The organism is Polyangium sp. 6x1 (genome assembly GCF_029946515.1).
Taxonomy (GTDB): domain Bacteria; phylum Myxococcota_A; class Polyangia; order Polyangiales; family Polyangiaceae; genus Polyangium.
In genome coordinates this window covers 1-44743 of sequence record NZ_JARZHH010000083.1, presented here as the reverse complement: position 1 = coordinate 44743, position 44743 = coordinate 1, and the positions used below count along the sequence as shown (strand labels likewise).

At 68.5% G+C, this 44743-nt stretch carries 34 protein-coding genes and 1 pseudogene; 15 read left to right on the top strand and 20 right to left on the bottom strand.

Going from position 1 to position 44743, the window contains the following annotated elements:
- A pseudogene (locus QHF85_RS43270) lies at nucleotides 1-2507 on the bottom strand (hypothetical protein); the annotation flags it as partial.
- A 630-nt stretch (nucleotides 2508-3137) separates the two neighbouring features.
- On the opposite strand from QHF85_RS43270, the gene QHF85_RS43265 reads away from it, so the two are divergent.
- Complete coding sequence (locus QHF85_RS43265; protein WP_281333336.1) at nucleotides 3138-3632, top strand: hypothetical protein; 495 nt, start codon at nucleotides 3138-3140, stop codon at nucleotides 3630-3632.
- A gap of 228 nt (nucleotides 3633-3860) precedes the next feature.
- Here QHF85_RS43265 and QHF85_RS43260 read toward each other — a convergent pair whose 3' ends face one another.
- On the bottom strand, nucleotides 3861-4025 hold the full coding sequence (locus tag QHF85_RS43260) for a hypothetical protein (protein ID WP_281333335.1): 165 nt from the start codon (nucleotides 4023-4025) through the stop codon (nucleotides 3861-3863).
- 177 nt (nucleotides 4026-4202) lie between these two features.
- Nucleotides 4203-4718 carry a putative immunity protein gene (locus QHF85_RS43255; RefSeq protein WP_281333334.1) on the bottom strand — a complete coding sequence of 172 codons (516 nt, stop codon included), beginning with the start codon at nucleotides 4716-4718 and terminating at the stop codon, nucleotides 4203-4205.
- Nucleotides 4719-4966: 248 nt separating this feature from the next.
- On the opposite strand from QHF85_RS43255, the gene QHF85_RS43250 reads away from it, so the two are divergent.
- The 4 genes from QHF85_RS43250 to QHF85_RS43235 all read left to right on the top strand — a co-directional run bounded on the left by QHF85_RS43250 (nucleotide 4967) and on the right by QHF85_RS43235 (nucleotide 8645).
- Nucleotides 4967-5647: a hypothetical protein gene (locus tag QHF85_RS43250; RefSeq protein WP_281333333.1), complete on the top strand. Its 681-nt coding sequence runs from the start codon at nucleotides 4967-4969 to the stop codon at nucleotides 5645-5647.
- Nucleotides 5648-5815: 168 nt separating this feature from the next.
- On the top strand, nucleotides 5816-6688 hold the full coding sequence (locus QHF85_RS43245; RefSeq protein WP_281333332.1) for a hypothetical protein: 873 nt from the start codon (nucleotides 5816-5818) through the stop codon (nucleotides 6686-6688).
- A 353-nt stretch (nucleotides 6689-7041) separates the two neighbouring features.
- A complete protein-coding gene (locus tag QHF85_RS43240) occupies nucleotides 7042-7407 on the top strand; it encodes a hypothetical protein (RefSeq protein ID WP_281333331.1) in 366 nt (121 codons plus the stop codon).
- 35 nt (nucleotides 7408-7442) lie between these two features.
- Complete coding sequence (locus QHF85_RS43235; protein WP_281333330.1) at nucleotides 7443-8645, top strand: FIST N-terminal domain-containing protein; 1203 nt, start codon at nucleotides 7443-7445, stop codon at nucleotides 8643-8645.
- A 423-nt stretch (nucleotides 8646-9068) separates the two neighbouring features.
- Here QHF85_RS43235 and QHF85_RS43230 read toward each other — a convergent pair whose 3' ends face one another.
- On the bottom strand, nucleotides 9069-9740 hold the full coding sequence (locus QHF85_RS43230; protein WP_281333329.1) for a lysoplasmalogenase: 672 nt from the start codon (nucleotides 9738-9740) through the stop codon (nucleotides 9069-9071).
- 88 nt (nucleotides 9741-9828) lie between these two features.
- On the opposite strand from QHF85_RS43230, the gene QHF85_RS43225 reads away from it, so the two are divergent.
- From QHF85_RS43225 to QHF85_RS43215, 3 genes are all read left to right on the top strand, one after another.
- Entirely contained in the window at nucleotides 9829-11460 is a 1632-nt protein-coding gene (locus tag QHF85_RS43225; RefSeq protein WP_281333328.1) for a DEAD/DEAH box helicase, read from the top strand.
- Nucleotides 11461-11690: 230 nt separating this feature from the next.
- Nucleotides 11691-12392: an SDR family oxidoreductase gene (locus tag QHF85_RS43220; protein ID WP_281333327.1), complete on the top strand. Its 702-nt coding sequence runs from the start codon at nucleotides 11691-11693 to the stop codon at nucleotides 12390-12392.
- Nucleotides 12393-12397: 5 nt separating this feature from the next.
- Nucleotides 12398-13834, top strand: a complete 1437-nt coding sequence (locus QHF85_RS43215) for an MFS transporter (protein ID WP_281333338.1) — start codon at nucleotides 12398-12400, stop codon at nucleotides 13832-13834.
- On the opposite strand, the gene QHF85_RS43210 is transcribed toward QHF85_RS43215, so the two are convergent.
- Genes QHF85_RS43210 through QHF85_RS43195 form a run of 4 tightly spaced genes read right to left on the bottom strand, consistent with a single transcriptional unit; the run spans nucleotide 13800 to nucleotide 18190 of the window.
- Complete coding sequence (locus QHF85_RS43210; RefSeq protein ID WP_281333326.1) at nucleotides 13800-15017, bottom strand: efflux RND transporter periplasmic adaptor subunit; 1218 nt, start codon at nucleotides 15015-15017, stop codon at nucleotides 13800-13802. The two genes, QHF85_RS43215 and QHF85_RS43210, sit on opposite strands and share 35 nt — an antisense overlap.
- 4 nt (nucleotides 15018-15021) lie before the next feature.
- Nucleotides 15022-16287 carry an ABC transporter permease gene (locus QHF85_RS43205; protein WP_281333325.1) on the bottom strand — a complete coding sequence of 422 codons (1266 nt, stop codon included), beginning with the start codon at nucleotides 16285-16287 and terminating at the stop codon, nucleotides 15022-15024.
- Nucleotides 16284-17516 carry an ABC transporter permease gene (locus QHF85_RS43200; protein WP_281333324.1) on the bottom strand — a complete coding sequence of 411 codons (1233 nt, stop codon included), beginning with the start codon at nucleotides 17514-17516 and terminating at the stop codon, nucleotides 16284-16286. Before QHF85_RS43200 ends, QHF85_RS43205 begins: the two co-directional genes overlap by 4 nt.
- Entirely contained in the window at nucleotides 17513-18190 is a 678-nt protein-coding gene (locus tag QHF85_RS43195) for an ABC transporter ATP-binding protein (protein ID WP_281333323.1), read from the bottom strand. Before QHF85_RS43195 ends, QHF85_RS43200 begins: the two co-directional genes overlap by 4 nt.
- Nucleotides 18191-18422: 232 nt before the next feature.
- Between QHF85_RS43195 and QHF85_RS43190 the strand changes: the two genes are divergently transcribed.
- The 5 genes from QHF85_RS43190 to QHF85_RS43170 all read left to right on the top strand — a co-directional run bounded on the left by QHF85_RS43190 (nucleotide 18423) and on the right by QHF85_RS43170 (nucleotide 28305).
- Complete coding sequence (locus tag QHF85_RS43190) at nucleotides 18423-22805, top strand: acyltransferase domain-containing protein (protein WP_348652807.1); 4383 nt, start codon at nucleotides 18423-18425, stop codon at nucleotides 22803-22805.
- Nucleotides 22802-26167, top strand: coding sequence for an amino acid adenylation domain-containing protein (locus QHF85_RS43185; protein WP_281333321.1), 3366 nt, complete (start codon nucleotides 22802-22804; stop codon nucleotides 26165-26167). Before QHF85_RS43190 ends, QHF85_RS43185 begins: the two co-directional genes overlap by 4 nt.
- Nucleotides 26168-26178: 11 nt before the next feature.
- Nucleotides 26179-27108: a thioesterase domain-containing protein gene (locus QHF85_RS43180; RefSeq protein WP_281333320.1), complete on the top strand. Its 930-nt coding sequence runs from the start codon at nucleotides 26179-26181 to the stop codon at nucleotides 27106-27108.
- A gap of 57 nt (nucleotides 27109-27165) precedes the next feature.
- The gene (locus QHF85_RS43175; RefSeq protein WP_281333319.1) at nucleotides 27166-27408 is read left to right on the top strand and encodes a hypothetical protein; all 243 of its coding nucleotides are present in this window, start codon (nucleotides 27166-27168) and stop codon (nucleotides 27406-27408) included.
- A gap of 108 nt (nucleotides 27409-27516) precedes the next feature.
- Entirely contained in the window at nucleotides 27517-28305 is a 789-nt protein-coding gene (locus tag QHF85_RS43170) for an ATP-grasp domain-containing protein (protein ID WP_281333318.1), read from the top strand.
- 36 nt (nucleotides 28306-28341) lie between these two features.
- Here the strand turns inward: QHF85_RS43170 and QHF85_RS43165 are convergent, their stop codons facing one another.
- The 12 genes from QHF85_RS43165 to QHF85_RS43110 form a co-directional block, all read right to left on the bottom strand.
- Nucleotides 28342-29202 carry a hypothetical protein gene (locus QHF85_RS43165; RefSeq protein ID WP_281333317.1) on the bottom strand — a complete coding sequence of 287 codons (861 nt, stop codon included), beginning with the start codon at nucleotides 29200-29202 and terminating at the stop codon, nucleotides 28342-28344.
- Between the two features lie 123 nt (nucleotides 29203-29325).
- Nucleotides 29326-29796, bottom strand: a complete 471-nt coding sequence (locus QHF85_RS43160) for a hypothetical protein (RefSeq protein ID WP_281333316.1) — start codon at nucleotides 29794-29796, stop codon at nucleotides 29326-29328.
- Between the two features lie 64 nt (nucleotides 29797-29860).
- Nucleotides 29861-30247, bottom strand: a complete 387-nt coding sequence (locus QHF85_RS43155; protein WP_281333315.1) for a hypothetical protein — start codon at nucleotides 30245-30247, stop codon at nucleotides 29861-29863.
- 4 nt (nucleotides 30248-30251) lie between these two features.
- Nucleotides 30252-30830 carry a DUF3365 domain-containing protein gene (locus tag QHF85_RS43150; protein WP_281333314.1) on the bottom strand — a complete coding sequence of 193 codons (579 nt, stop codon included), beginning with the start codon at nucleotides 30828-30830 and terminating at the stop codon, nucleotides 30252-30254.
- Nucleotides 30827-31099, bottom strand: a complete 273-nt coding sequence (locus QHF85_RS43145; protein ID WP_281333313.1) for a DUF6755 family protein — start codon at nucleotides 31097-31099, stop codon at nucleotides 30827-30829. Before QHF85_RS43145 ends, QHF85_RS43150 begins: the two co-directional genes overlap by 4 nt.
- Complete coding sequence (locus tag QHF85_RS43140) at nucleotides 31099-31614, bottom strand: Rieske 2Fe-2S domain-containing protein (protein ID WP_281333312.1); 516 nt, start codon at nucleotides 31612-31614, stop codon at nucleotides 31099-31101. Before QHF85_RS43140 ends, QHF85_RS43145 begins: the two co-directional genes overlap by 1 nt.
- Nucleotides 31614-32237 (bottom strand): 4Fe-4S dicluster domain-containing protein, encoded by a 624-nt coding sequence (locus QHF85_RS43135; protein WP_281333311.1) that lies wholly within the window; start codon nucleotides 32235-32237, stop codon nucleotides 31614-31616. The genes QHF85_RS43140 and QHF85_RS43135 overlap by 1 nt, the downstream gene beginning before the upstream one ends.
- Nucleotides 32234-34423 carry a molybdopterin-dependent oxidoreductase gene (locus tag QHF85_RS43130; protein WP_281333310.1) on the bottom strand — a complete coding sequence of 730 codons (2190 nt, stop codon included), beginning with the start codon at nucleotides 34421-34423 and terminating at the stop codon, nucleotides 32234-32236. The genes QHF85_RS43135 and QHF85_RS43130 overlap by 4 nt, the downstream gene beginning before the upstream one ends.
- Nucleotides 34423-35499 (bottom strand): hypothetical protein, encoded by a 1077-nt coding sequence (locus tag QHF85_RS43125; RefSeq protein ID WP_281333309.1) that lies wholly within the window; start codon nucleotides 35497-35499, stop codon nucleotides 34423-34425. The genes QHF85_RS43130 and QHF85_RS43125 overlap by 1 nt, the downstream gene beginning before the upstream one ends.
- A 97-nt stretch (nucleotides 35500-35596) precedes the next feature.
- Nucleotides 35597-37462: a hypothetical protein gene (locus QHF85_RS43120; protein ID WP_281333308.1), complete on the bottom strand. Its 1866-nt coding sequence runs from the start codon at nucleotides 37460-37462 to the stop codon at nucleotides 35597-35599.
- A gap of 117 nt (nucleotides 37463-37579) precedes the next feature.
- On the bottom strand, nucleotides 37580-38509 hold the full coding sequence (locus QHF85_RS43115) for a TauD/TfdA family dioxygenase (protein WP_281333307.1): 930 nt from the start codon (nucleotides 38507-38509) through the stop codon (nucleotides 37580-37582).
- Nucleotides 38510-38561: 52 nt separating this feature from the next.
- On the bottom strand, nucleotides 38562-39596 hold the full coding sequence (locus tag QHF85_RS43110; protein WP_281333306.1) for a radical SAM protein: 1035 nt from the start codon (nucleotides 39594-39596) through the stop codon (nucleotides 38562-38564).
- A 401-nt stretch (nucleotides 39597-39997) separates the two neighbouring features.
- On the opposite strand from QHF85_RS43110, the gene guaD reads away from it, so the two are divergent.
- Together guaD and QHF85_RS43100 are read left to right on the top strand one after the other, a co-directional pair.
- Complete coding sequence (guaD, locus tag QHF85_RS43105) at nucleotides 39998-41365, top strand: guanine deaminase (RefSeq protein WP_281333305.1); 1368 nt, start codon at nucleotides 39998-40000, stop codon at nucleotides 41363-41365.
- Between the two features lie 18 nt (nucleotides 41366-41383).
- Nucleotides 41384-44716, top strand: a complete 3333-nt coding sequence (locus tag QHF85_RS43100) for a DNA methyltransferase (RefSeq protein WP_281333304.1) — start codon at nucleotides 41384-41386, stop codon at nucleotides 44714-44716.
- Nucleotides 44717-44743: the final 27 nt, after the last annotated feature.

Genomic DNA, 44743 nt, shown 5'->3' with positions numbered 1-44743 from the left:
CCGCCCGCGCCGCCGCTGCCGCCCGCGCCGCCGCTGCCGCCCGCGCCGCCCAGGCCGCCGCTACCGCCATCACCGCCGCTACCCCCAGCGCCGCCGCTACCCCCAGCGCCGCCCGCGCCGCCGCTGCCACCCATTTCCCCGAGGATGCGGCCACGAACTCGGTAGCTGTCGAACGGCGCGCCCAGCATGAACCGGCTGTAGAGCGCCAGCGTTTTGCCCGCGCCGTCCGAGGCCAGCGCCGTCGGGCGGGTGTCCAACCCCGGAGGCGCCACCGTGAACAGCGGCTCGACCATGCCTCCGGGGCTCAGCTCCACGCCGCGCAGCGCCGTCGCGCACCCCCCTGCCGTGGCCTCGCGCTCGCGCCAGGTCACCACGATGCGCTGCCCGTCGAATGCAGCCGAGGGGAAAGCCTGCGGCTGCGAGCCGCCGCACGCATTCACGATCGGCGCGATCACGAACCCGTCCGGATCGAGCACGGTCCCCGCGGGGCTGACGCGCGCGCCGCGCAGGACGTGGGCGCCGCCGCCGTCCTTCGAGACCCACACCACCACGTGGTTTTGCCCGTCGAAGACCGCCGCCACCGGGCCCTCGACCAGGGGCGCGCTGGACGACGCAATGGGAAAGAGCGCTGTGTCCACCAGCACCCCCGAGGGGCTCATCCGTGCCCCGCCGAGGCCGCTTTCCATTCCGTACGTCGCGAGGTGATTCGTGCCGTCGAACGAGAACGCCACGGGAGCGGAGTAGACGTCCGGGAGATCGATGGTGAACGGCCCGCTCACCACGCCCTGGTCATTCATGAACGCCGCGACCGTGGTGAAGGAGATGTATTCGTCGAAAGCGATGAACAGCGTGCCGGCTGGACTGTTCGCCATCTTGTACGTCGTGCAAGCGACCCCGGGCAGGCCGACGTTGCCGAGCACCGCTCCCCCCGGGCTCACCCGGGTGACGCTGGACCAGCCGCCGCACCCTTGCGGGTGGTAATCGGTCGTCTCCGACAACACGATGAAATTCGTCCCGTCGAAGCCGACGCGGTACGCATACCGGTACAAGCCCGGATCGCCAAGCACGCTCGGAATGCCAGGCAAGACCTCGATGCCATTGGCATCGAGGACCTGGCCGTCCGGAGCGACCCGCGCGCCATACACGCTGCCCATCCCGCCCGCGCGCGTGTCGGTCCAGACGGCGAAGTAATTCGTCCCGTCGAAGGCGAGCGCGGGTCCTTGCTGCCCGTTCATGCCAGTGGCGACGCGGCTCGGCGGCGCCGGCAGCGTGCCGTCCGCCGCGACGCGCCTCGCGCGCAGGTTCGTGTGGATGAGGTCGTAGTCGAACAGCCCGTCCGCGAAGATCAGCAGCGCCTCGCCGCCGCTCGACGCCGCCGCGAGATCGCGCCCTTTCCCGACGTCGAGCGGAGCGGCGTCGAGGGGGACACCACCCGAGCTCAGCCGCGCGGCGCGCAGCGGCGTGAAGTCATACTCCTCCGTCCACACCCGCCAGAACACGGTGGTGTCGCCGCCGTTGGAGGCGATGGCGAGATGGGCGGCCGGCTCCCCCGGCCACGGCACATCGAGGACGATCCCGCCAGGGTCGAGCACGGCCCCGGCGCTCGTGACGCGGGCGGCCGAGACGACGCTCTGAGCGCCGTCCTCCTTCGACCAGGCCGCCACATAGTTCGTCCCATTGAAGGTGAGGGCGAGGTCGTCGGTGTACGAATAGGAGCTGATCGGGCCGACGGGAAACGGCGCTGCCTCGACGGGCGCGCCCTGCGCGTCGAGGCGGATGGCGCTGAGCTCGAAATCTTGACTCCAGCCCAGCACCAGGGAGCCCGTGCCGTCGGAGGCCACGCGCAGCGGGCGGAGGGGGCGAGCAGGGTAAGGGTTGAGCTTCATGGGCACCGTGACCGTGGGCCCGACGACGCCGGCCAGCGTGATCTGCGCGGCGCAGATGTGGCTGTTGTTGGCGCAGGGCCACACGTCCTGATAGGCGGCGCCGTTCCAGGCGAGGGCCGGCGGGGCGCCGAGCGAGCCTGTCGCGGCGATCGTGAGGGGGGTGGCGTCGAGGATGGCGCCACTCGCGTCCAGGCGGACGCCGCACTGGTTGCAGGCGGCGCCGGGAACGCCCGCGAAGGTCACGAGGAAGCCCGAGCCGTCGGAGGCGACGGCCGGCTTGCTCCCCCGGCCGATACGGAAGGCCGGCGAATCGAGCGGCGTCCCGTCCAGCGCCACGCGCGCGGCGTAGAGGGGGACGTTGATCGTGCCCTCCCCCGTGGCAGCCTCCCGCGTGTCCTCCCAGACGACGAGGTACTGCCCGTCGCCGTACGCGATCGCCGGCGCTTGTTTCACGCCGTCGACGTCTCCCAGGACCGGCGCGTCGAGGCCGATCTCGGACCCTACGGTCAGGTAGAGGGGGTTGGCGGGCGTTCTGGGCTCGGTGCCGGGCAGCGAGAGCCCCGGCCCGCGGTCCGCCGCGGCAGGCGCGTCCGCCGTCCCGGGCCGGTCGGCGCACGACAAAAGGAGCGCTGCGCCGAGGGTGAGGGGTGCGAGGGTGGAAAGAGAAGAGAGGAGGCGCAGCGAAGGTCGCCTGCCTCTCTGACCGACGAATGATGGAAAAATCGGTAACATAGCCAGGGAGCCTATCGGCCACGGGACAGCCTCGACAACAGGTTTGTTACACGGGCCGCATTTTCGCTCCGTCCGTGCTTGACGTCGGGTTTCCGCTGCGCCCGCTGCGGGGGGTCCGAGCTCGCCCGCCGAGGACTTCGGGATCGAGGCTGCGGGCGGCATCGAGGGCGAGGGCGAGGGCGGCGCGAGAAGATGATCGCGACGGGGGCCCTCGACGTCCTAAGTGCCAGATCGAGCCCCAGGCGGTTGCAGAGGCCACCGCCATGAGATCGCCGCCGCTCCCGCCATTGGCAGCGCGTGCACAAGCTCGCGCCCTGACGATCCACCCATCGCCGGGCGTGGCTGTCACGCGTGCATGACAGCGACCGTTGCGGCGCCGTGACGGGTGTCATGGACGCGCGACAACCACGGACCCGCGAGATCGAAGGGCGCACGGAGTTTCGCGCGAAATCGAGCTTCTCCGCGCTCTGGCATGGCTCGTGCTCGAGGGGTCGGCATCCCCCTGCCGGAGAAAACGTCATGAAGAAGAGCACCGTCTCCCTCGGCTTTGCACTGGTCCTCGCGGTGGGCACCGTTTTCGCGCAGACGGCGCCGCCCTCGCTGAGCGCTCGCCTCGCCGCCGTGGGTCAATATTATGGTAACGCGAACGGCAAGATCCCCCTCCACCTGACCGGCGGCGGAGTCCTGTACGTCGCCACCGCCAACGGAACAAGCCCATTCTCGATTTATACGGTCAACGACACGGTGGCCAACAGCGCGACGGTCGGCGCCTGCGCCTTGGACGCGGCAGGCGCGCCCGTCGGATGTGATCCTGCGTATGGCGAGACGATGCTTTATGCGCTCCAGAATTTGCAGAACTCCGAGCCCGATCCGAGCGAGTTGACGATCCGTTGCTGGTACAAATGGTGGCCCGACGACGGCCGCTGCGCGGTCACGTGGAGCGACGGGAGCACCTCGTGCTACAAGTGCGATTACGCCAAGAATTGCGAGCCGGACCCCACGTGCGGCCAATAGAACGGCAAGCGGGTGCATCCGTCGCGGTCGCGAAAGCGGTCGTGAACGCTTGCCTCTCGGCGGTTCACGTTGCTACGCCGATACTCGCATGAAGCCCCACAGGTCCTAAAGGCGCCCTCCTTCGGACGGCTTCCTTCGAGCCATCACGCTGCTCCGCGACCGCGTCGAGGACCCGAACGCCTATCCCTACACCCTCCCGGCCATTCGTTCGCTCGACACCTGCGAATTTCATTCTCGGGTGCCCAGGGGCTGCCGCCTCAGCAACATGAACGGCCCTTCCGGCAGCGGCATCGTGCCTTCTCGTTCGAAGGGAGCCTTCCCGTCCGGCCCCATGCCGAAGCTCGCGCCCCCGTTCGTCTCGAAGACGACCTCGTCGTACCGATCGTTGATCACCAGAAGCCAAGACGAAGCCGACGAGGCTGAGCAGCAGGGGTTTCGACCAAGCCGTGGTTTGCCGGACCATCATCATTGTCCCTCATCGCAAGCCAACGCTCGCGCTCGCCTGCTCCGTGACGCTCGTGCCTTCCCTCGGTCCGCGCATCCGAAGCCCCTCGTGGCCGTGCCGTCGGCTCAGTCGACGAACACGTTCCAGCAGAGTGCGTTTCGCAGTTTTTGGTCGTCGAGAACGAGGTCTCGTATTCCGCTGGGCAGTTGTTCCCACTGCCATTGGCGTTCGGCTCGCGCAGCCGCGTCCCCTTGGCCCGAGGGGGCGGCTTCCCTGACAGCCCTGATGGCGTATGCCGCAGCCCCCAACTCATGGGCGGCCACATGCGCCACGGCCACCGCCTGACCCGCCGACAGGGCCGCCAACCGGGCGGCGGCGGGCGCCTCGCGGCCTGCGGCATTGGAAGCGAACGCCGCCTTGTGACACTCCTTCATTGTCGCCTCGCCTCGGGTCCACGCTCGCACCAGTGCAATCGCTCTCCGCGGCCGGTCATCGTCTTTCCTGTATTCATCGAAAAAAAACATGACGTGCTGCGCGCAATCCGCGGCCCAGATTGCCAGCGCGTGATGGGTGCCTTCCTCCAGGAGCCCTCCGCGGCGGATGGTGATGAACCGCGGGTCACGTTTTTTGGGAAGAATCATGGTGCTCCTTCTTGCACGGCCCATGGATATACTCGACCGCGGTCACGGCGGCGAGCACGAGGCGCACGTGGAGCGCCGCGCGGCCTCGTGCCCCCCTTCCCCCACGTCGATCCCGCGGATGTTCGCGGTCGAGCGCGGTGCGGCGAGCATCGAGCGTGAGGAGCTCCCCGTCGACGAGCAGATCGCTGGCGCCAAGAAGCTGTTTCGTTTAAACACGAAAGCCGGTGTTTCGATCGCTGCCGCTCCTCATGCTCCTCTTGGCTCTCGCGTCGTCCTGCGACGCGCGCCGCGCCGAGCCCAGCGCCGCGGCGCCCACCACGAGCCCGAGTCCGAGCGCGCCGCCGGCCCTGCCCCCGGCCGTCGTCGCGCCGAAGGAGCCGAGTCCACTCCGAGCCGCGTCGCCCATCGTCGATCTCACGGTGCCCGGTCATCCCGCGGCTGTCGTATCTCTGCCGATCGGCGCGACGTCGCGCCGGCCCGTCGTCATCGCCGCGCACGGCAATTACGGTCGGCCCGAGTGGCAATGTCAGGCCGTTCGCGATCTGTTCGAGGATCGCGCGTTCATCTTGTGCCCTCGCGGCATCCCGCGCGACAATTCCCCCGGCCCGGACGATGTTCGCTTCACCTACGAGAGCAACGCGGCGCTCGAGCTGGAGATCGACGCCGGCCTTCGGGCGCTCACGGCGACGTATCCCGATTACGTGGATCCCGGCCCTCCCCTCTACATGGGGTTTTCCCTCGGCGCGATTCAAGGCGTCGCGATCGCCGCCCTGCGGATTTTTCGCGGCTCGTGCTCATCGAAGGCGGCCATGACGCCTGGAAGCCCGAAGTTGTGCAGGCTTTCGCCAAGGGCGGCGGCAATCGCGTGCTCTTCATTTGCTCTCAAAGCTTCTGCGAGAAGGACGCCCGCTGGGCGGCCGCGCGGCTGAGGGAGGCAAAGATCCCGACACGTATCGTAAAAACTGCCGACGTGGGACATCGTTACAATGGCCCCGTGGCCGAGGCGACCCGCAAAGCGCTCCCTTGGTCGCTCGAGGGAGACGCGCGGTTCGGGAATCTGCTGCCGGCCCCCTGATGGCAAGGTACAAAGGCGCTCCATGAGCAAGCCACTCCGCGAAGCCGACATCCGCGCCGCGTTCGAGCGCGTTCACGAGCGGATCTCCGCGGGCCGCGAGCCCGGCCGCGCGCTGCGCGTGGTGACGCGATCCGACGCCGAGATCGACCTGGATGCGTTCTCGGCGACAGCCGCAGACCAAGTCGCGGCGCTTTTTCAGTTCGACGGCATCTTGCTGTGTGCCGCTGGCCAGGCCAGGGAGGCCATCCCTCACTTCGACGTCGCGCTGAAGTGCGCCGTGTCCGCCGAGCGGCGCGCCGGCATCTTGTACCACCGCGGTCTCGCCCTCTTGCTCAGCACGCTCCGCGGTCCCCCCGCGATCCATCCCGGCCGTGAGGTCGACGTGCAGATGCCCCGCTCCCCGGTCGTGCGGCTCTTCAGCGCCGTCGATGTCGCTACGGGCGGCGGTGCCCTCGACGCGCTGCTCGATGCCGCGGTCTTGCCGGCCGAACCCCTGATCGGGAGGTCGGTCTCGAAGGATCGGCTCCGCGCTTCGCGGGACTTCGATCAGAGCCATGCGCTTTCGCCTGCGAACAGGCTCGCGGCGTTCCACGGCGCGCTCTGTCACCTGATGCTGGGCGCACTCGCGATCGATCTCCCCGTGCGTGCTCGCCTGGCGTCGTTGACCACGGCGACGACCCGAACCGACGACCCGAACATCCGCGAGCTTTCGCAGCGATGCGCGGAGGAGCTCGCAGGCGCGAGCTTTTGGGTTCGTCACTTCGGACGCGTCGATCTCCCGACGGCCTCTGCGCGTGCGCTGAGGGAGCTCGACGTCCGACCGCACGAGCCACCTTCGCTCGAAGCTTCCCATCGCAGCATGAGCGTCGTGATCCCGGCCCAAGAAACCTCATGAGCGAATTATTTCATCTTTATTGAATCATTGGCAAGCCCACCAGGGGCCTGTCAATGCCCCTGCACGAGGAGATCGTGGAGGTCGAGTTTGGTGGGGATGAACCCCACGCATTCACCGATTCCACCGTGGCCATACGCTGGCCCGTTTTTCCGGGAGTCAGACGATTGACGCACAGCGGCAGACTCGCGGAGGGACACGATTGCAGTTCGTTGTGGACGCCGCCCTCGATTCTGCGCGAGAGTATCCCCGTGACGAGCCCGCAACGCCCCCTGGATCGCGCCCCGTGGAACCAGGACGCGGTTCCCGAGGGACCTCGCTCGGTCCCCCCCGGCCAGCCCACACCCTCCGCGCCCGTGAGCGCGTTCATGCCGCGCTTCGAGACCTCGCCCCCCCCAGCGCCCTTCGAGCGCACCCCGCCGCCGCAGAGCGCCATCAACGCGGTATACGCCCCCTCGCCTTCCTCCGCGGGGCCCGCCTCCTCCGCTGCCCCACGGCGCTCGCTGGGGGGCATCGCCGCGGTGGTGCGGCAACTCGACCGGAAGCACGGCGCATTTTTCATCTCGCGCCTCATCCTCATGACAGGCATCAACCTGCGCACGTACGACGCCGCGACGCCCGACGATCCGCACGCCGTCACGAAGGTCGCCAGGGCGCTGCGCTCCCTCGTGCCCGCGACCGAGCTCGACGGGCTCTTGCAGTTCTTGCCGATCCAACGATAAAACGCTCCCCAACGAAAGAAGCAGGGAGGAGGACCATGAGCGATCTCGTCATGGGCGCTGGACACAGCGCCGCCCCGGAGACCCGCGCCGCCGCGCACGAAGCCGCATCCGTCGCGCGACACGCGCTCGGGGGCAAGGAGCCGCGGCTCGCCATCGTGGCTGCCACAGTCGATCACGACGCGAGCGTGGTGCACGCCGCATTCCGCGAAGCCTTGCCCGGCGTGCCCCTCCACGGCGCGACCACATCCCTCGGGGTGCTCACGGGCAGCGGCGTGGTCATGGGCGCGAATGGCGGCGTGGGCGTGCTCCTCCTCGGAGCCGGTCAGGATGCGTCGTTCGCCGTGGGCAGCGCCGATCTCGCCGAGGGCGCGCGAGAGGCAGGCCGCAAGGCCGCGCGAGCGCTCGCGTCGAGCGGCCCCGCAGGCGAGCCCCCGCGGCTCGTGTTCCTCGCAGTCACGCCCGGCCGCGAGGAGGAAATCCTCGCCGGCATCGCCGACGTCCTGCCCGGCGTGCCCGTCTTCGGCGGCAGCGCCGCCGATCACACGATCGAGGGCGCCTGGAGCATCTTCACGGACCGGGGCGTGCTGCGCGAGGGCGTCACCCTCGCAGGGCTCTGGGGCGCGTCCGTACGTCTCGGCGCAGTCATCGAGGCCCCGTACGAGCCCACCGACAAGCGCGCCGTGATCACCGCGTCAAACGGCCGCGCCATCGAGAAGCTCGACGGCCGCCCAGCAACCGAGGTCCTCCACGGCTGGATCGGCGATTCGATCGCCGCCGAGGTGCGCGAGGGCGGCAACCTGCTCATGCAGACCGCAGTGACCCCGGTGGGCATCGCACGCGGCGGCGACGCGGCGCAGCCATTCTACCTGCTGCTCCACCCGGCGCATGCGCACCCCGAGGGCCGGATCGACGTCTTCGCCGAGGCGCCGCAGGGCGCCACGGTATGCCTCATGTCCGGCAGCGCAGATTCGCTGGTGGGCATCGTCGACCGCCTCGTCGACCGCTGCCTCGCTGCGGCGAACATCGAGCCGCGGGACGCGCGTGGCGCATTCTTGATTTACTGCGCCGGCTGCGCGGGCGCGGTGGGCAGTCGTATCGAGGAGGTGCTCTCGCGCCTCCGAGGTCGGCTCGGCGACATCCCGATCCTCGGCTTCTGCACCTTCGGCGAGCAAGGCCACGTCCCCGGCGTGGGCAACGTCCACTCGAATCTGTCCGTCTCGCTCGTCATCGCGGGCTGAGCTGAGTCTCATCCGGGACCGTGGAGCCGGGGCGCTGCCCCGGGCCCCGCGGGGGCTGTTCGCCCCTCGACCCGAACCAGGGCCAGCCCTGGACCTCTGGGCATCGACTGCGCGAAGCGCAGTCGATGCGGGGAACGTTTTTTAAGCTGTCCGCCCCCTCTTTGCTGGGCCAGCCCTGGACCTTTGTTGGAAGAACTGCGCTTCGCGCAGTTCTTCCACAGGCCGGTGGCAAGACCGTGGAAGTTCATTTCACGCGGAACCGTCAGCGCCGCTGTGTTGGTGGGCAGGGTCGTTGCCTGTCTTGACCTGGCCCGTTCGATGAACTGCGCATCGCGCAGTTCATCGACCCCGAGTCCAGCGCTTGCGCTGGTCCGGGTCCAGGGGTGGACAACCCCTGGTCGGGTCCGGGGTGAAACCCCGGCGCTACGCTGTGGAACACCCTGGCGTGGATCCTCGAAAAATCAAGAATTGGCCCAGCCAATACGTTGAAAGGATCCAGACTGGCCCGAGAGGTAGAGGAAATACCCAGCGATTCACTCCGATGAGCGAGTCCGATATCACGAAGAAGATCGCGCCTGCGCAGAAAATGCGTGAGGCGTGGTCCTTTGGCTCGACGAGGGCGCGCCCGAGTGCTCGACCGAGCATCGATGAGATGACGATTGCGTACGCCGTGATGGGCGCGTGCAGGGCCTCCGGTGCGCGGCCGGATCCGACGAGGATTTTCCACATGAGCCCGCCGAAGGCGAGCGCTGGCAGCATCGTGAGCCACGCGCCGGCCGTGCGCCCTGGCAAACCCATTCCGATGAGATAAAAGAGGTGCGCGACGAGAAACACCCCGAGTCCGGCTACGAAGACGTTATCGATGACGGCGTCTGCGACGAGTGACGCGAAGAGCCCGAGCCCGACGAACTTTGCGAGCCGCCCCTGCCTCTCGCGCAGACGCGCGGCGCAAAGCAAAAAAAGCGGGGTGACCTTGAGCAGGCGGTACGCGATCGAGCCTGGCGCGAGCGTGATGAGCACACACGAGGCCGCCGCGCTTGCGAGGTACGCTCCGAAGAAGATCGCCTCGCGGCGCCGAGAGGAAGCTAGATCCATGGGGCGAGAGCTTACCGTATCGCTTTCGGCCTTACAGAGCGCTTCGAGCGACGCCCGCCGCGGGACCGGCTACACTCCCCGCCCCCGCATGACCCCTGCCCCGCCCCCGACATCGCCTGCGCCTTCGCTCCGCCCTTACCAGCGCGAAGCCTTGAGCGCTGTCCTCGCCGCCCGGCGCGCGGGTGTCCGCCGCATGGTCGTTTGCCTCCCGACCGGCGCTGGCAAAACCGTCATTTTTGCCGAGCTTTCCCGCCTTGCGCGCCGCGGTGTCCTCGTGCTCGCGCATCGGGAGGAGCTCGTCGAGCAGGCCCGCGACAAGATCCACCGCGCCCTCGCTGGTGCTGCCATCGTTGCCGTCGAGCAAGGTGCGCGCCGCGCGCCGCGTGATGCCAAGGTCCTTGTGGCTTCGATCCGCTCGCTTCACGAGGCGCGCCTCGAAGACCTCCTCGCGGGCCGTGACATCGGGCTCGTCATCTACGACGAATGCCACCACGCTGCCGCCGCTGACAACCTTCGCGTCCTCCGTCGCCTCGGAGCATTCGATTCCGGCTGGAATGGCACCTTGCTCGGCTTCACGGCCACCACCACGCGCGGCGACGGAAAGGGCCTCGACGCGGTCTTCGAGCGCATCGTTTATACGAAGACCTTGCCGGAGCTCATCGAGCAAGGGTATCTCGCTCCGCTCTCCGGGTATCGCATTGCCACCACCGCTGACCTCTCGCGCCTCTCGGGCGAGGGCCTCGACTTCGCCGAGGACGAGCTCGCGCTCGCCGTGGACATCGAGGAGCGCAACGCCCTCGTGGCCCGCGCGATCCAGGAGCTCGCGCGCGACAGGCGCACCATTGCGTTCTGCGTGACCGTGAGCCACGCGCGGAACCTCTGCTATGCGCTCAACGCCCTCGGTGTCCCCGCCGGCATCGTCCACGGCACCATGAAGCCAGAGGACCGCGCGAGAGCCCTCGAAGACTTCCGAAAAGGCCGCACGATCGTGCTCACCAATGTCGGCGTCTTGACCGAGGGCTTCGACGATCCTGGCGTGAGCTGCGTCGCGATGGCCCGCCCCACGCGGAACGAGGGGCTCTACGCGCAATGCGTGGGGCGCGGGACACGTCTCTTTCCTGGAAAAACCGATTGCTTGATCCTTGATTTCGTGGATCTTTCCGCCCTGGATCTCTGCACGCTCCCGTCTCTCTTTGGCATGCCGCGGGATCTGGACCTCGAGGGCCGCGACGCCTCCGAGGCGAGGCGCGCGTGGGAGCGGATCGCGTTCGATCATCCTGGATTCGAGCTCGAGGCGGGCGCGATCACGCTGGGCGAGATCCAGGACCGCGCCGCGCGCTTCGATCCGCTGGGGCTCGGGCTCTCCGGTGACGTCCGCGCGATCTCCGGCAATGCGTGGTCGTCTCTCGGCAAATATGGGCTCGTCCTGCATTTCGAGCCACGGCCGGGGCAGCTCGCGGAGGCGCTTGTCGTGAGCCGCGGCGCGCGCGGCAAGCGCTGGGAGGTCCTCTTCGACGGCGAGAGCATGGCCCGCTTCAGTCGGATCGAGGAGGCGGTGGAGGCGGTCGATTACGAGGTGCAGCGGAAGGGCCGCGCGGCGGAGGCCTCGGCGCTCGCGAGCGCGGCCTGGCGGAGGGAGCCCGCACCCGCGGGATCGAGGGCGAAGACGCGGGCGGACGCGCTGCGGCTCGACGTGTTTTTGCGGGTCGTACGAGGCTAGCGGTGGAGCTCACCCCCGAGCTTCGCTGAAGGGCTCGGTCGACCTGGTGCTCTAGGGCACGCCTCCAGGGTCTGACGCCCTCCTGCAGAAGGGAGCGTCGGGCCGCGGGGCCGGGTTGACAGATGCGTATGATGGTCGTAATATGATTGTCGTAATATGTCGCTCCCTGGCGCGGACCCCGACGCCGCGCCTCGTGCTGCAAAAAACACAACGATCACCCGGACATGACCATGAACATCCAGAACGCGACCGTCTTCATCACTGGCGCCAACCGCGGTATCGGCCTGGCCTTCGCGAAGGCCGTCCTCGAGCGCGGGGCGCGCAAGGTCTACGCCGCCGCGCGCAACCCTTCGAGCATCGAGCTCGCAGGCGTGACGCCCGTGAAGCTCGACGTGACCTCGCCCGAGGACGTGAGCGCCGCGGCTGCGGCAGCGAGCGACACCACGCTCGTCATCAACAACGCCGGCATCGCCACGCTGGGCAGCTTCAACACCCCCGAGGCCGAGGCCGTGCTGCGCCGCCACCTGGAGACCAACGTCTTCGGCGTGCTCCGCGTCGCCCAGGCATTCGCGCCCGTGCTTTCGCAGAACGGCGGCGGCGCCTTGCTCAACGTCGCCTCCGTCGCAAGCTGGCTCTCGAGCCCGACCCTGGCCAACTACGCCGTGTCGAAAGCCGCGCTGTGGAGCTTGAGCAACGCGCTCCGCAACGACCTGCGCCCGCAGGGCACGCAGGTGCTGACGCTGCACATGGGCTTCGTCGACACCGACCTGACCCACGGCATCAGCGCGCCCAAGGCCACGCCCGAGGACATCGTCGCCCGCGCCCTCGACGCGCTGGAAGCCGGCGAAAGCGAGGTGCTGGCCGATGAGCTGACCCGCGAGGTCAAGCGCAAGCTGAGCGCCGAGCCCGCGATTTATCTGGTCCCGCGGTGACGCCCATGGTCGCCACGGTCCCCTCCACCGCCGCCGCCCCCGACGCTGCCCCCGCCGCCCCCTGGCGCGTGTTCTGGATCGCGAGCGTCGCCGCATTCCTCGTGTCGCTCGACACGACGATGCTGTTCTCCGCATTCGACGCGCTACGCCAGAGCTTCGGCCACACCACGGCGGCGGAGCTGTCCTGGGTGCTCAATGCGTACACCGTCGTATACGCCGCAATGCTCATTCCTGCGGGTGGGCTCGCGGATACGCACGGGCGCAAGCGCGTGTTTTTGATCGGCGTCGCGTTGTTCCTCGCGGCGTCGGCGGCGTGCGGGCTCGCTTCCAGCGTCTCGCTCCTGGTGGCCGCCCGCGTCGCGCAGGCCATCGGCGCGGCGCTGCTGACGCCGGCTTCCCTTTCGATCGTCATCGCGGCCTTTCCAGCCGAACGGCGTGCGATCGTCGTGAGCCTCTGGGGCGCCGTGGGCGGCCTCGCCGCGGCCGTCGGGCCCAGCCTCGGCAGCTTCATCACCGACGTGGCGGGCTGGCCGTGGGCTTTCTACATCAATCTCCCGCTGGGCGCGCTGGCGCTCTGGCGCGGCGCCGTCCACCTCGACGAGTCCGTCCCGAGCTCGGATCAAAAGCGCGTGGATGGCGTGGGGATGGCGCTGCTGATGCTGTGCGTGGGCGCGCTCGCGCTGGCCATCGTCGAGACCGAGTCTCCCGCACGCACGCGCGGAGAGCTCGCGGCGATCGCCGTCACGGGCGTCGCGGCCGGCGCGGCCTTCCTCGCGTGGTCACGGTACAGCCGCGCGCCGCTCGTGAATCTCGCGCTCTTCGAGAATCGGACGTACCGCCACGTCAACGCAGCGACGTTCGCCTTCGGCGCTGCGTTTTCGATGATGTTCCTCGGCTTCTTTTTCTACATGCGCGGCATCTGGGGTTACTCGTTGCCGCTGGCCGGCGTGGCCGTGACGCCGGGGCCGCTTCTGGTCGTCCCGACGGCCATCTTCTGTGGTCGTCAGGCTGCGCGCGTCGGCCACCGCCGGTTCCTCGTCGGCGGCTCGCTCCTGTACGCCGCGAGCAGCCTGTGGTTCCTGCTCGTGCCGGGGCCGCAGCCGAACTACGTCCTGCATTGGCTGCCAGGATTGTTGATGAGCGGCGTGGCCGTGGGCCTGGTGCTCCCGTCCCTCTCCGCCTCGGCCGTGAGTCGATTGCCCCCGGCGAACTACGCGGTGGGAAGCGCGGTGAACCAAGCGACACGGCAAATGGGCTCGGTGCTCGGCGTCGCGCTCGCGGTCGCGCTGCTCGGTCACACGACGCTCGCGCGGGCGGACTTCAACCGACTGTACGGTCTGCACATCGTGCTCGCGCTGATCACCGGGCTTTTCTGCCTGGGCGTGGATACCCGGCCCGCCGCGCCTTCTACTTCTTCCCCGCGTTCGCCTCCGGCACCTTGATCTCGTCGTTCGCCGCCACGCCGCTCTTCACCTCGATCTTGATACCGTCGCTGATCCCCACCTCGATGTTGCGCCGCTCGAATCGATCGACGGCGACCTTCACCTCCACGTAAGGTTTGTCCCCCTCGAAAGACACCAGCTTTTCGTTCAGCGCGAGCGTCTGCGTCCGTTTTTCGAGCACGATCCCCGCGTTCGCGCTGTAGCCTGCGCGGATCGTCACGCCCTGCACGGGCGCCAGCGCGGCCCGCACCTCGAATTGAATGGCGCCGTCGACCAGCTTTCCTTTCGAGGCGATGAACTCGAGCTTCCCGTCAAATGTCCGGTTCTCGATCGCGCCGATCTGGATGGAGGCGTCCATCCCCGTCGATATCTTCCCGACGTCGGCCTCGTCCACGGTGCCGAGGAAGATCATGTCGCTCATGTCGGCGATGATCGCGATCGTCGTCCCTTCATTGAAATTGTTCGCCTCGATCACGCTCGCGCCCTGGATCACGGGCACGTCCAGCACCGTACCCGCGACCGTGGCGCGGATCTGCGTGTTGCTCGATTTGTCGCTTCGCGCGATCGCCCCCTCGCGCGCCACCGTCAATCCCTCGTTCGCGGCCGCGACCTCCGCGGCCTTGATGTCGCGATCGAGCTGCCGGCTCGACAGATCGAGCTCCGAGAGCAGGCCACCTTCGCGAAGGCGTTTCGCCCGCTCGAGCTCCAGCGTGGCGTGCTTCAGCGAGATGTTCGCGGATCGCACCTGCCCCTCGGCGCGGGTCAACGCCACCACGTCCGGGATGATCGTCACCTCCGCGATCAAGTCGCCTTCCTTGATCAACTGCCCGGCCACGACGTGGATCGTCTTCAGAATCCCGGAGACGCGCGGCTTGATCAGCACCTCGCGTCGCGGCACGATCGACCCGGTCGCGACGGCTTTTCGCACGATGTCGCTCACGGCCGCCTTCTCGGTCTTCACCACCGGCGGCGGGCCCTTCGAGCGTTCGTAGAGGAAAAACAGCGTCCCCACGAAGCCCCCGAGGATCGCCAGCAAGACGAGGGAGACGAGCGCGGTCCGGAGCGCGCGCAGCGCCTTGCCACTCCTGCGCGGCGGAGGAGGCGCCGCGGCCTCGTCTCCTGGCTCGGGCCCATCCGCGCCGCGCTCTTCTTTGCCCCCGTTCGCTCGCTCTGCGTCGCTCATCGTCTCACTCATCGCGGAGCGCGACCACCAGTCGGATGCGCACCGCGTTCCATGCCGGGAAAAAACCGGCGATTGCACCACCGAGGACGACCACCGCCGTCGCTGCCATGGCCACCCCGAAATCCGCGCGCGGCGGATCGAAGAGAGAAGGCCCGCCGCCCTCGCTCGATTTCATCACGCGCCCGATCAGCTCGAGCACGCCCACCCCCGCGGCGAGGCCCAGGTAGCCTGCCGCGGCCGTCAGCACCGTCGATTCCTTCAAGATCATGCCGATGATCGTGCCCGGCGTCGCGCCGATCGCGCGCCGGACCCCGATCTCGCGCGTCCGCTCCCGGACGCTGATCATCATGATGTTGCTCACGCCGATGATCCCCGCGAGCAACGTCACGCTGCCGACGATCCATATCAACAGCGAAATGCCGATGAAGAGGCCCGCGATCTTCTTGAACTCCGCCTCGGCATTCCAGCTCTCGACCGCCTCCTTGTCTTCGGGCGAGAATCGGTGGAGCCGCGCGAGCTCATCGTGGATGCGGCGCTCCACCGCGCTCGCATCGCCGTCGTCCCGGACGAGGACGGCGAAGGTATTCACCCAGGGTTCCTTGCGCAGCGTTTGCTGGAACGTCGAGAGCGGCGTGTGAATGGTATTCGCGATCCGGTCGCCCCTGTCCCCCTCGGCTTTCGTGCGGAAGACGCCAACGACCATGAAATCGACGCCCTTGATGCGAATCGTCTCGCCGGTCGGATCGGGGTCGTGAGGGAAGAGGACGTCGGCGACCTGGTTCCCGATGACGGCAACCTTGCGCCTGTGCTCCATGTCGAGCGCATTCAGGAAGCGCCCGGCGATCATGGTCTGCGGCTGGATTCGAATGAACGCGGGCACGTCGCCGAAGACCGAGAAGCTCCCCGTCTTCTCGCCACGCGTCACGAGCGCGCCCGCCCCGCGATTGCCGAGCGAGGCGCGGGGCGCGACCGCGTCGATCTCGGGGATGTTCGCCTCGAGCGCGCTCGCGTCCGCGCGCGTCAGCCGCACGAACTTGCCGGGGCGCATGCCCTTGTAGGGCAACGAGGTTCGCCATCCCCATACAAATAAACTTTTCGTCGCGAGCCCGGCCATGTCACGGCGTATGCCCCCCTCGAGGCCGTTGCCAAAGCCGACCATGACGATCAGCATGAGCACGCCCCAGAAGACGCCGACGGCCGTCAGCGTCGTCCGCAGCGCGTTGCGCCGCAGCGTCCCGAAGATCTCGGTCCACTGGTCGATGTCGATCATTCGGCCCTCAGGGCGACGATCGGGTTCACCCGGGCCGCCATGCGGGCCGGGAAATAGCCTGCGAGGAGGCCGGAGAGCACGAGGAGCACGGTCGCCCCGACGACGACGCCGAGGTTGACGCTCGGGTCGCGGAAGAAATCGCTCGGCGGCACGTGCTTGCGAACGAGCTCGAGCGTGGCGATGCCCGCGAAGAGCCCGAGGTACCCGGAGACGCCCGTCACGATCAGCGCCTCCAGGACGATCTGCGAGACGATCGCCCACGGCGTCGCGCCGAGCGCCTTGCGGATCCCGATCTCCTTCGTCCGCTCGCGTACCGAGATCAGCATGATGTTGCCGACCCCGACGATACCGGCGACGATCGTGCCGATGCCGACGATCCAGATGAAGACGCGGATCCGCTGGAAGAGCATCACGATCCGTTGAAAATCCTCGACGGTATTGCGAACCCTCAAGGCGCGTTTGTCCTCGGGCGAGAAATGGTGCCGCGCCGCGAGGAGCCGCTTCGTCTGGCCGGCGACGGCGACGCTGTGCTCGACGTCGGTCTTCTCGTCGATCGTGAACATGAGCTGGTGGATCTGGGAGGCGCCGCCGTACGCCATCTGCGCGGTGGAGATGGGGATGTAAATCTTGCTTTGCTCCTCCTCGCCGCCCTCGTCCTCGAAGACGCCGACGACGCGGACCATCATGCCGCGCACGTTGATCCATTCACCGATCGGGTCCTTCCCTTTGAAGAGCCTTTCGACGGCGACGGGCCCGATCACGGCGACCTTGCGGTTCTCGGCGAGGTCGAGCTGGTTGATGAAGCGGCCGCTCGTGATGAGCGTGTTCTCGAGGAACTGATGGTCGGGGTGACAGGCGCGCACGTCGAAGGACGAGACGGCGCCGTGGTAGGAGACGGTGAATTGCCCCTGCAAATAGAAGCGCCCCGTGATGTGGACGACGCCGTCGACGTGGCGCTTGACCGCGTCGTAGTCCTCGTCCGTGAGGCGGACGTTGCGCCCGATTTTATGCCCCTCGAAGGGCAGCGAGGTCGCGCCCGGCCAGATCCACAACGAATTCGTCGCGTCGTCGCGGAACTGGTGCTCGGCGCCATTTTGAATGCCCGCGCCCGAGCCGAGCAGGATGACGAGCATGAAGATCCCCCACGCGACGCTGAGCGCGGTGAGCGCCGTCCGAAGCTTGGCCGTCCGGAGGGTCTCGACGAGCTCGACGAGCCGGTCGAGGCTCACGCCCGGTCCTCGTCCGCCTCGATGACGCCGTCGCGCAGCCGGATCGTGCGGTGGGTCCGCGCGGCGACCTTGGGCTCGTGCGTGACGATGACGACCGTGACACCGGAGGCGTTCACGTCGATCAGCAAATTCATGATCTGCTCGGAGGTCTTCGAATCGAGCGCGCCGGTGGGCTCGTCCGCGAGCAGCACCCGCGGCTTCGTGATGAGCGCGCGCGCGATGGCGACGCGCTGTTTTTGCCCGCCCGACATCTCGGCGGGCAGGTGCATGGCCCAGGCCTCGAGGCCGACGCGGGCGAGGTACTCGAGCGCGAGCGCATTCCGCCGGGCCCGCGGGACGCCCTGGTAAAACAGCGGGAGCGCGACGTTCTCCGCGGCCGTCTTGAAGGGGAGCAAATTGAACGATTGAAACACGAACCCGATGAAGCGGTTCCTGTACTGCGCGGCGCGGCTCTCGGAGAGGTCGCGGATGAGCGCGTCGCCGAGCCGGTAGGTGCCGCTGTCGTAGTCGTCGAGGATGCCGAGGATGTTGAGCAGCGTGGACTTGCCCGACCCGGAGGAGCCCATGATGGATACGAGCTCGCCTTCCTCGATAGTGAGGTCGACGTTGCGCAGCACGTGCAGCGCGTGGTGCCCCAGGTGGTACGACTTGTTGACCCTCTCGAGGTGGATCACGATTGGATGCGTAGCAAAATTCCAGGGAGGACGCTATCCCGTTGTCGAGAGCCTCACCGAGCACGCGGGCGTCGATACGGCCGCGATTGCGCAGCGCCTCGCGGCGCGTCTCTCCGCGACCATGGCGCCGAAGCCCACCTATTGGCTCGGGTAGGAGTTAGCGCCCATGGGATATGATTTGTTTTGCAAATAACATTTCTCCCATTAGCACGCAGATTCCGTCCATGCTAGCGTGGCGGCCGTCACTTCTTTTGGACCATCAGGGAGAGTGTGGGTGGCATTCGGCGTTCCGCAGCAGAGCATTGTCCGGTGGCTGGTCGTAGCGGTCGCCGAATGCCTGCGGATCCCAGCCGAACAGGTCGACGTACACAGTAGCTTCCGCCGCCTGGGCCTGGACTCCCTGACGGCTGGATCGCTCGCCAGCCGCCTCTCCACGTGGCTCGAACGCCCGGTGCCGATCACGCTGCTGTGGGAGTTCCCCAGCGTCGCCGAGCTCGCGGCCCACCTTGCCGGCGCCCCGCGCCCTGCGGCCGCCCCGGAGGCGCCTCGGGTCGCCGCGCACGAGCCCATCGCCGTCGTCGGGATCGCCTGTCGTTTCCCGGGAGCCGATTCCCCGGCGGCCTTCTGGGAGCTTTTGCGCTCCGGCACGGACGCGATCACGGACATCCCTCGCGATCGCTTCGACGTGGACGCGCTTCACGCGCCCGATCCGGCCACGCCGGGCACCATTCCCATGCGTCAGGGCGGCTTCCTGCGCGACGTCTCGGGCTTCGATGCGCACTTCTTCGGCATCTCCCCACGCGAAGCGCTCCACATGGATCCGCAGCAGCGCATCATGCTGGAGCTCTCCTGGGAGGCGCTCGAGGACGCTGGCATCCCTCCGCTTTCGCTCGCCGGTTCTGCGACGGGCGTCTTTGTCGGCGCCATCTGGAGCGACTTCGCCCTGCTCCTCGGCCGCCTGGGGCTCTCGGCCATCGCCCCGCACACCGTGACGGGCGTGCACCACAGCATCATCGCCAACCGCGTCTCGTACACGCTGGGGCTCGAGGGGCCGAGCATGGCCATCGACACGGCCTGCTCGGCCTCGCTGGTGGCCGTGCATCTCGGGTGCGAGAGCCTGCGCAGCGGCGAGTCCACGCTGGCGCTCGCGGGGGGGGTCAACCTCATCCTCGCGCCCGACAGCCTGGTCCAGATGGCGAAGTTCGGCGCCACGAGCCCCGGCGGGCGCTGCCGCCCCTTCGACGCGGGGGGCGACGGTTATGCCCGCGCCGAGGGCGCCGGCCTCGTGGTGCTCAAACCCCTGTCGCGGGCGATCGCGGACGGCAACCCCATTCATTGCGTGCTCCGCGGCAGCGCGACGAACAACGACGGGCGCAGCAACGGGCTCACCGCGCCGAGCCCACGCGCCCAGCGCTCGCTGCTCGCCATGGCCTGCCAAAGGGCCGGCGTCGACCCGACTTCCGTGGACTACGTGGAGGCGCACGGCACCGGGACGAAGCTCGGAGACCCCATCGAGGCCTCCGCCATCGGAGCCGTCTACGGGAAAGGCCGCCCTCCGGAGCGCCCCCTACGCATCGGCTCGGTCAAGAGCAACATCGGTCACGCCGAGGCCGCTGCGGGCATTGCCGGGCTCATCAAGGTCGCGCTCAGCCTGCGCCACCATGAGCTCCCGGCGAGCCTGCACTTCGGCACGCCGAACCCTCAGATCGACTTCGCCTCCCTGGGCATCGAGGTCCAGGCCCGGCCGGGCCCGTGGCCGGAGCGAGAGGGGCCAGCCCGCGCAGGCGTCAGCTCGTTCGGATTCGGCGGCGCCAACGCCCATGTCGTGCTCGAGGCGTGGCGGGCGAGCGAGAGGCCTGCGTGGCCCGTCGCGGCCCCGAACCCCTCGTCGCGCGCGCCTCGGCAGCCCGTCTTCTACTTCGCAGGGCACGGCTCCCAGTGGCTCGGCATGGCCCGCGAGCTGCTCGTGGCCTCGCCCCTGTTTCGCGCGCGGCTTGCCGCTTGCGATCGGGCGATCCAGGCGGAGGTCGGGTGGTCGCTTTTGCAAGAGCTCTTCGCCCCGCCCGAGGCATCGCGGCTGAACGAGCCGGACGTGGTACAGCCCGCGATCTTCGCCGTGCAGGTGGCCCTGGCCGAGCTGTGGCGCTCCTGGGGCGTCGTCCCGCGGGCCGTGCTCGGGCACAGCCTCGGCGAGGTCGCCGCCGCGCACGTGGCAGGCGCGCTGACCCTCGAGGATGCCGTGCGGCTCGTCTGCCTGCGTGGAAAGCTCACCCGGCGGCTCGCAGGCCAGGGAGGGCTCTTGCTGGTGGAGCGATCGCGGCACGAGCTCGCGGCGGCGATCCACGGCATGGAGGGCGTCACGCTCGCCGTGTTCAATGCGCCCACCTCGACCGCGCTCTCCGGCGAGCGCGCCGCGCTCGAACGCCTGGCCGCCGAGCAGCGAGCGGCAGGCGTGCGCTGCGCCTTCGTCGACATCGCCTTCCCCTCGCACAGCCCGCTCGTCGATCCCATCCTGGGGGAGCTCCTCGCCGGGCTCTCGGAGATATCGCCGCAGCCCACGCACATCCCGCTGCTCTCCACGGTGACAGGGCGCTTCGTCGAGGGGCGTGATCTCGACGCGCGCTACTGGGTCCGCAACCTGCGCGAGCCCGTGGACTTCGCGGGGGCCGTCGACCTGCTCGCCCAGCGAGGCGAGGATCTCTTTCTCGAAGTGGGCCCGCAGCCCGCGCTCGTCCGCTTCGTGGAGCAGTGCCTCGCGCACGCAGGCCGCCCGGGCCGCGTCGTCGCCTCGGTCCACCGCCGTGCCCCCGAGGGGGAGGCGCTGCTCGAAGCCGCCGCGACCTTGCAGGAGCAGGGCGTGCCTGTGCGCCCCCATCTGCGGGACGTCCCGGGCGCCGAGGCGCCCGCGCTGCCACGCGTGCTCCCGGTCTCGGCGCACACACCCGAGGCCCTGCGCGTACGGGTGGCGGGGCTCCTTTCCCGCCTCGGGACCCAGCCGGACCTCGACCTCGACGACCTCTGCTACACGGCGGCTTGCGGCCGCAGCCACCTCGGGCACCGCGTGGCCGTGGTCGGCAGCACGCGCGCCGGCCTGCGCGAGCAGCTCGTCGCGGCCTTGTCCCACCCCCTCGGGGCGCGCCTCTCGCCCACCGAGCCGCCGCGCCTGGCCTTCGTCTTCCCGGGTCAGGGCGGCCAGTGGGAGGGCATGGGCCGAGAGCTCCTGGAGCAAGAGCCCGCGTTTCGCCATGCGCTCCTCTCCTGTGATGCGGCCCTCGCGCCCTACCTCGGCGGGTCGATCGCCGCGCGGCTCTCCGAGGGAAAGGCCATCGAGGACAGGGCCGATGTCGCGCAGCCGGCGCTGTTCGCGTTCCAGGTGGCGCTTTGCCGGCTCTGGGAGTCGCTGGGCGTTCGGGCGGCGGCGGTCGTCGGCCACAGCATGGGCGAGGTGGCGGCGGCGCACGTGGCGGGCGCCTTGAGCCTGGAGGACGCGGCCCGCGTCATCTGTGCGCGCAGCCGGCACCTGCGATCGCTGCATGGTCGGGGAACCATGGCCATCGTCGAGAGCTCGCCGGACGAGCTCGCGGCGGCCCTCGCGCGCTGGTCCGGGCGCGCGAGTGTGGCTGCGCGAAACGGGCCGCGGAGCTTCGCTCTCGCGGGCGAGCGCGAGGCCGTGGAGGCGCTCGTCGCGGAGGTGCAAGCGCAGGGCGCCTTTGCGCGCGTCATGGGCCCCGAGTTCCCCATGTCGCATTGCCCCCAGGTGGAGCCTGTGCAGGGGGCGCTCGCGAGGGACCTCGCCGGGGTCACGCCTCGACGCGCCGCGCTTCCTCTGTACTCCACCACCACGGGCCTCGTCGCCGAGGGGCCGGAGCTCGACACGCGCCATTGGGTCCGAAACGTGCGCGAACCCGTGCATTTCCACGAACAGGTGCGCGCGCTTCTCCGGGACGGCGTCCGCCTGCTGCTCGAAGTCGGGCCCCACCCGCTGCTCGGCCATGCTTGCGAGCAGACGGTCGCCGAGGAAGGCGTGAGCGCCGTGATCCTGCATTCGCTGCGGCGCGGCGAGGGGCAACGTTATCTCTACGAGGCGCTCGCGCAGCTCTACACGTGCGGCGTGGAGGTGGACTGGCACGCGGTGCAGCGGCGCGGCGGGCGTTTCCTTCCCCTCCCCGCTTACCCCTGGCAACGAAAGCCCTACTGGCCCGAGGGCCTCTCGGGCACCACGCTCCCCAAACCCGAGATCAACGCGGCGCCCGCGCCCGAGGTGCCCGAGCTCTCGCGCCTGGAACAGGCCGTACGTGACGCGCAAGGTGCCCCCGAGCCGGCCCTCGTCGAGCAGATCCTGCGCCTCCGCGCCTCCGCGATTCTGCAACTCCCGGCGTCGATGCTCCCGCCGGAGTCTTCGCTCAAACGGCTCGGGCTCGACTCCATCATGGCCATGCAGCTCAACAATCGCCTTCGCGCGCTCCTGCAGGTGGACGTGCCGGTATCACTCCTCCTCGAAGATCGGGCCCTCCGCGCGCTGGCCCAGGGGCTCTGCGCCCACGTCCGAGAGGCGCGCAAGCCGGTCATCGACGCCGAGGCCCTCGCCGCGCAACTGGAGGAAGGCAGCCTGTGACGACGGCCAAGTCGCTCGTAGGTCTCCTCACCGGCAAGGGCGTGCGGCTCTGGGCGTCCGAGGGCCAGCTCCGCTTCAAGGCCCCGCCCGGCGCCCTCCAGGCGGAGGACAAGGAGGCGCTGCGAGCCCACAAGGCCGAGTTGCTCTCGCTCCTTTCCGGACGCACGGCGACCGGCCTCTCCAGCGTCCAGCGCCGGCTGTGGTTCCTCTCCCGGCTTGCGCCCGGGGAGGCCGCCTACCTGGTCGCCCAGGCGTACGAAATCCGCGGCCCTTTGCGTCCGGAGCTCCTGGAACGCGCCCAGCAGCGCGTTGTCGCTCGGCACGAGGCGCTCCGGGCCACCTTCGTGGAGCTCGAAGGACACCTGGTGCAGTTCATCGAAGACCGCCACACGTTGCCCTTGCAGCGCGTGCGCTTCCCGGAGCCGCCCACCGAGGAGCAAGTGCAACAGGCCCTGCGCGAAGCCTTGGCGCGCCCCTTCGACCTCGGGCGCGAGCCGCCCGTGAGGAGTTGCCTGCTGGAGCTCGGCCCCGATGCCCACGTGTGGGCGATCGGGCTTCATCACCTGGTGGTCGATGGGTGGTCGCTCGGCCTGTTCAACGAGGAGCTCGCGGCGCTTTATGGCGAGGAGCTCTCCGGAGAGCCCGCCGCGCTCCCCGAGCTTCGCCTGGGGTATGCGGACTTCGTGGACTGGGAGCGCCAGGTCTACCAGGCCTCCCGGAGCCTCCCATACTGGCGCGCGCGGCTCGAGCGCTTGCCCTCGCTGGAGCTGCCCTGCGACTTTCCACGCCCTGCCCTCACCCGCTACGAGGGGCGGCAGCATCGTTGCCTCCTCCCGCCGGACGTGGACGCGGCGCTCGCGCGTGTCGCCTCGGAGGCGGGCGCGACCCCCTTCGCAGCGCTCCTCGCCGTCTTCGCGGTCGCCTTGCAGCGGATGAGCCGCCAGAGGGACCTCGTCGTGGGCATCCCGCACGCCAACCGCGGGGATCGCAGCTTCGAGCCCCTCATCGGCTGCATGGTGAACACGCTCGTCCTGCGCATCGAGATCCCGCAGGGGATCGACTTCCGCGAGCTCGTGCGGCGTGTCCACCGCGTCGGCCTGGAGGCGGCCGAGCATCAGGACGTGGCGTTCGAAGAGCTCGTGCAGCTCTCCGGGCAGACGCGTGATCCCTCGCGCAGCCCGCTCTTCCAGGTCTTCTTCGGCCTGCAAAACGTGTCTCGTCCCCTGCGGCTCGCGGGGCTCTCGACGGAAGAGCTCCCCTTCGATCCGAAGCTCTGCCAGTTCGACCTGGAGTTCCACCTCACGCCGAGCCCCGGAGGCACCCGGGGGGTTTTGCTCTCGAGCGCGGCGCTTTTTTCCAGTGAGTTCGCGCCGCGTTTCGCCGAATCCTTCACGACGCTGGCCGCGCGCCTTTGCGCTGCGCCGGAGGCGCCCGTGGACACGGCTTGTCTGCTCGGCGAGGCGCGCGCGCGGGAGGTGCTCCTGGATTGGAACCGGACCGAGCACGCCTATCCTCGCGAGCTTTGCCTGCACGCCTGGGTGCGTGAGCGACTCGAGCAGACGCCGGAGGCGCCTGCCGTCACTTGCGCGGAGCGCACGCTCTCGGGCGCCGAGGTCCTTTCACGCGCGCACGGGATCGCGCACGCCCTCGCCGCGCGTGGGGTCGGCGCGGGCCATTTCGTCGCGGTGCTCGGTCAGCGCTCGCCGGAGCTCTTCTGTGCGGTCCTCGGCGTGCTTGCCGCCGGAGCCGCGTACCTGCCGCTGGATCCGGAGATGCCCGAGGAGCGGCTGCGCTTCATGCTGGCCGATAGCCAGACCCGGCTGGTCCTGTCCGAGCATGCGGCCCCCAGCGTCGTGCCCGAAGACGTGCCTGTGCTTTCATTGCGGGACCTCGAGCCCCTGCGCGCCGATGCGCCGCCGGCGGTCACCGTGACCTCCGAGGATCCCGCCTATTTGCTCTACACCTCGGGGTCCACCGGCAGGCCGAAGGGCGTCGTGGTGCGCCACCGCAACGTGGTGAGCTGCTTGTGGGCCCATGCGCGTGCTCCGGGGCTCGGCGCGGAGGACGTGTTCCTCGCGGTGACCACCTGGTCCTTCGACATCTCCGCGCTCGAGCTTTTTCTACCGCTCGTGACAGGGGCCCTTTTGGTGCTGGCCGAGACGGAGGGCGTGCGCGACGGCAAGCGCCTCGCGCGTCTGCTCGAATCGCGCGGCGTCACGGCCATGCAAGGCACGCCCGCCACCTGGTCGCTCCTCATGGCGTCGGGTTGGAAGGGCGACGAGCGGCTCAAGGCATTCTGCGGCGGCGAGCACCCGTCGCGCGAGGTCGTGGACTTTCTGGCCACGCGCTGCGCGGAGCTCTGGAACCTGTACGGCCCCACGGAGACCACCATCTGGTCGCTGCGCGAGCGCCTGACGCCAGGCGCTCCGATCCTCGCGGGTCGCCCTCTGGAGAATACGCAGATCTACGTGCTGGACGAGGCGGGGCTGCCCGTGGGGCCAGGCGTGCCTGGCGAGCTGTACATCGGCGGCGAGGGCGTGGCGGCCGGATACTGGAACCGGCCGGAGCTCACGGCCGAGCGCTTCGTGCAAATCAATCCAGGGAGCGCATTGCCCGCGCCCGTGCGTTGCTATCGCACGGGGGACCTCGTGCGGCAGCATGGCGACGGGCGTGTGGAGTTCCTCGGGCGATGGGATGAACAGGTGAAGATCCGCGGCTACCGAATCGAGACCGGCGAGATCGAGCACGTGCTGAGCCAGCACCCGGGGGTGAGAGAAGCGGCGGTGGTCGCTCGCCCGGGGCCCGATGGATCGCTCGAGCTCATCGCCTGCGTCTGCCCCGAGGCCGGCGAGGCGCTCGTGACGCAGGAGCTACGCACCTGGCTCACGGGCCGATTGCCCGGGTACATGGTGCCGGCGCACGTTGCCGTGCTGGAGGCGCTGCCGCGTACACCGAATGGCAAGGTTCACCGCAAGGCGCTGCCGCCCGCCTCGTTTTCGCGGCGCGCCTCCGAGGTGGCCCACGAGCCGCCGGTGGGGCCCATGGAGGAGGCGGTCGCGGCGCTTTATGCCGAGCTGCTCCCGGGGCGTCGGCCGGGTCGGAACGATGATTTCTTCGCGCTGGGCGGGCATTCCTTGATGGCGGCGCGATTGCTGTACGCCGCCGCCGAGCAGCTCGGCGTATCCGTGCCGATGACGGAGCTCTTCCTGCACCCCACCGTGCGCGGCCTTTCGCTCGTGTTCAAGCGCGCACGGCTCCGGGCGGCGGTGAGCCGCGGGGACATGGAGGCGCTGGAGGCTGCGGTGGCGGAGCTCAGCGAGGACGAGGCCCAAGCCATGCTTTCGGAGCTGATTCCAACGTAGGAGACAGGACGATGACGACGACCCCTGAGCTTTCACGAACCAAGCAAGAGCTTCTGCGCGCTCTCATTCAGAATCGAGAGGCCGCCCGCCAGGACGTGCCCTCCAACGTGGTGCAATTCAAGAAAGGGCAACCTGGCGGGCCAGCGTTTTTCTTTTTCCCGGCCACGGACGGAGGGGTTTCTTATTTCCGCTACATGGCGCCTCACCTGCCCGAGCGCATGGCATTTTATGGTTGCCAGGCGCCTGGCTTCGACGAGGAGCGCGAGCCGCTGCGCACCGTGGAGGAGGTGGTCGAGTACACGTTGCGCCACATCCGCGCGGTGCAGCCGCACGGACCTTATTACATCGGCGGGTTCTGCATGGGGGGACTGCCTTCGTACGAGCTCGCGTGCCGGCTGCAGGAGGAGGGCGAGGAGGTGGCCATGCTCGTCCAGATCATGCCGGTGTTCCTGCGCCCGTGGGCGTGCCTGCCGGGGACGGACGCGCTGCAGCTCCGGGCCATCGAGGATCACCATTTCATCTTCGAGCGCCTGCTGGGCATCCAGGTGCCGCTGCCCATGGAGCAGATCCGTGCGCTGCCCGAGAACGAGCGTTACGATTTCGTCACCGGGCTCGTGAAGGAAGCGGGGTACCTCAAGAGCCAGGCTGAAGAGCACCTCTTCCGGCATCGAATGAAGATGTACGAGGCGGGGCTCTCCGCCATGCTGGGTTATCAGCCGAAGCGTCGGCTTCGCGGGCACGTGGAGGTGCTGGTCGTAGGCCGGAAGTCGCATGACGAGCTGGAGCTCGACATGAACACCTCGTACACCGTGCACCTGCGTAGCCTGCCGCCGGAGCAAATCCATTATCACCCCCTGAACGCGGACGCTGCGGCCCTCTTCAGCGGCGAGGATCCGGACTGCAAGCTCATCTCGGGGCGCCTGGCGGAGCTGCTCGGATGACGGTATCCCTACGGGCGAGGTAGCGGGAGCGCCACGCGGCAGCTCATGATGGGGAGCGTGCTCGTGATACTCGCGGCGGTTGTGATGGTGGTCCAGATCGGGATCACCGTCCGGCTGTGGAGGAGCGACCTCTACACGCGCGGGCAGAAGATCGCGCAGAGCGCGATGATCTGGCTGCTCCCGGTCGTGGGCGCGATCGTCGTCTACGTGGGGCTCCGGCACACCGATGACGTGTGTCGTCTCGAGCCCAACTCCGAGGGCGAACATCAATCGCTCTGGTGGACGAACCACGACCCGTAGCGGCACCACGTCGGATCGAAGCACGGCGTCAAACCCTTCCCGCATCCGATCTCGTCCGCGGACGAACCCTGGCATCGCCGCTGCCGATCCGTGTACCATCCTCGTCCCATGCCGACGCTCGTGCTCTCCCGCCGCTACAGCCCCGACTCGAACGCGCTGTTCGCCGCGGCGCTCGCCGCTGGCTGGGACGTCGAGCGCCTTCGCTCGTTCCGCTGTCCGGAGGACATCGCGGCTCGCGGGCCGGTATTTTATGGCGAGACGATCCTCGCGGACGCCATCGCTTCCGAGCTCGGGATCGTATTGCTCGAGCCAACGGCCGACTGGCTGCCCGGTTTACCCCAGCACCACCGCCTTCGGGACGTGCGCCTCACGACGCTCGCGGAGGCCCAGACGATCCGCGATGGCGTGTTCGTCAAGCCAACGGACGAGAAGTGCTTTCCCGCGCGCGTATACGCGAACGGCGCTGCGATCCAGCCGGACCCCGTGCTGCCGCCCGATCTCCCCGTGCTGGTGAGCGAGCCGGTCGCCTTCGAGGTGGAGTTTCGGTGCTTCGTTCTCGAGCGCGACGTAGCGGCACTCTCCCCGTACATCCGCGGCGGGGAGATCGCGCGGAATGCGACGGGCGAATGGGAGGCGGACCAGGCCGACATCGAATGCGCGCGTGCATTCCTTCGTGCGCTCCTCGCGGATGATGTTGTGGACTTGCCGCCCGCTGTCGTCGTGGATGTCGGGCGCATGGCTGGGCGTGGCTGGGGCGTGGTGGAGGCGAACCCTGCGTGGGCGTCGGGGATCTGCGGTTGTGACCCGGCGAGCGTGCTTCGCGTGCTAGAGCGGGCTACGGTGGCGCGGGACGGGATTTCCGATACAGATAGGCGGTGGTCGCGCCCCGTGGGGTAGCGGGCGAACGCAGGCGCTCGCGGCGCGGGCGCGGGACTACGTTGTTTCCGGAGGGGCCTTCGGCGGCAGGAACGCCGCTGGATCCAGCCCGTCCGCCTCCATTGCGGCGCAGTCCACCAACCGAGGAAATGGAATGCATCCTCGCTCCCGCAACGTGGCGGACCAGCGCTCGGCAAAACGATGCGCCACCTCCTCGCGCTCCCGCTCGGGCTGACTGTCGTATGCGTCATGCAATTCCAGGAGGTCGCCTCCCAGCAGCTCCGGCCGTACCACCCGGTCCCAGAAGTCCACGAGGTGCCCAAGCTCGTGGAGCAGCGTCCGGTACAGCAGGACCCGCCGCAGCCCCTCCAGCCCGAAGGTCAGGTGGTGCGCACGTTTGTCGGAGTGCACTTCGTCCGCCTCCTCCCGCAGGCGACCAAGCTCTGCCTCTTGCTCCACATCGAGGCGCAGGCTCCTGCGTAGCCGGAGCGGCACCGGCTGCGCATCCAGATATATCGCGGGACCCTGCACCGGGCCGAGCTCCAGGTGCCATGCGAGGCGCCCCCAGCAGCGATCGAGGATGACTTGCTTGCGGCTCGGTTGCCGCAGAATCACACCGGCCAGGCCATACCCCTCCGGCGCCTCCAGCACCTCTTTCGGCAACGCCGAGAGCACGGTGACCACGTCGTCCACGGTGCAGGGGTGCAGGAAGCCGCGTCGCGGGCGCTGGACCACGAAATGCAGCGGCCTCCCGTGCACGTCCCGGCGCACCGTCCGATAGCTGCGAATCTGGGCCCAGGAGGGGCCGTCTCCCCAGCGGCTTGGGATCACCAGGCAGTTCTTTTGCCCATGCCCCGCCTTCGGCGTACCGATGTTGCGGTTCCGACGTGTGGCATTCCAGCCAGGCTTGGGCTGCATCACCCCATGGTACGCGGAAGGCGGAAGCCAATCCAGTCGCGTGGCAAAGGATCTGATCGGCCAAGACCATCCCCGGCCCCACGCGCCGCCGGCGCCTTCTTGCGCGCTGTCAAGGACCGCTATTCAGCAACTTCGAGCTTCTTGCAGCACTCCTCGTCCTTCAGATCGCAGCCCTTCCGATAGAACGCAGCGGCCTCTTTGGCGGAGTGTTTCTCGATCATCATGCCAGAATAGCGACACGATTCCCTCTTGGTAGTGCACGTTGATGTCGTCGGTGGAGCCCGAGACCTTATCGACGCGCCAGCCACCGGCATAATGGACCTCGCGCCCCCTGAGCGCCGCCTTGCCCGTTTTGTAGCAATCGAGCGCCCGCTCCGAGATCTCGCACCGGTACTTGCACTGCTCCGCGGTCTGGCAAGAGCCGTCCTCCGTCTCCGCAATCTCGGCGCGCTTTTTCTTCAGGTCTTCCTCGAGCGCCGCCTGCTCGGGGTCATAAATGAGCTTCCCGAGTCCAGACAAGTTACATGCGGAATTCGTGAGAGAAAGCGCGACGACGAGCCACGTCGTCGACCAGAATCGCTGGGGCGCTTGCATCCGCGCGAAGATACCGTCGCAGAAGTGCAAGGGAGGATTACGGTTTTTTATCACGCTCGGTCACTCATTCTTCGAGCACGCGAATCACCCGTTGCGCCTTCACAATTTCGAGCGCCCAGGTTCGCTCCGCGGAGAACAATCCGGTGTGATACTCGAATTCCAAAACTACGCGCTTGGCTGAATCCCCTTGATGGCAGCCGAATTCTACACCGCGAAGCTTCCCGGGGGGTTCGTCGCGCATGCTCAGCTCGCTGTCGGGGGTGCGACACTGGGCAAGGACCTGGCCCACCGTGAGCCCAATCCACGAGGTCGACGCGTCCTTCATCGATTCGGCTCGAACCTCGTGTTCCTGGCGGCTTCCACACGCAGCGCATGCCGCGCAGAGGAAGAGCAACACGATCGGGGACAAGGAGCCCTTCATCACGGATTTCACGCGATGCTCTCCGGCCACGCGCTCACTCGTCGAGCCGGACCCGGATCACGATGCCGCCGAGGACGTCACCGACCCGGAAATCCTTCCGCCGGCTGTCCGGGTGATCATTGTGGCACTTGACGCAAGCCTCGACGACGCCCTTGTCGGGATAATACGCAGAAAAATACTTCTTGCCGCCGATCGTCTCATCTGCGTAATGGCTCTTCCCCGTCTCGGCGACGATCCGGAGGCCGACCGTTTCGCTCTCCGTGCGCGGGCCATTCTGCTTGTTGATCGGCCAGGGCGAGAGGAGCGCATAACTGAAGAGCGCGTCCTTGTTCTGGCTGATCGTCTCGGCGCTCATGCGGAGCATTTGCGCGGGCAAGGGCAGCGCCTTGTCCTCGCGGAAATGTTCCTTCGCCTCGATGAGCTGCTCTTGATACTGAAGCCGGTCGACGACCGCGCTCGCGTAGGCCTCGCGATTGGCGGAGATCACCGCGAAGAGCGTGTCGGTCATCTCCTGCGGCGTGAGCTTGCCGTCGCCACGCCCGCCGCCGCATCCCGACGACGCGAGCACGAACAGACCCAGCGAAACGCAGGCGACCTTTTCGATCCGCTTCACGACGCGCCTCCGCTCCGAACCCTCCGCGGAGACGAGGCGCGCCGTCGTTCGTCCTGACGCCTGCGATCGAAGGAGAGCGCGTGCCGGCAGAGCAGCGCATTGACGAGGGCGAGGACGACGGACGCGACGAGCGCGACCTGGGGCGTCACGAGGTCGTTGCTGTAGAGGGCCTCGAGCGAGGCCGCGACGAGCCATAGCTGGATGGCGGAGAGGATGCCGATGATCGCGTTGACGCCCGAAAGAAGCGTCGAACCCTGGCCGGAGAGCACTAGCTGTCCCTCCCGACGGCGAAGACATCGTCGCCGTGCTGCTCGATCCATACCCGAGGCAGGCGCCGCAAAGGCGGGCCTGCGACGGGACGGCCGTCGTTCACGTCGAAGCGCCCTCGGTGGCAAGGGCAAAGAAGCTCGTCCTTTTGCGGCTGGTGCACGACCGCGCAGGAGAGGTGCGTGCAGACCTGCGAATACGCGCGCAAGGATCCGCTCTGCGTGCGCACGAGGATACAAGGGTCCTCGTCCGTCGGATACCGGAAGAGCATGGAGCCGCCCGTCGGGAGATCGGAGGCTTTGCCGATCCGCGCCGCCTCGCCCATCTGCCCCGGTTTTCGCACCCAGCGGGCGACGGCGGCGATGGCCCCGTTGACGAGGACGAGCAGCGCCGAGCCGATCGTCAGCGATTTCGCGAACTCGCGCCGCGCGACATAACGATCGTCCACCGTGCCGATGGGAAAATGCTCACGCCCGGGCACTCGCCCGCCCTCACTCGTGTCGTCGTTCTCCGCCATCAGCCGTCCTCCGAAAGCAGCGCCGCCACGTCGTCCGGCTCGGCCACCTTCGGCCGGCCGCCGAGCTCGATGAGATCGACGTGCACGCGGTCTCGCCCGCGCGGCACGACGACAGAGACCTTGGTTCGGACCTCCTCGCCCTCGCCGAAGACCCAATGGTTCAATGCGGTGCCGCGCCGCGTCCGTTCGAATTCCTCGATCGTCATGTACGACAGCGCCTGCGAGGGACAAACCGTCGCGCACATCGGCTTCTTGCCGATGCTGGTGCGGTCGTAGCAGAGATCGCATTTCATCATCTGATCGATCTCGCCGAAATACTTCGGCACGCCGAAGGGACAGGCGAGCACGCAATTCGAGCAGCCGATGCAACGAGGCGCCAGCGCGCTTTGCACGACGCCGTCCGGGGTCTGCTTGATGGCGTCGGCGGGGCAGACGCGTGCGCAGATCGGATCCTCGCAGTGCATGCACACCTGCGGCGCCGTCTGCACGCTGTCACGGCGGCGGATGGTCTCGAGGTGGATCATCGCCTGACCCTTGTGCGTATCGCACTCCTCGCAGGCCTGCACGCAAGCCTGGCAGCCGATGCAACGCGCGTAATCGATGAAAAGCGTCCGCTCGCTCAACGCGCCCCCTCTCGGTCCGAAGCGCGACGCACGCGAACGGCGCAGATCTTGTATTCCGGGATCTTCGAGACCGGATCGAGCGCGGGAATCGTGCACCTGTTCGCCGAGCGCTCGTCCGGCCAGTGATAAGGAACAAACACCGTATCGGGCCGGATGGTGTTCACGATCATGGCGCGCACGACCAGCGAGCCGCGCCGGCTCTCGACCTCGACAGGCTCGCCGTCCGAGACGCCGAGCTTCTGCGCGAGCCGCGGGTGCATCTCGCAATACGGGTCGGGGGTCTGCCGGACGAGGCCGCCGATCCGTCGCGTCTGGTTGCCGGAGAGGTAATGCGCGACGACGCGGCCCGTCGTGAGCACGATCGGGTACTCCTCGTCCGGCTCCTCGGCCGCGGGCCTCCACTCGACGGGCTGGAAATGCGCCTTCTTGTCCGCATGCCCGAAGATACCGCCCTCGTAGAGCCTCGGCGTGCCGGGGTGGTCCTCCGACGGGCACGGCCAGAACACGCCGTAGTTTTTCTCGATTTTTTCGTACGTGATGCCAGCGTAATCGGCGATGCCGCCCTTGGAAGCGGCGCGGAGCTCCTCGAAGATCTCCTGCGGCGAACCATAACGGAATTTTTCGCCTTGGCCGAGGCGCTCGGCCAGGTCGCAGAGGATCCGCCAGTCCTGTCGCGCCTCGCCCGGCGGATCGACGACCTTCTTGTGCAGGATGACGCGCCCCTCGACGTTCGTCGTCGTGCCCGTGTCCTCCTCGATGAGCGAGCCCGGCAAGAGGACGTCGGCGTGGCGCGTGGTCTCGGACATGAAGAAATCAATCGCGCCGAAAAACTCGAGCTTTTCCAGTGCTTCGCGGATGAACCCCTGGTTCGGCAGGGAGACCATGGGGTTGAAGCAGAGCGAGAAGAGGCCCTTGATCTTGCCGGCGTGGATGGCCTCGAAGATCTCCATCGCGGAGATGCCCTTGCCCGGCAGGGCCTTTTCGTCGATGCCCCAGACGGACGCGATGTGCTTGCGGTGCGCGGGGTTCTCGATGTCGCGCGCGCCCGGGAGCTGATCGCATTTCTGCCCTTGCTCCCGCCCGCCCTGGCCATTGCCCTGGCCGGTGATCATCGCGTATCCCGAGCCCTCCTTGCCGATCCTGCCCGTGGCGACGCAGAGATGGATGGCCGCCATGCAATTGTCGACGCCCTTGGAGTGGTGCTCGATGCCGCGCGCATGCAGCAAAAAGCTCGATTTTGCCGGCCCCCAGAGCTCCGCCGCGCGGACGATGAGCTTGGGAGGGATCCCCGCAATCTTCCCGGCATACTCGGGCGTGTATTTCGCGAGGATCCGTTCGAGCTCCGGAAACCCGGTCGTGTGCTCGTCGATGAACGCTCGGTCGATCCACCCGCGTTCGAGCATCACGTGGAGCATGCCGTTGAAGACGCCGATGTCGCCGCCCGACCGGACGGGGATGTACAGGTCGGCCGTGCGCGCGATGGGCGTCATCCGCGGGTCGAGCACGATGATCTTCGAGCCGTTCTCCCGCGCCCGCCAGAGGTAATCCGTCGTGATGGGCGCGCACTCGGCGACGTTCGCCCCGGCGATGAGGATGACCTCGGCCTTGGGGATGTCGCTCCAGGGGTTCGCCGCGCGATCGATGCCGAGGACCTTTTTCGAAGCCGCCGCCGCGGAGACCATGCAGAGCCGGCCGTTGTAATCGACGTTTGCCGTGCCCAGCACGACGCGCGCGAGCTTGCCGACGAGGTACGCCTTCTCGTTCGTCAGCGACGCGCCTCCGAGCACGGCGAACGAATCCGGGCCATGCGCCTCTTGCACGCGCCGGATGGCCTTCGCGACGCGGTCGAGCGCCTCGCCCCACCCGATCGGCACGAAGCCCCTGCCCTCCGCGCGCACGAGCGGCGTCTTCAGCCGATCCGGGTGCTCGTCCTGCATGTATCGCTTGACGCCCTTGGGGCAGAGCTTTCCTTGATTGAACGGAAACTCTTCCCAGGGCTCGAAGCCGATGATCTTCTCGTCCTTGACCTTGAGCTTGATCCCGCATTGCTGCCCGCAGAAGCAGCAGTGCGTCTCGACGACGCGATCCGGCTCGCCCGCCGCGGAGAAACCGCCGGGCGGCAGGCTGTACGGGTGCGGGCCGAACTCGTCGATGAGCCGCTCCTTTACGATCGGCAGCTTCGCCATCACGCCTCCTCGCGGGCGTTCGGGCGCCGCGCGTCTCGCCAGAGCCCGTCCTGGAGCAAGGCGAGGTTTTTCCTGCGACACGGCGGACAGACGTCCTGGTAATGCCTGCCCGCGCGGAGCGCGTACCGAATCCCCACCTCCGCCTGCACGCGCTTCAGATCCGCGATCTGCATCGCAGACGCGAACGGCTCCCCGCAACGCACGCACCGGGCCTGCTCCCCCGCCGCCGCGACCTCGCGGTAGACGTGAATGCCAAGCTGCGTCGGCCGCTGCACGATATGAAACAGCTTGCCGAACGGCACGTACAAGAGCAGGAGCACGACGGTCACGGCGTGCACCTGCGAGAGGGAATCGTACTTGTAGCCGTTCATGAACTGCGTCGATACCGTGAGGAGCAGCCCCGTCGCGGAGATCGCGAACAAAAGGACGAGCGGCACGAGATCCGTGGCGCCGTCCTGCACGGCGAGCACACCACGATCGCGCCCGCGCCGATAGAGCGCGAGCATGACTCCGACGATCACGAGCCCCGCCGAACCGACGAGCGCGTTGAACAAGAGCGACGCGAGCGGGCTGTCGAGGCTCGTCCGGAACACGCGGACGCCGAAGACGAACGCCTCGTAGATGTTCTGCGAGTCCCGCGCCGTCTCGAACCGGATCCAGCCGAAAGAGAGCGGGAACGTGATCCCGAACGCGAGGATGCACCCCCACATCAGGCAAAAATGCGAGGCCCAGCGCAGCGGGGAACGGCGGAAGACGAAGCGCTGCGTGCCAACGGTCCGGAAAGCGCCGCGAAGGAGGATGGCCCAGCGAGAGACGATCTTCCCGGGCGTGAAGAGGAGCGAGAGGGTCTGTCGGAAGTAGCGGTACGTCGGAGGACGCCCGAGCCACGTGGCGTATCGGTACCCGAGCGCGAAGGCGGCAAACGCGGACGCGGCCGCGTACGGCACGAGCGCGGTGTCGAAGTCCTTGAACCTGCGACTGCCGACGTACATGCCCAGCACGACGAGCGTCGCGGCCGAGAACCCAACGAATGCCGCTCGGCGCCCCTCGCGCGATGCAGGCAGATCAGAGCGCACCGAGGCATCCTAGTCGAAGGTTGCGGCTCGAGGGAAGAGGGAAGACGATGCGAGAGCTGCGACACAAGCCTCGGGGCTTGGTCGAAATGCTGCGCTCCTATCCGGACGCGATCGTGACCGGGACGAACTCGCTCGTGCCGAACAGCTCGACGTACGCCGTGTAATGTTCTCGCGGGCAGGACGCGGCGAGCGCGCAGCGGGCGGCTTCCGCGCACGGGACCGTGGCCGCTCCGAGCGCCCCTTCGGCCTCGCTCGGGCCGCTTTCCCTGCGGATCACCGCGGCGAGCGCGCGCGCCGGCTCGGCCGCGCCGGCGGACGGGAGCGGCTCGCTCCCGAGGCGTTCGGCGTGGAAGCGCACGCAGGGATGGCGCACCACGGAGGCGAGCGATGCGAGCGCCTCGGGACGCCTGTCCGGCGGCAGGACGCCGAGCGTGCGCACGACCTCGGTCACGATCGCCGTCTCCGGGAGCGCGGCGGCCCTGTAGGCCGCGTCCGCGGCGGCGCGGAGCGGATAAACTGGCTGGCTGAAGAGGGACAAACCCCTCGCGTTCGCGAATGCGACGAGCGCCGTCCATTCGTGCATGTTGTGTCGCGTGGTCACGGTCGCGAGCGCCACGTGCGCCGATCTGCCGTCGGCGAGCAGCCCATCGAGCGCCGCGAGCACCTCGGCGTGCGAGCCTGGGCGGCCCGTGACCGCGTCGTGGACCTCGGCGGTCACGCCGTAGATCGGCACGACGACGCGCGTGCCTTCCGGCGCGCGCGAGAAGAGCGCCCGCCGGAAATCCGCGTCCGCGAGGCGCCGCGCAGGGCCCATGAGGGTGAGGCGCTCGAAGCCGTGCTCGGCCACGCTCTCGACGAGGTCGAGGATGCGCGAAAAAGCGAGCGGATCGAGGCCATTGAGCTGCACGCCCGTGGCGCCCCGCTCGCGCGCGGCGCGCATGCGCAGCCGCAGCCCCTCGAGCTCGGCCTCCCCCTCGTCCTGCGCCGGCACCACGGCCTTGATCGGGCAGAACACGCAGGCCTGGCCGCACTCGGCGTCGATGTGCAGGTGGAGCGTACCAGCGGCGTCGATGTCGGCGGACGCGGGCGCGGAGGAGCCCGCCGCGGGCGCGGGCACCACGAGGGCGCGCACCTCGTGCACGCGGCGAGGCACCCGCACCTTGCGCGCCCCTGCCCGCTTGAGCGCGACGAGCGCGGCGAGCCACGCGCAAAGCGAGGCCGCGGCCACGGGCACGTCGTCCTCGACACCACGATGTTCGTATTCGTGCAGGCCCACCGCGACCTCGCCGGCCACCGCGAACGGCGGCGAGACCGCGTCGCGCGCTCCGAACCGGACGCGCAGCGAGCGCCTGTCCTCGACGTGCGCGAACGTCAGCACGCACGCGCGCAGATCGAGGCTCGTGCGGCGCGGGTTCGGGGGCAGCTCGATCGACGCGAGCACGTGATCGGCCACGGCCTCGCCGCCCACGCGGACGTTCGGCGCGAGCCAGGCCGCGATCCCGGGCGGATCGAGGAAGAGGTCGTCCTCCGCGGCGGCCACCGCGCGGAAGGCCTCCCCGAGCCAGGGCGGCCGCGCGGCGAGCACCCGGGAGAGCCGCCCCCGGAGCGCCTCGCCGTCGCCCTCCTCGGGCCCGAGGAGCAGGTGCGGGAAGAGCGCGAGCAGCGGCAGGAGGAAGGCGTGTGCGCGGCCGAGCGAAAGCGCCGCGACCGCGTGCGCGGCCTCGAGCGAGAGGCCGCCCGGCTGATCGATGCGCACGTCGCCCACGGGGCTCGCGAGCGAGGGGCGAGCGATCGAGCGTCGCGCCGAGAGCCGCAGCCGGAACGAGGCAACGGGCCCCGAGCGCGCCAGGTACAACGCGACGTCCCCGCGCTCGTTTGCTCCCACGCGGGCGACTTCCCAGCCGGGCGGCGCGAAGGCGCGGAGGGTCGCCTCCGGCGGAGGGAAACGAGGGACATCGAGCATCCCCCGCATCCTCTCATCCATTTCGGCAGAAAGCCCGCGAGAGGACGCTGGTCGCCGCACCCGCGACGCCGACGGGGGTTCGCCTGCGTGGCCCGCGGCCTCCCGAACGCCTTCGGTCTACGCGGACGTGCGCTCTTCCACGTCGATCCACACCCGTTCCATCGTGCGCTTCAGCGGGCGCGGATCACCTTGCGTGGCCGTGGCAACAGGGATGGCGCCGGGGGCATCGGCGAACGCCGTCCGACCGTGCAGGACCCTGTCGTCGAGCGCGATCAGCATTTCACCGGCCCCGAGCCGGAATTGCATTTGAAGCTCGGCGATTTCGAGGCTCGCATCCAGCATGTCGAGCGCGACGACTTGCTCGTCGGTGTGCTCCACGCCTCGCGCCGCGTTGCCTGCATCGATGCACAGCCTGAGGTAACGCACGGTCGTACGCCCCGATATCGTCCGAAACACCGGCGACGTATAATCGCGGTTCGGGAACAGCATCGATCTCAGGTGATACTCGTGCTCCAGCACGGCGAGATGGTGCGGGAACCGATCCGAAAGGAACCGGTAGAGCCGATCGACCGGCACGAGGACGGTCTCCCCGCCCAGCATGGCCGGCGCGATGCAGGCCAGCAGCAGGCAGTTCCATCGGTCCGGCGAGCTGGCGCGGTCCGTGTGCAGGGTGCCTCCTCTGGAGGTTTGCGTATAACGCACGTTCTGTCGGTCACGCGCGTTCCGGTTGTAGACCATCGTGACCGGATCGCCGCCCTCGTTCTGGGGCATGACACGGCCGAGGAGGTGTGCGACGAGCCGCGTCGCGACCCGGCATCCCCATGCCCCGTGATGCGCCATCCATGCAGGATCGAGCTTCAGGACCAGGAAGTCGTCCTTCCACAGCATTCGCCGCAGACGCTCGACGTCCAGATCGAGCGGGCCCGCGGACAGCGCGCTCGCGGCGTGGGTCCAGTCGACGGCGTCGAGCTCCCGCGGCAGCGTCGACAGCGCTCGCGTCAGGCACGCTGTGCTCTCCGCGGACAGGGATACATATCGTTCGTTCATACCGTGGCACTCCTCGTGACGGGCTGTCCGCTTCGACGCGGCGCCGTCGTCCTCACACGTGGCCGAGCTCCGCCGGATCGCTGGAACGGCTCTGGGGACCTTGGACGCGAAGGGCAATGCGCCCCTTGTCCGCGCTGGACCCGAAGCGCCGGTCGAGCGCACGCGCCGCGCGCGCCCAATCTTCGTTCGTCTCGACGGAGCCGAGCTGCTCGACGACGAAGGGATCCTTTTGCCACGCGAGCATGCGGCGCCACATCTCGTCGAGAGGCTGCTCGAACGCGCTGCCCACCTTGGCCTCGTAAATCGGGAATGCCCGCATGCGTCCGTCCGGCTCGATGTGCCCCACGGACGGCGGTGTGGCGCAGTGCTCCGTGTGGAGCCGATAGCCTCGCACGTCGGCGATCGAGATGCGCGCATCGCCATGGCTCCGTTTCTGAAGGGCCGGGCCCGAGGCACACAGCGCTCGGTTCTGCTCGTCGGTGAGTATTTCTCGCGCCGCGAACGCCTCCTCGGCGGCGAGGCCGCTGGGCATTGCCATCGCGAAGCGGACGTCGTCGAGCCCCGGGAAGCGCGCCGTGACATCCTCGACGAAGCGCTCCACCTCGCCGAGATTGCTACGGACCACGGTGTAATCGATTCCGAGCTTGTAGCATTGCCCGTCGCGGCCTCGCTTGAAGGCGTCGAGTTTCTCCAGGGCAGCCATTGCGCGTCCGAAGGACCCGCTGCGCCCCCGCAGCGCATCGTGCGTCTGCTCCGTCCCGCCGTCGACGCTCACGCACACGCTCGTCACCGACGTGGCGAGCCGCTCCGCGTCGGCCTCTTCGAGGGTCCACCCGCTCGTGAACAGCGTGACCTCGGCGCCCGCATCGTGGATGCGCCGCGCGGCCTTCGCCCAGTTTTTCACGACGAGCGGCTCGCCACCGCTCAGCGACACGCGCTTCGGTCGATCTTCTGCGATGATCTCCGCGATCCGCATCACGTCGTCGTCCCGGTTCCCAGCGGGGCGTCGCCCTGACTCGGAGTAGCAATGCGCGCACCGCAGCGGGCACGCATACGTCATATCCCAGATGAATTTTTCGAAAACCATCAAAACCCTCCACGAAGCGGCGTCGTCCTGGCCGCCCGAGGTAGCTCCATCGCAACGTTCGAGCCAGTATGCGGATGTCGTGCTGGACACGGGCTTCGGAGAGCGCGTCCGCTGGAGCAGACACGTGCAAGGACGCGCGTCCACTGGAGCGGACCATGGACATGTGGAAGAGGCACGTCGCGATCGCTTGCGGCCCGCTCGGGGTCGACGAGAGCGTAGTCGTGAAGGCGCGTGCCCGTTTGGGCCTTTGAGCCCTCACCTCGACCGCGCCGATCGGGAGGGTCTGTCGAGACCATGCACGGCAAGCTGCCGCAGCAGCGCGACCAGCGCATCGGCAAGGGTCGACCTCGTCCTCGGCGACGGGCTGCGCCGTTCAGGCGTGCTAGGAAGAGCAAAGCCGAATGACCGACCTCCGCGGCAAGACCCTCGCCGGCACCTTCTTCCACGCGCCCGTGCTCGGCACCATCGAGGTGCTGAAGGACGCCCTCGTCGAGATCGACGAGGCGGGCCGGATCGCCGCTGTGACCCGGTTGGGCGACCCCCACCACGAAGGCGCCCGGAGCTTCGCGTCAAGGGCCGGCACGCTGGTGACGCTCCCCGAGGGCTCCTACGTGATCCCCGGCTTCGTCGACCTCCACATCCACGCCCCGCAATACCCGCAGCTCGGCAAGGCGCTCCACGTGCCGCTGGAGATCTGGCTGCGCCACACCTTCCCGCTGGAGGCCCGCTACGCCGACGTTGCCTTCGCGCGGAGAGCCTACGAAACCCTCGTCGCCGACCTCCTCGCGAACGGCACCACGACGGCCCTCTACTTTGCCACGATCCATCAGGAGGCGACCCGCCTCCTCGTCGACATATGCCTGGAGAAGGGCCAGCGCGCCCTCGTGGGCAAAGTCGCGATGGACAACCCGCAGGAATGCCCGGACGATTATCGCGATGCCTCGACCGAGGCCGGCCTCGAAGGCACGCGATCGCTCCTTGAATATGTGCGTGCCCATCCGGCGAATGAGAGCGGGCTCGTCCACCCCGTCGTGACACCGCGATTCGTACCCTCCTGCACCGACGCGATGCTCGAGGGCCTCGGCGCCATCGCCAGGGAAAGCGGCTGCCACGTCCAGACGCACGGCTCCGAAAGCGACTGGGAACACGGCTATGTGCTCGCGCGCCACGGCGTGACGGACGCCGAATGCCTCGATCGCTTCGGCCTCCTCACGCGACGATCGATCCTCGCCCATGCGAACCTGATCACGGCCGACGACATGGCCCGCATCGCCGCCCGCGGCTCAGGGGTCGCGCACTGTCCCCTGTCGAACGCGTATTTCTCGAACGCCGTCTTCCCGCTCCGCGCGGCGCTTGCAAAGGGCATCCGCGTCGGCCTGGGCACGGACATTTCGGGCGGCCCGAGCGCCTCGATGCTCGACGCCTGCCGCATGGCCGTCGTCACCTCGCGCATGCTGGAGAGCGGCGTCGACCCGGCGCTGCCGCCCGAGACGCGCGGCCGGCCCTCGTCCCGCATCGACATCCGCGACGCCTTCCACCTCGCGACCGCCGCGGGCGGCGACGCGCTCGATCTCCCGATCGGCCGCTTCGCGCCCGGCTACTGCTTCGACGCCGTCCTCGTCGACACCGCTGCCCCGAACGGTATGATCCGCCTCTTCGACGAGGTCGACGATCCGGAGGACGTCCTCGCGAAGATCGTCTACACGGCCTCCCGCGCGAATCTCGCCGAGATCTGGGTCGCCGGGAGACGGGTCGCCGGGGCGGGGTGACGAGCCTCTGAGCGCGAAATGATCGACGCGGACAAACGTTTCCACGAGCGCTGGTTCGGCGTCGCCCCCGATCAAGAGCACCCCGCCCTCCGCGCCGAGCGCCGCAAGCGCAGCGGCGACGTCACCACCGAGCTCTCCCGCCAGGTCTTTGAAGCCCTCGAAATCTTGCTCGCCGGCTTCGTGGCCGCCGAGGAGCGCGACGGCACGAAGGCCCTCCACGCCGCCCTCGCGCGCGAGGGCGACCACCTCTATGCCGGACTGCTCACGCTCCTGCTCCGGCTCGTCTTTTTGCTTTCTTGCGAGGCGTGGGGCCTGCTCCCCGTGGAACACCCCCTCTTCACCGAGAACTACAGCCTCCTCGGCCTCTTCAACGCGCTTCGGGCCGACCACGAAACCTCCCCCGACACGATGCTCCGCCGCTTCGGGGCGTATCCGCGCCTCGTCGCCCTCTTCCGCGCCGTCTTTCTCGGCGTCACGCATGGCGACCTCCACATCCCGCCGCGCCGCGGAACGCTCTTCGATCCGGCCGTCCATCCTTTCCTCGAAGGCCGGGCGCCCGCCGCCGGGCCCGAGGCGCGCGCGGCCCTCGTGCTGCCGAGCATCGACGACGGCACGGTGTATTCGGTCCTCGAAAAACTTCTCTATCTTGGAGGCCAGCGCCTTTCGTACAAGGCGCTCGACGTCGAGCAGATCGGCAGCGTCTACGAGGCGCTCATGGGTTTCTCCGTGCGCCGCATCGAGAGCGGCGCCGTCCGCATCAAGCTCGGCCACAAGAAAGGCGCGGCGCGCGTCTGGGTCGAGGCCGCGCCGCTGCTCGTGGTGCCCGAGAATCAACGCGAGCGCTGGCTCAAGGACGAGCTCGCCTTCGACAAGGCCGTCGCCGCGAAGATCGCCGAGGCCGTGACATCCGCGCAGACGGTGGACCAGGCGCTCCTTGCCCTCGAACCCCTGAGCGGCAAGACGCCCGAGCGCGCGAGCGCAGGCATGCTCGTGATTCAGCCCGGTCCGGAGCGTCGGCGCACGAGCAGCCATTACACGCCGCGCGAGCTGACCGAGCCCATCGTCGCGCGCACGCTCGCGCCCTTGATCGAGGCCATGGGCGATTCTCCGAGCTCGGAGGCGCTCCTCCACCTCGTCGTTTGCGACCCGGCCGTGGGGTCGGGCGCATTCCTGGTGGCGGCATGCCGGTACCTCGCGGATCAAGTCGTCGCGGCGTGGACGCGGGAGGGGGCGCTTTCGAAGGTGGCGAGCGCGCACGAGGACGTGGTGAACCACGCGCGGCGGCTCGTGGCGCAGCGGTGTCTGTACGGGGTCGACAAGAACACCTACGCGGTGCAGCTCGCGCGGCTCTCGCTCTGGCTCGTGACGATGGCGCGGAACGAGCCCTTTACGTTCGTGGACCACGCGATCCGGCACGGGGATTCGCTTCTGGGATTGAGCTTCGAGCAGATCCGGGCGTTCCATTGGAAGCCAAAGTCGCAGGTGGACTCTGCTGGATTGCTCGCGGAGGCGCTGGACGAGGCGATCGGGATCCGGAAGCGGATCCTCGGCCTCGCGAACGAGGGGACATTCGAGGCGCAGCGGGAAAAGGAGCGGCTGCTCCTCGACGCGGAAGACGCGCTCGGCCGGGTGCGGCTGATCGCGGATCTCGTGGTGGGCGCGTTCTTTTCGCAGAAGAACGACAAAGACCGCGAGAAGGATCGTCGTCTTCGGCTCGATCGGGTCACGGCATGGCTCGCGGCGGAGAAGCGGGGGGATGTTTCCGAGGCGGAGGGAATCCTCGCGGAGCTTCGGGGGATGCAAGCGGAGCTCTGGGCGACGCAGGCGCCATTCCACTGGAGGCTCGAGTTTCCGGAGGTCTTCGGGCCGGGGCGGCCGGGGACGGCCGGGGTGGACGCGTTCATCGGCAATCCGCCCTTCGCGGGGAAAAATGCGCTGAGCGCCGCGCGCGGAGGCGACTACCTCGCGTGGCTCCAGCACCTTCACGAAGGGACGCATGGAAATGCCGACGTCTGCGCGCACTTCTTCCGGCGCGCCGTCGATCTCTCCGGCCCGGACGGTGCCGTGGGCTTCGTCGGACCCGTGTCGATCTCCGAAGGAGATACGCGGAGCACGGGCCTCAAGCCCATCCTCGAAGCCGGCGGGCGAATCTTCGCCGCCCGGCGCAACGGCCCCTGGCCCGGGGGCGCCGACGTGCGCATCAGCATCGTCCACCTCGCACGCGGGCGCCTGGCGCTCCGCACGCGCCCCGAGCTCGACGGACGGCCCGTGGAAGGAATCACGTCGCGCCTCCAGGCCGGGCGCGAGCGGAGCGACCCGACGCCGCTCGCGCGCAACGCAGGCCTCGTGTACGTGGGCATCATGCTCGGAGGCAGTGGATTCGAGCTGCGCGAGGCCGAGGCCGCCGAGCTACTCCGGAGCAGCCCCGGCGCCGCCGACGTCGTGCGCAAGCTCCTGGGAGGCGAGCAATTCAACGAATCCCCGCGCCAGGACGCGTCCCGCTGGGTGATCGATTTCGGCGAAATGTCTCTCGACAGAGCCCGGCAATACACGCGGCCGATGGCCATCGTCGAGGAGCGCGTGAAGCCGCTGCGCGATCGCAACGCACGCGCCACACGTCGCGAAAAGTGGTGGCAATTCAGCGAGCGATCGGTGGCGCTCTCCTCGTCGCTCCAGAGCGCGACCGAATGCATCGCCGTCGCGCAGAGCGCGCGCCACACGGCCTTCGCAATCGTCCCTGCACAGCAGGTCTTCATCAACACGATGTACGTATTCCCATCGAGCAGCGCCACGCTGCTCGCCACGCTGCAAAGCCGGATCCACCTCGCGTGGGCCATGTTGCTCGCCTCGACGCACGGAGGCCTAGGGACGGTCGTCCGTTATCGCGCCGACGAAGTCGTATCGACCTTCCCCTTCCCCGCCCCCGACCCGCGCGCCATCCTCCCCCCCCTCGAATCCATCGGCAAAACGCTCCACGAGACCCGCGCCCACTACATGGCAAGCACGAGCCAGGGCCTCACGAAGACCTACAGCGCCCTGAAAGATCCCTCCTGCGAGGCCCCCCGCATTCTCGACCTGCGCGCCCTCCACGAAGAAATGGACCGCGCCGTCCTCACCGCCTACGGCTGGAGCGACCTCCCCGTCCCCCCCTATTGCGCCCACTCAGGCGAGGACCGCGCCGCACAGCAGCGCTTCGAGGACGAAGTCATCGACAGGCTCTACATGCTCAATGCAACGCGCGTTGAAGCGGAGGAGGAGGAGGCGCCTAGCTGGGGCTTCGCCCCAGGCCCCACCAGGGGCTGTCCGCCCCTGGACCCGGACCAGCGCAAGCGCTGGACTCGGGGTCGATGAACTGCGCGATGCGCAGTTCATCGAACG

Bases quoted from the DNA above. Each gene is read 5' to 3' on its own strand.
- QHF85_RS43120 (WP_281333308.1), bottom strand. From the start codon at position 37,462: ATGCTCGATGTCCCTCGTTTCCCTCCGCCGGAGGCGACCCTCCGCGCC.
- QHF85_RS43160 (WP_281333316.1), bottom strand. From the start codon at position 29,796: ATGCAAGCGCCCCAGCGATTCTGGTCGACGACGTGGCTCGTCGTCGCG.
- QHF85_RS43265 (WP_281333336.1), top strand. From the start codon at position 3,138: ATGAAGAAGAGCACCGTCTCCCTCGGCTTTGCACTGGTCCTCGCGGTG.
- QHF85_RS43130 (WP_281333310.1), bottom strand. From the start codon at position 34,423: ATGGCGAAGCTGCCGATCGTAAAGGAGCGGCTCATCGACGAGTTCGGC.
- QHF85_RS43165 (WP_281333317.1), bottom strand. From the start codon at position 29,202: ATGCAGCCCAAGCCTGGCTGGAATGCCACACGTCGGAACCGCAACATC.
- QHF85_RS43100 (WP_281333304.1), top strand. From the start codon at position 41,384: ATGATCGACGCGGACAAACGTTTCCACGAGCGCTGGTTCGGCGTCGCC.
- QHF85_RS43235 (WP_281333330.1), top strand. From the start codon at position 7,443: ATGAGCGATCTCGTCATGGGCGCTGGACACAGCGCCGCCCCGGAGACC.
- QHF85_RS43205 (WP_281333325.1), bottom strand. From the start codon at position 16,287: ATGATCGACATCGACCAGTGGACCGAGATCTTCGGGACGCTGCGGCGC.
- QHF85_RS43215 (WP_281333338.1), top strand. From the start codon at position 12,398: ATGGTCGCCACGGTCCCCTCCACCGCCGCCGCCCCCGACGCTGCCCCC.
- QHF85_RS43115 (WP_281333307.1), bottom strand. From the start codon at position 38,509: ATGAACGAACGATATGTATCCCTGTCCGCGGAGAGCACAGCGTGCCTG.
- QHF85_RS43180 (WP_281333320.1), top strand. From the start codon at position 26,179: ATGACGACGACCCCTGAGCTTTCACGAACCAAGCAAGAGCTTCTGCGC.
- QHF85_RS43245 (WP_281333332.1), top strand. From the start codon at position 5,816: ATGAGCAAGCCACTCCGCGAAGCCGACATCCGCGCCGCGTTCGAGCGC.
- QHF85_RS43140 (WP_281333312.1), bottom strand. From the start codon at position 31,614: ATGGCGGAGAACGACGACACGAGTGAGGGCGGGCGAGTGCCCGGGCGT.
- QHF85_RS43170 (WP_281333318.1), top strand. From the start codon at position 27,517: ATGCCGACGCTCGTGCTCTCCCGCCGCTACAGCCCCGACTCGAACGCG.
- QHF85_RS43255 (WP_281333334.1), bottom strand. From the start codon at position 4,718: ATGATTCTTCCCAAAAAACGTGACCCGCGGTTCATCACCATCCGCCGC.
- QHF85_RS43110 (WP_281333306.1), bottom strand. From the start codon at position 39,596: ATGGTTTTCGAAAAATTCATCTGGGATATGACGTATGCGTGCCCGCTG.
- QHF85_RS43210 (WP_281333326.1), bottom strand. From the start codon at position 15,017: ATGAGCGACGCAGAGCGAGCGAACGGGGGCAAAGAAGAGCGCGGCGCG.
- guaD (WP_281333305.1), top strand. From the start codon at position 39,998: ATGACCGACCTCCGCGGCAAGACCCTCGCCGGCACCTTCTTCCACGCG.
- QHF85_RS43250 (WP_281333333.1), top strand. From the start codon at position 4,967: ATGCTCCTCTTGGCTCTCGCGTCGTCCTGCGACGCGCGCCGCGCCGAG.
- QHF85_RS43225 (WP_281333328.1), top strand. From the start codon at position 9,829: ATGACCCCTGCCCCGCCCCCGACATCGCCTGCGCCTTCGCTCCGCCCT.
- QHF85_RS43230 (WP_281333329.1), bottom strand. From the start codon at position 9,740: ATGGATCTAGCTTCCTCTCGGCGCCGCGAGGCGATCTTCTTCGGAGCG.
- QHF85_RS43220 (WP_281333327.1), top strand. From the start codon at position 11,691: ATGAACATCCAGAACGCGACCGTCTTCATCACTGGCGCCAACCGCGGT.